Source organism: Gluconacetobacter tumulisoli (assembly GCF_014174155.1).
In the GTDB taxonomy this organism is placed as follows: Bacteria; Pseudomonadota; Alphaproteobacteria; order Acetobacterales; family Acetobacteraceae; genus Gluconacetobacter; species Gluconacetobacter tumulisoli.
On the sequence record NZ_JABEQM010000005.1, the window covers coordinates 1 to 57,671 of the forward strand.

The 57,671-nt window shown below is 67.1% G+C and carries 48 protein-coding genes (1 of these 48 running past the window's edge); 16 read left to right on the forward strand and 32 right to left on the reverse strand.

Going from position 1 to position 57,671, the window contains the following annotated elements:
- Positions 1-154: 154 nt before the first annotated feature.
- The 5 genes from HLH28_RS07475 (at position 155) to purU (ending at position 4,272) form a co-directional block, all read left to right on the forward strand.
- Positions 155-796, forward strand: coding sequence for a GNAT family N-acetyltransferase (locus tag HLH28_RS07475; RefSeq protein WP_182956962.1), 642 nt, complete (start codon positions 155-157; stop codon positions 794-796).
- A 16-nt stretch (positions 797-812) separates the two neighbouring features.
- The gene (locus HLH28_RS07480) at positions 813-1,688 is read left to right on the forward strand and encodes a carbon-nitrogen hydrolase family protein (protein ID WP_182956965.1); all 876 of its coding nucleotides are present in this window, start codon (positions 813-815) and stop codon (positions 1,686-1,688) included.
- 29 nt (positions 1,689-1,717) lie between these two features.
- A complete protein-coding gene (locus tag HLH28_RS07485) occupies positions 1,718-2,134 on the forward strand; it encodes a ketosteroid isomerase-related protein (RefSeq protein WP_182956967.1) in 417 nt (138 codons plus the stop codon).
- A 184-nt stretch (positions 2,135-2,318) separates the two neighbouring features.
- Positions 2,319-3,404 (forward strand): GlxA family transcriptional regulator, encoded by a 1,086-nt coding sequence (locus HLH28_RS07490; RefSeq protein WP_220789986.1) that lies wholly within the window; start codon positions 2,319-2,321, stop codon positions 3,402-3,404.
- A 1-nt stretch (position 3,405) separates the two neighbouring features.
- Positions 3,406-4,272, forward strand: coding sequence for a formyltetrahydrofolate deformylase (gene purU, locus HLH28_RS07495; RefSeq protein ID WP_182956972.1), 867 nt, complete (start codon positions 3,406-3,408; stop codon positions 4,270-4,272).
- An 88-nt stretch (positions 4,273-4,360) separates the two neighbouring features.
- On the opposite strand, the gene HLH28_RS07500 is transcribed toward purU, so the two are convergent.
- The 15 genes from HLH28_RS07500 to betB form a co-directional block, all read right to left on the reverse strand.
- Positions 4,361-4,885 (reverse strand): prolyl-tRNA synthetase associated domain-containing protein, encoded by a 525-nt coding sequence (locus tag HLH28_RS07500; RefSeq protein WP_182956975.1) that lies wholly within the window; start codon positions 4,883-4,885, stop codon positions 4,361-4,363.
- A gap of 35 nt (positions 4,886-4,920) precedes the next feature.
- Positions 4,921-5,697 (reverse strand): electron transfer flavoprotein subunit beta, encoded by a 777-nt coding sequence (locus HLH28_RS07505; RefSeq protein ID WP_246395790.1) that lies wholly within the window; start codon positions 5,695-5,697, stop codon positions 4,921-4,923.
- Positions 5,697-6,950, reverse strand: coding sequence for an FAD-binding protein (locus HLH28_RS07510; protein ID WP_182956977.1), 1,254 nt, complete (start codon positions 6,948-6,950; stop codon positions 5,697-5,699). The genes HLH28_RS07505 and HLH28_RS07510 overlap by 1 nt, the downstream gene beginning before the upstream one ends.
- Positions 6,947-8,839 (reverse strand): DUF3483 domain-containing protein, encoded by a 1,893-nt coding sequence (locus tag HLH28_RS07515; protein ID WP_338029680.1) that lies wholly within the window; start codon positions 8,837-8,839, stop codon positions 6,947-6,949. The genes HLH28_RS07510 and HLH28_RS07515 overlap by 4 nt, the downstream gene beginning before the upstream one ends.
- Positions 8,840-8,844: 5 nt before the next feature.
- Positions 8,845-10,893 (reverse strand): NADH:flavin oxidoreductase, encoded by a 2,049-nt coding sequence (locus HLH28_RS07520; RefSeq protein WP_182956982.1) that lies wholly within the window; start codon positions 10,891-10,893, stop codon positions 8,845-8,847.
- Between the two features lie 22 nt (positions 10,894-10,915).
- The gene (locus tag HLH28_RS07525; protein ID WP_182956985.1) at positions 10,916-11,914 is read right to left on the reverse strand and encodes a GlxA family transcriptional regulator; all 999 of its coding nucleotides are present in this window, start codon (positions 11,912-11,914) and stop codon (positions 10,916-10,918) included.
- A gap of 2 nt (positions 11,915-11,916) precedes the next feature.
- A complete protein-coding gene (locus HLH28_RS07530) occupies positions 11,917-13,023 on the reverse strand; it encodes a 2Fe-2S iron-sulfur cluster-binding protein (protein ID WP_182956988.1) in 1,107 nt (368 codons plus the stop codon).
- A complete protein-coding gene (locus tag HLH28_RS07535; RefSeq protein WP_182956990.1) occupies positions 13,020-14,276 on the reverse strand; it encodes an aromatic ring-hydroxylating oxygenase subunit alpha in 1,257 nt (418 codons plus the stop codon). The genes HLH28_RS07530 and HLH28_RS07535 overlap by 4 nt, the downstream gene beginning before the upstream one ends.
- Before the next feature lie 140 nt (positions 14,277-14,416).
- The gene (locus tag HLH28_RS07540; RefSeq protein ID WP_182956993.1) at positions 14,417-15,787 is read right to left on the reverse strand and encodes an L-serine ammonia-lyase; all 1,371 of its coding nucleotides are present in this window, start codon (positions 15,785-15,787) and stop codon (positions 14,417-14,419) included.
- A 33-nt stretch (positions 15,788-15,820) separates the two neighbouring features.
- Positions 15,821-16,354: a sarcosine oxidase subunit gamma gene (locus tag HLH28_RS07545; protein ID WP_182956996.1), complete on the reverse strand. Its 534-nt coding sequence runs from the start codon at positions 16,352-16,354 to the stop codon at positions 15,821-15,823.
- Positions 16,347-19,355 carry a sarcosine oxidase subunit alpha family protein gene (locus tag HLH28_RS07550; RefSeq protein ID WP_182956998.1) on the reverse strand — a complete coding sequence of 1,003 codons (3,009 nt, stop codon included), beginning with the start codon at positions 19,353-19,355 and terminating at the stop codon, positions 16,347-16,349. Before HLH28_RS07550 ends, HLH28_RS07545 begins: the two co-directional genes overlap by 8 nt.
- Positions 19,352-19,657 carry a sarcosine oxidase subunit delta gene (locus HLH28_RS07555; protein WP_182957000.1) on the reverse strand — a complete coding sequence of 102 codons (306 nt, stop codon included), beginning with the start codon at positions 19,655-19,657 and terminating at the stop codon, positions 19,352-19,354. The genes HLH28_RS07550 and HLH28_RS07555 overlap by 4 nt, the downstream gene beginning before the upstream one ends.
- A gap of 10 nt (positions 19,658-19,667) precedes the next feature.
- Positions 19,668-20,921: a sarcosine oxidase subunit beta family protein gene (locus tag HLH28_RS07560; RefSeq protein WP_182957002.1), complete on the reverse strand. Its 1,254-nt coding sequence runs from the start codon at positions 20,919-20,921 to the stop codon at positions 19,668-19,670.
- Positions 20,922-21,104: 183 nt separating this feature from the next.
- Entirely contained in the window at positions 21,105-22,760 is a 1,656-nt protein-coding gene (betA, locus tag HLH28_RS07565; protein WP_220789987.1) for a choline dehydrogenase, read from the reverse strand.
- A 155-nt stretch (positions 22,761-22,915) separates the two neighbouring features.
- Positions 22,916-25,012 carry a betaine-aldehyde dehydrogenase gene (gene betB / locus HLH28_RS07570; RefSeq protein WP_182957004.1) on the reverse strand — a complete coding sequence of 699 codons (2,097 nt, stop codon included), beginning with the start codon at positions 25,010-25,012 and terminating at the stop codon, positions 22,916-22,918.
- 256 nt (positions 25,013-25,268) lie between these two features.
- On the opposite strand from betB, the gene choX reads away from it, so the two are divergent.
- The 3 genes from choX to choV are packed head-to-tail and all read left to right on the forward strand — an operon-like array spanning position 25,269 to position 28,317.
- Positions 25,269-26,228, forward strand: a complete 960-nt coding sequence (gene choX / locus HLH28_RS07575; protein ID WP_182957006.1) for a choline ABC transporter substrate-binding protein — start codon at positions 25,269-25,271, stop codon at positions 26,226-26,228.
- 35 nt (positions 26,229-26,263) lie between these two features.
- Positions 26,264-27,115: a choline ABC transporter permease subunit gene (gene choW / locus HLH28_RS07580; RefSeq protein WP_182957008.1), complete on the forward strand. Its 852-nt coding sequence runs from the start codon at positions 26,264-26,266 to the stop codon at positions 27,113-27,115.
- A complete protein-coding gene (gene choV / locus HLH28_RS07585; protein ID WP_182957011.1) occupies positions 27,112-28,317 on the forward strand; it encodes a choline ABC transporter ATP-binding protein in 1,206 nt (401 codons plus the stop codon). Before choW ends, choV begins: the two co-directional genes overlap by 4 nt.
- Before the next feature lie 105 nt (positions 28,318-28,422).
- Here choV and HLH28_RS07590 read toward each other — a convergent pair whose 3' ends face one another.
- From HLH28_RS07590 to HLH28_RS07625, 8 genes are all read right to left on the reverse strand, one after another.
- The gene (locus HLH28_RS07590) at positions 28,423-29,790 is read right to left on the reverse strand and encodes a cytochrome-c peroxidase (protein ID WP_338029681.1); all 1,368 of its coding nucleotides are present in this window, start codon (positions 29,788-29,790) and stop codon (positions 28,423-28,425) included.
- A 67-nt stretch (positions 29,791-29,857) separates the two neighbouring features.
- Positions 29,858-31,555 (reverse strand): phospholipase C, encoded by a 1,698-nt coding sequence (locus tag HLH28_RS07595; RefSeq protein ID WP_220789988.1) that lies wholly within the window; start codon positions 31,553-31,555, stop codon positions 29,858-29,860.
- Positions 31,556-31,888: 333 nt separating this feature from the next.
- A complete protein-coding gene (locus HLH28_RS07600) occupies positions 31,889-32,308 on the reverse strand; it encodes a hypothetical protein (RefSeq protein ID WP_182957014.1) in 420 nt (139 codons plus the stop codon).
- 4 nt (positions 32,309-32,312) lie between these two features.
- Entirely contained in the window at positions 32,313-32,894 is a 582-nt protein-coding gene (locus HLH28_RS07605; protein ID WP_182957017.1) for a prepilin-type N-terminal cleavage/methylation domain-containing protein, read from the reverse strand.
- Complete coding sequence (locus HLH28_RS07610) at positions 32,891-33,268, reverse strand: prepilin-type N-terminal cleavage/methylation domain-containing protein (RefSeq protein ID WP_182957020.1); 378 nt, start codon at positions 33,266-33,268, stop codon at positions 32,891-32,893. The genes HLH28_RS07605 and HLH28_RS07610 overlap by 4 nt, the downstream gene beginning before the upstream one ends.
- On the reverse strand, positions 33,261-33,776 hold the full coding sequence (locus HLH28_RS07615) for a prepilin-type N-terminal cleavage/methylation domain-containing protein (RefSeq protein WP_182957023.1): 516 nt from the start codon (positions 33,774-33,776) through the stop codon (positions 33,261-33,263). The genes HLH28_RS07610 and HLH28_RS07615 overlap by 8 nt, the downstream gene beginning before the upstream one ends.
- Positions 33,777-33,864: 88 nt before the next feature.
- A complete protein-coding gene (locus HLH28_RS07620; RefSeq protein ID WP_182957025.1) occupies positions 33,865-35,091 on the reverse strand; it encodes a type II secretion system F family protein in 1,227 nt (408 codons plus the stop codon).
- The gene (locus tag HLH28_RS07625) at positions 35,088-36,815 is read right to left on the reverse strand and encodes a GspE/PulE family protein (protein ID WP_246395794.1); all 1,728 of its coding nucleotides are present in this window, start codon (positions 36,813-36,815) and stop codon (positions 35,088-35,090) included. Before HLH28_RS07625 ends, HLH28_RS07620 begins: the two co-directional genes overlap by 4 nt.
- A 90-nt stretch (positions 36,816-36,905) precedes the next feature.
- Between HLH28_RS07625 and HLH28_RS07630 the strand changes: the two genes are divergently transcribed.
- The 5 genes from HLH28_RS07630 to HLH28_RS07650 all read left to right on the forward strand — a co-directional run bounded on the left by HLH28_RS07630 (position 36,906) and on the right by HLH28_RS07650 (position 42,788).
- Positions 36,906-37,640, forward strand: coding sequence for a prepilin peptidase (locus HLH28_RS07630; RefSeq protein ID WP_182957028.1), 735 nt, complete (start codon positions 36,906-36,908; stop codon positions 37,638-37,640).
- Between the two features lie 223 nt (positions 37,641-37,863).
- Positions 37,864-38,910: a PilN domain-containing protein gene (locus tag HLH28_RS07635; protein ID WP_182957030.1), complete on the forward strand. Its 1,047-nt coding sequence runs from the start codon at positions 37,864-37,866 to the stop codon at positions 38,908-38,910.
- Positions 38,907-39,593 (forward strand): type II secretion system protein GspM, encoded by a 687-nt coding sequence (gspM, locus tag HLH28_RS07640; protein ID WP_182957032.1) that lies wholly within the window; start codon positions 38,907-38,909, stop codon positions 39,591-39,593. Before HLH28_RS07635 ends, gspM begins: the two co-directional genes overlap by 4 nt.
- Positions 39,590-41,929: a type II secretion system secretin GspD gene (gene gspD / locus HLH28_RS07645; RefSeq protein ID WP_182957034.1), complete on the forward strand. Its 2,340-nt coding sequence runs from the start codon at positions 39,590-39,592 to the stop codon at positions 41,927-41,929. Before gspM ends, gspD begins: the two co-directional genes overlap by 4 nt.
- Positions 41,922-42,788 (forward strand): type II secretion system protein GspK, encoded by an 867-nt coding sequence (locus HLH28_RS07650; RefSeq protein ID WP_182957037.1) that lies wholly within the window; start codon positions 41,922-41,924, stop codon positions 42,786-42,788. Before gspD ends, HLH28_RS07650 begins: the two co-directional genes overlap by 8 nt.
- Before the next feature lie 14 nt (positions 42,789-42,802).
- On the opposite strand, the gene gspG is transcribed toward HLH28_RS07650, so the two are convergent.
- Complete coding sequence (gspG, locus tag HLH28_RS07655; protein WP_182957040.1) at positions 42,803-43,273, reverse strand: type II secretion system major pseudopilin GspG; 471 nt, start codon at positions 43,271-43,273, stop codon at positions 42,803-42,805.
- A 101-nt stretch (positions 43,274-43,374) separates the two neighbouring features.
- On the opposite strand from gspG, the gene HLH28_RS07660 reads away from it, so the two are divergent.
- Entirely contained in the window at positions 43,375-43,782 is a 408-nt protein-coding gene (locus HLH28_RS07660; protein WP_182957044.1) for a lytic transglycosylase domain-containing protein, read from the forward strand.
- A 213-nt stretch (positions 43,783-43,995) separates the two neighbouring features.
- On the opposite strand, the gene HLH28_RS07665 is transcribed toward HLH28_RS07660, so the two are convergent.
- The 3 genes from HLH28_RS07665 to HLH28_RS07675 all read right to left on the reverse strand — a co-directional run bounded on the left by HLH28_RS07665 (position 43,996) and on the right by HLH28_RS07675 (position 51,596).
- Positions 43,996-46,350, reverse strand: coding sequence for a TonB-dependent receptor domain-containing protein (locus HLH28_RS07665; RefSeq protein ID WP_246395838.1), 2,355 nt, complete (start codon positions 46,348-46,350; stop codon positions 43,996-43,998).
- A gap of 586 nt (positions 46,351-46,936) precedes the next feature.
- Complete coding sequence (locus tag HLH28_RS07670; protein WP_182957048.1) at positions 46,937-48,997, reverse strand: phosphocholine-specific phospholipase C; 2,061 nt, start codon at positions 48,995-48,997, stop codon at positions 46,937-46,939.
- Between the two features lie 178 nt (positions 48,998-49,175).
- Positions 49,176-51,596, reverse strand: coding sequence for a TonB-dependent receptor (locus tag HLH28_RS07675; RefSeq protein WP_182957051.1), 2,421 nt, complete (start codon positions 51,594-51,596; stop codon positions 49,176-49,178).
- Between the two features lie 364 nt (positions 51,597-51,960).
- Between HLH28_RS07675 and HLH28_RS07680 the strand changes: the two genes are divergently transcribed.
- Both HLH28_RS07680 and eutC read left to right on the forward strand, forming a co-directional pair.
- The gene (locus HLH28_RS07680; RefSeq protein ID WP_182957054.1) at positions 51,961-53,343 is read left to right on the forward strand and encodes an ethanolamine ammonia-lyase subunit EutB; all 1,383 of its coding nucleotides are present in this window, start codon (positions 51,961-51,963) and stop codon (positions 53,341-53,343) included.
- 4 nt (positions 53,344-53,347) lie between these two features.
- Positions 53,348-54,121 carry an ethanolamine ammonia-lyase subunit EutC gene (gene eutC / locus HLH28_RS07685; protein WP_182957057.1) on the forward strand — a complete coding sequence of 258 codons (774 nt, stop codon included), beginning with the start codon at positions 53,348-53,350 and terminating at the stop codon, positions 54,119-54,121.
- 21 nt (positions 54,122-54,142) lie between these two features.
- Here eutC and HLH28_RS07690 read toward each other — a convergent pair whose 3' ends face one another.
- From HLH28_RS07690 to HLH28_RS07710, 5 genes are all read right to left on the reverse strand, one after another.
- Positions 54,143-55,210 (reverse strand): pepsin/retropepsin-like aspartic protease family protein, encoded by a 1,068-nt coding sequence (locus HLH28_RS07690; RefSeq protein WP_182957060.1) that lies wholly within the window; start codon positions 55,208-55,210, stop codon positions 54,143-54,145.
- Positions 55,211-55,219: 9 nt separating this feature from the next.
- Positions 55,220-55,765, reverse strand: a complete 546-nt coding sequence (locus tag HLH28_RS07695; RefSeq protein ID WP_182957064.1) for a gluconokinase — start codon at positions 55,763-55,765, stop codon at positions 55,220-55,222.
- Entirely contained in the window at positions 55,762-56,466 is a 705-nt protein-coding gene (gene rpiA, locus HLH28_RS07700; RefSeq protein ID WP_182957067.1) for a ribose-5-phosphate isomerase RpiA, read from the reverse strand. Before rpiA ends, HLH28_RS07695 begins: the two co-directional genes overlap by 4 nt.
- Before the next feature lie 76 nt (positions 56,467-56,542).
- Positions 56,543-57,280 (reverse strand): 6-phosphogluconolactonase, encoded by a 738-nt coding sequence (gene pgl / locus HLH28_RS07705; protein WP_182957070.1) that lies wholly within the window; start codon positions 57,278-57,280, stop codon positions 56,543-56,545.
- Positions 57,280-57,671, reverse strand: partial view of a Cof-type HAD-IIB family hydrolase gene (locus HLH28_RS07710; RefSeq protein ID WP_182957073.1) — the final stretch only. 433 nt of this gene lie beyond the right edge of the window; only the last 392 of its 825 coding nucleotides appear in the window; the start codon falls outside the window, past its right edge; it ends in the stop codon at positions 57,280-57,282. The genes pgl and HLH28_RS07710 overlap by 1 nt, the downstream gene beginning before the upstream one ends.

The window sequence follows — 57,671 nt, forward strand, 5'->3', positions numbered from 1 at the left end:
GATCGACGAGGTGCTGACCGCCCTCGCCGAGCGCGGCGAAGACGGCTGCGCCGACATCGAGGACGCCGTCCACCTCAAGGTCAAGGCCCTTTGCGCCCGATTCCCCATCTATTTATGAACATCCTTCGGGAGCGGACATAGGGGACAGGACCACATGCCAGTCGTGATCGAAACCCGGATGGGCGCGGACATCGCCGCGGTCCTGCCCGACCTGGCGCGCCTGCGCATCGCGGTATTTCGCGAATGGCCGTACCTGTATGACGGCGACGACCCGGATTACGAGGAACGCTATCTGGACGTCTATGTCCGCAGTCCGGCGGCCGCCATCGTCACGGCCGCCGACGCGGGCCGGATCGTCGGCGCATCGTCCTGCCTGCCCCTGCGCGACGAGATGGCGTGCATCCGCGCACCGTTCGAGGCACGGGGGCTGGATCTCGACCGCTTCTTCTATTTCGGCGAATCGGTCCTGCTACCGCCCTGGCGGGGCCAGGGGCTGGGCGTGCGCTTCTTCGCGGAACGCGAACGCCATGCCCGCACCGGCCCGGCGGAATTCGCAGTGTTCTGCGCGGTGCGCCGCCCGGATACCCATCCCGCCCGCCCAACGGACGCGCCCTCGCTGCATGGTTTCTGGCGGCGCCGGGGCTTTCGTCCGCTGCCCGGCGTCTTCTGCGCGCTGGACTGGCGGGAACCGGGCGATGCGGCCGAACGCGCGCATACGCTGGATTTCTGGATCAAGCCCTTGCGGGACGCGCCGGTTCCATCCAGCCTGCTGGACCATTCCCCGCCGGACGAATGAAAAGGATCCTCTGCCCATGACCCGCCCCCTCCGCCTGGGTGTCCTGGCCTGGCAGGTGGAACGCATCGCCTCGCTCGACGATTATGCCGCCCATCTGGACCGGCTGGTCGCCGAAGGCGCGGCCGGCGCCGACCTGCTGCTGATGCCGGAATATGCCTGCATGGAGGCCGCCGCCCTGGCGACGCAGCCCGACCCCACGGCGGAGCTGGAAGCCTTCTGCCGCCGCAGCGACGACGTCCTGGCCATCATGCGCGACGCCGCCCGACGCCACGGCGTCTGGCTGATGCCCGGCACCCTGCCCCGGCCCGAGCCCGGCCGCATCCGCAACCGCGCGCCGCTGATCGCGCCGGACGGGCGCGTCGCCTTCCAGGACAAGCACGTCATGACCCGGTTCGAAACCGAATCCTGGGGCGTGCAGGCCGGCGACCCACCCGGCATCTTCGAAACCCCCTGGGGCCGGATCGGCACGGCGGTCTGCTACGATTCCGAATTCCCCGCCCTGACCCGTGCGCAGATCGAGGCCGGGGCATGGCTGATCCTGGTCCCGACCTGCACCGACACCATGCACGGCTTCAACCGCGTGCGGATTTCGGCCCGCGCGCGGGCGCTGGAAAACCAGTGCTTCGTCGCGGTGTCGCCCACCGTCGGCGCGGCGCCCTGGCTGGCCACGCTGGACGACAATCACGGCGCGGCCGGCATCTACGGCCCGATGGATCGCGGCTTCGCCGCCGACGGCATCGTGGCCGAAGGCCCGAATGATGCGGGGGGCTGGGTCTTCGCCACCCTCGACCCTGCGATGCTGGAGGCGGTGCGCCAGGACGGGGCCGTGCGCAACTGTCGCGACTGGCCCCCGCACGTGCCCGCCGCCACCGCCAATCCCTTTTCCGTCTGATCCTTCCCCCGACGATACGAGGCCCCGCCATGTCGATTGACGCCACCCGTGCCCTGATCGAAACCTATTACGCCACCTTCAACACTGGTGATCGCGACGCCTTCCTGGCCCTGCTGGACGATGATGTCGCACACGACATCAACCAGGGTGGGCGAGAGGTCGGGCGTGACCTGTTCCGCGTCTTCCTGGCCCGGATGGATCGCTGCTATAGCGAGACCATCACCGACGTGGTGGTGATGGTGAATGCGGACGGCACCCGCGCCGCCGCCGAATTCGTGGTGCACGGCACGTACCTGGCCACCGACGACGGCCTGCCCCCCGCATCGGGGCAGACCTACGTCCTGCCGGCGGGCGCGTTCTTCACCGTCCGCGATGGCAAGGTCGCGCGGATCTCCAATTTCTACAACCTGCCGGACTGGACGCGGCAGGTGACCGGCGGAGCCTGATACCGCCGGACGCGGAAAGGCCCGGAACTAAAATGAATCCATGACGTTCCTGGGCCAGAATATGTCGCCTGCGGACAAGTAGGAATCCGACACGGTTCGTAGGCTCGATCCCGCCTCGCAACGAGGCGTCGGCTGCACGCCTTCACCCGAAGGATGTCGCACTGTCCCCTGTACGGGAGATGGCATGATGCGTTTCAGACCCGCCGAAACCGCCGGACATCCCTGCCTGCGGGTTGGCGTGATCCTGGCGGAAAATTTCACGCTCTCGGCCTTTTCGCTGTTCATCGACCATCTGCGCCTGGCCGCGGACAAGAACGACAACAGCCGCCCCATCCTGTGCCGCTGGCAGATCATGAACAGCCGGCCCGATCCGGTCCGGTCCAGTTGCGGGGTCGCGGTGGCGCGCAATTCCGATTTCTGCGACCCGACCGAATTCGATTACGTCGCCGTCGTCGGCGGCCTGCTGCATGGCCGGCGGCAGGTGGACGATGCGACCATCCGTTATCTGCGCCGGGCGGCGGATGCCGGCGTGTCGCTGATCGGCATCTGCACCGGCGTGTTCGTCCTGTGCCGCGCCGGCGTGATGGAAGACCGATCATCCTGCGTCAGCTGGTATCATCGCCAGGATTTCACCGAGGAATTTCCCGACCATCACGTGGTCAGCGACCATATGTTCCTGGTCGACGGCGACCGCATCACCTGTTCCGGCGGGGGCGGCGCGGCCGACCTTGCGCTGCATCTGATCGAACGGCATCTGGGCCGTCCGGTGGCCAAGAAGGCCAGCCATGTCCTGCTGCTGGACCGCCCCGCACGCAGCAACCGCGCACCATTGCAGCCCCATCCCCCGGTCATCGACGAAATCAGCCACATCGCCGATCCGCGCGTCCGCCGCGCGGTGCTGGAGATGGAGCAGAACATGGCCGAGCCGATCCCCATCGCCGACCTCGCCAGCCGTCTGGGCATTTCATCGCGCCAGCTGGAACGGCTGTTCCACACGGTGCTGGGCGTCAAGCCCGCCAATTTCTACCGTCTGATCCGCCTGCGCTATGCGCGCGCGCTGTTGCAGCAGGGCGAACTGTCGGTGACAGAGGTCGCGGTCGAGACGGGGTTTTCCGACTGCGCCCATTTCTCGCGCCAGTTCAAATCGATGTTCGGCCACAGCCCCAGCGACCTGCGCATCCACCGGGGCCGTCCCACCGGGGGCACGCCGATCCTGCTGCCCGAACGCCCCAGCGAACGCGCGGGCGTGCGCCTGTTCGAGGAACGCTGACATGCCCACGCCCGGCCGTCTGGTCCTGATCGTCAGCTGCGTCAGCCAGACCGGCATCGTCGCGGCCTATGCCCGCTATCTGTTCGAGATCGGCGGCAATATCCTGGAAATCAACCAGCATAACGACCTGGCCAGCGGCCGCTTCTTCATGCGGATCGCCTTCAGCCTGCCGGACGGCGAACACGACCCTGCCCGCCACCACGCGGCGTTGTCGGCGCTGGCGGAACAGTTCGACGCGGACTGGTCCCTGCGCGACCAGGCGACGCGGCGCCGCGTGCTGATCATGGTTTCGCGCTTCGACCACTGCCTGGCCGACCTGCTCTATCGCTGGCGCATCGGCGAACTGGCGATGGAACCGGTCGCCATCGTCTCGAACCACCCGCGCGCGGCCAATGCCTCGGTGGACACGGGCGGCATTCCCTTCCATCACCTGCCGATCACCCCGGCCACCAAGCCCGCGCAGGAAGCGCGCCTGTGGTCGCTGATCCAGGACACGGGGGCCGAACTGGTGGTGCTGGCGCGCTACATGCAGGTCCTGTCGGACGACATGTCGGCGCGACTGGCCGGACGCTGCATCAACATCCACCATTCCTTCCTGCCCAGCTTCAAGGGCGCGCGCCCCTACCACCAGGCCCATGCCCGCGGGGTAAAGCTGATCGGGGCGACGGCGCATTACGTCACCACCGACCTGGACGAAGGCCCGATCATCGAGCAGGACGCCGAACGGATCAGCCATTCGGACACCGCCGAGGACCTGGTCCGCAAGGGACGCGACGTCGAACGCCGCGTCCTTTCCCGCGCCGTCCACTACCATCTGGAAGACCGGGTAATTCGCAACGGCCTCCGGACGGTCGTATTCCCCGACTGACATTCGGGCAGGGCAGGGCAGGCCAGACATTGCCCGAGGCCCATGTGCGCGAAGGTCGCACGACGAATGGTCCTTCGAGGCACCTGCCTCAATCGGGAAACGTCACCACCAGCGGTTCCACCCCGATCGCCGCCAGGACGTGCTTCAGTTCCTCGACCGACAGGGACAGGGTCGCGGTGTTGTCCATCGGGTGGCAGGTCACGCGTCCGGCCGCCAGCAGGGCGGCGTCGATCGCGAAGTGCACCGCGTGGTCGGGGTCGGCGACGAGGCTGAGTGGCCCCAGCGCCCCCGGCCGCGTGCCCAGGCATGTTTCCATCAGATCCGCGCTGCCGAACGACAGGCGCTTGGCCCCGATCATCGGGGCCAGCGCCTTCATGTCCACCTTGCGCTCCATCGGCAGCGTCACCAGGAACAGCGCGCCCTTGGCGTCCTTCAGGAACAGGTTCTTGGTATGCGCGCCCTCCAGCATGGCCCAGTAGGGCAGCGCGTCCTCGACGGTATGGACGGGGGGATGCGATACCGATGGGGCGTCGATATCCAGGCGTGCCAGCAGAGCCTGCAGCCGGGCCGGCGCCCCGGTCAACCGATCCTCGGCCGATGATGTTGCGTCCATGATGTTTCCTTCCGTCTGGCAGGCGACGGGTCCGGTCAGGACCCGGCAGGCGGGGGCAGCACGCCCAGCGCCCGCAGATGATCGATGATGGCCCGCGCGGCGTCCTGTGGCGGGGGATCGACCAGCACCTGGCCGCCCGGCGCCTGCGTCGCCGTCGACGCGATCAGGCGCGGCCGGCGACGATAGGCGCGTTCCTCCACCGTTTCGGTCACGGGGGCCGACGGCTCGGCGAGGCCGGACGGCATCGTGCGCAGGACGGCCATGCGAGTCCGCGCGAAGACGAAATCGGGAACGCAGGATGCGACATCGTGCACAGCCAGCGCGCAGGGGGCCGCGACCCGCGCCGCGCGCCGTGTCCCGCGCGGGCGGGCCTGTTCGACGTCGAATTCCGGCGGCCGGCTGGCCGGGACAGCCACCTGCCCTTCGGCGACATCCGCCACGATCGGCCAACCCAGGCGTTCCGCCACCGCATAGGGCAACAGTCCGCTGTCCATCCCGCCCGAGGCACGTCGGCCCGCCAGCACCAGATCCACCGTCCCGTCCGTGAACAGCGATCCCGACACGATGGCCCGCGCAAGGGCTGCGACCGGATCGTGCCCTGCCCCGTCGAGGCAGACGATATCCGCCAGCCCATAGCCGGCATATTCGCGCAGGACCGGTGCGGCGGGACCGGCATGCAGCCCGATCATCCGCGCGCCCAGCGCCCGTGCCAGGCCGATGGCGCGGATTTCGGTTCCGACAGGGGCGGGGCGGCCCGACACCGGGTCGATCCCCGCCGACAGAAGCACCACTGCCCGCAATTCCGTGGCCATTACCCGCCCTCCGCCGCCAGCGCATCGCGGATGGCCGGCATCACGCGCTGCGCGTCCGCAATGACCGACAGGCCGGCGCGCGCCACCATCGCGGCATGCAGGTCGGTATTGACGGCCACCACATGTTCGACGCGTCCCAGCCCCTGCAGATGCTGCGGCGCGCCCGCGATGCCGAAGGCCAGGTAGCACACGGCATCCAGCACGGTGCCGGACGCACCCACCTGCGCCGCGCGGGGCATGAGCCCGGCGTCGCAGACCACGCGGCTGGCCCCCGGCGTGGCGTGCAGGTCGGCGACGACCGCCCGGAACAGGCCGAAATCGGTCACGCCATTGCCCGCCGCCACCACGAACGGGGCCTCGGCCAGTTTCATCGTCGCCGGATCGGCGGCGCGCGGCGCCGACGCGCGAATGCGCCCCGGCACCGGCAGGACCGGAACCGGGTCGACCCCGCCCGGCAGCAGCCTGGCCTCCCGCACCGCGCCCGCATAGGGGGCGACCCGGTCGGGCGCCAGCGTCATCAACGCCGGTGGGGCCGAGATCTGTTCACGACGGCCCGCCCGGCACGGGCGGATCGCCTGCCGGGCGGTCAGGACCTCCACCCCCGTCATCAGGCCCTGCCCCGTGTGCGCGGCGACGCGGCGCGCCAGGTCCGCACCATCGTCGCTGTCGGGAAACAGGACGTGCCGGGGCGACAGCGCGGCCAGTGCGGCACAGACGACCGCGGCCCGATATTCCGGGTCCAACACCGCCTGGCCGGGCAGGGCCGTATCCACCATTGCCAAGCGGTCGGCGCCCGCCTGCGCGGCCTCCTGCACCAGGTCGGGATGGGCCGCGCCGCCCAACATCACCACCGCGCCGGACGCCGCGTCCGCCAACACGCGCGCCGCCCCCAGCACCTGCCGGTCCAGCCGGTCCAGCCGCCCATCCGGCAGGTCGGGGATCGCGACGACCAGGCAGGCCGGATCGTCCACGCGGATCACTTGGGCCGGGGCCGGCGCGGAGACGCGCGCCGTACCGGTGCCCCCAGTGCCGCCGCGCACCAGGCGCGGCCGATCTCCGCCGGGCACCAGCAATCGCGCCTGTTCGGCACGCGGGTCGCGTCGAATCCGGCCCGAAGGCCCGATCCCGGACACCCCGCCCCCTGGGGACCGTCCGCCTGGCGGTTGCGCCAGATCGAAACGCGGCCGCGCGCCGAGCCCGACCTGCCGCGCCGCCCGTTCGGCGCGCGGATCGCGGCGCAGACGGCCGGTCATGCCGTCACCACGGCGTCGAGCACCAGTTCCGCGATGTCCCGCACCTCGGGCCGGGGGGCTGGCACGCCCTCCAGCATCGCGGTGCAACCCGGGCAGCCCACGGCGACGATCGCCGCCCCCGCCGCGTCGGCCTGCGCCATGCGCAGGTCGGGAATCCGCGCGGCCCCGTCGACATCGCTGATCGGGTTGCCCCCGCCCCCGCCGCAGCACATCGAGCGCATGCCATGACGCTCCATTTCCACCCGCGTGCCGCAGGCGGCGTCCAGCAGACGACGCGGGGCCGCGATCTCGCCATTATAGCGGCCGAGATAACAGGGATCGTGATAAGCGACCGGCGGCAGGTCGCGTGGCGCCAGGCGCAGGGCCCCGCCGGTCACTAGTTCGTCCAGCAGCGCCGTATGGTGCTGCACCGTCCAGTGCCCGCCCAATGCCGGATATTCGTTGCGCAACACATGCAGCGCATGCGGGTCGGCGGTCACGATCCGTTGGAACGTACGAGCCTTCAGCGTCGCGATGGCCTCGCCGGCCAGAAGGTGGAACGTCGCCTCGTCCCCCAGGCGGCGGGCCAGGTCGCCGCAATCGGTTTCGGCCTCGCCCAGGATGGCGAAGCGCAAGCCCGCCAGCCGCATCAGCCGCACCAGCGCCTGCAGGGTCCGGCCATAGCGCAGGTCGAATGCCCCCTCGCCCAGCCACAGCAGGATGTCGGTCTCTCCCCCCTCGGGCAGCACCGGCACATCCAGCGCCGCCAGCCCGTCGGCGCGGGCGGCCAGCGGACGACCGCCGGGCTCGGCGCTGTCGCGCATCCGGCGCAGCGCCTGCGCGGCGCCCGGACGCACCTGTCCCAGCATCAGGGCCTGCCCGCGCCGCAGATCGACGATCGCGTCGACATGCTCGATCATCATCGGGCACTCCTCGACGCAGGCACGGCAGGTGGTGCAGGCCCACAGCGTATCCGGATGGATCATCGCATCCACACCGATGACAGGGGCATCCATGCTGCCCCGGCATGCCACCGGCGGGGCATTGGGGGCCGGGCTGCCGCTGTAGGGTTCGGCGGCGCTTCCACCGCGCGTGGCCGCGACCAGGTCCTGGATCAGCGCCTTGGGGTTCAGCCGCTGCCCGGCGGCGAAGGCTGGGCAGGCCTGTTCGCACCGGCCGCACTGGATGCAGGCGTCGAAACTGGCCAGCGCGGTCCAGGCGAAATCGGACGGTGCCAACGCGCCCAGACGCGGGGCATCCAGGTCCAGCGGCCGCAATGCGGTGTCCCGCCCGCCCCCGAACCGGCCCGGCCGCGCGTGGGCGGCCAGCCAGACGGTGCCGGCGAATGCATGCCGCATCGGCCCGCGCGCGAACTGCACCAGCAGCCCCCCTGCCCCGCCGACGGCCAGCAGCAGGGGCGCCAGCAGCAAGGGCGACGCACCACCACCCGGCACGGCCAGCATGCCCAGCGCCAGCAGCAGCGCCCCGCCCGCATAGGCGCCCAGCGCCGCCGGCAGCCACAGGAACATGCCCGCCGACAGGAAGGACGGCACCACCGGTCGCCGCCGCCGCCGGACCAGGATCGCGCCCCACAGGGCCGCGGCGAACAACACCGCCACCACCGCCCAATAGACCCGGCTGCCGCGCAACGCCGGCAGCACCGCCAGCATCAGCGCGACGCTGCCCGCCAGCAGGCCGCCGGCCGTGGGCACATGCATCCGCGCCGCCTCGGGCCGGCGTTCGACGACGTGATGGACATCCACCAGATAGCGGCGCGGCACGGCGGCCAGGCCCGCGACCCAATCCACCCGGACGGGCCGCCCCTGCCGCCAGCGCCGCGCGAGGCCCCGGGCCGCCAGCAGCACGCCTGCCGCAAGCCCCCAGGCCAGACAGACCAGAACCAGTCCCACGAGGCTCAGAAATCCTTGCACAGGCGCAGCGCGTCATACAGCGCCGCGTGGATGTTGCGGCCGGCCACCGCGTCGCCGATGCGAAACAGCGCGTAGTCCCCCGTGCCGCAGGCAGCCAGGGCCGGCTGCGCCCGGCCTTCCAGCAGGGCCGGCAAATCGGTCTGGCCGCGATTGACCGAAGCGTCCTTGAGCGCGAAATACAGCACGTCGCGCGGCAGGGTGCCGCATTCGACGACCACATGGTCGACCACACGCTCCTCCTCCGCCCCGGTCATGGTGTTGCGCAGGACGGCGACAAGGCGATTGCCCTCGCGGTACGTCTCGATCAGTTCGGCATTGGGGGTCAGGACCACGCCCAGCCGGTACAGTTCGCGCAGGTGCACCGGCTGGTTGGTGGTGCCGACCTCCTGCGCGACCATCCGGTCGTGGGTCGCGAATTCGACCAGACAGCCGCGCGTCGCCAGCACTTCCGCCACCGAGGCCGCGTTGTGCTGCCCCATCTCGTCATACAGCAGGACACTGCCGGTCGGGCTGACGGTGCCGTCCAGCACGGCATGGGTGGACCATGTCAGGTCCGATCCCGGCAATTCGCCCAGCGACGGCGCGCCGCCGGTGGCCACGATCACGATATCGGGCTTTTCCGCCGCCACCAGCGCCGCCGTCGCCTCGACCCCGGTGCGGACATCGACGCCCAGCTTGCGCACCTGGGCGTCCAGCCAGCGGACGATGCCCGACAGGGCCTCGCGCCAGCCCGCCCTGGCCGCGATATTCACCTGGCCGCCGGTCGCGCCCTCGCGTTCGAACAGCACCACGTCATGCCCGCGCCACGCGCAGACCCGCGCGGCCTCCAGCCCGGCCACGCCGCCGCCCACGACCACGACACGGCGCCGCACGTCGCCGGGCCGGATATCGTGCGGCATCGTCGCCTCGCGCCCCGTGGCTGCGTTCTGCAGGCACAGCGCATCCCCGCCGACATAGATCCGGTCGATGCAATAGCCCGCGCCGACGCATTGCCGGATATCGTCGTCCCGCCCCTCGGCCAGCTTGTTGACCAGATGCGGGTCGGCGATGTGCGCGCGGGTCATCGCCACCATGTCGACATGCCCCTCCGCCACCGCGCGCGCGGCGGATGCCAGGTCGGTGATCCGCTGGGCGTGGAAGACCGGCACGTCGACCGCGCGCTTGATGGCGCTGGCCAGATGCAGGAACGGGGCGACGGGAAAGGACATGTTCGGCAGACTGACGGCATGGGCCATGTCGTCGCGCGCCTGGCCACCGACGATATTGACGAAATCCACCAGGCCGCGCCCGGCATATTCGGCGGCAATGGCGGTGCATTCGTCGTGCGTCAGCCCGCCGTTGAGCAGTTCGTCGCCCGACATGCGCATGCCCACGACGTAATCGTCGCCCACGGCCTCGCGGATCGCGGTCAGGACCTCGATGCCGAAGCGCATGCGATGGTCCAGCGACCCGCCGTACGCGTCCTGCCGCGTGTTGGCCGACGGACTCCAGAACTGATCCACCAGATGCCCGTGCGCGGCCGAGATTTCCAGCCCGTCCAGCCCGCCGTCGCGGCAGCGCCGGGCCGCGTCGGCGAAGGCGCGGACAACGCGCGCGATATCCTCGGCCTCCATCTCCTTGGGGATCGAGCGCGACGCGGGCTCGCGCCGGACCGACGGCGCGATCACCGGCAGCCACGCATCGGTATCCCAGCGGGTACGACGCCCCATATGCGTCAGCTGGATCATCAGCCGCGCGCCGTACTCATGCACCCGGTCCGAGAATTCCCGGAAATAGGGCACGATGCTGTCGTCGCTCACCGCGATCTGGTTCCACGGCGTGGCCGGGCTGTCGCATTCGACCGAGGACGATCCGCCGAACATGGTCAGGCCGATCCCGCCCTTCGCCTTTTCGGCGTGATAGAGCTGGTAGCGTTCCTGCGGCTTGCCGTCCTTGCCGTAGCCGGGGGCGTGGCTGGTGCTCATCACCCGGTTGCGGATGACCAGATTCTTGATCCGCAATGGTTTGAAGAGCGCCTCGGCATTCGTAATCATGCAGGGTTGTCCATGGACACCGTCAGCCAGGCGACGGATGTGGGTGAAGGGCGATCGCGGAGGCCAGCCGCATCTTGCGCTCCTCGCGCGGGGCGCGGCCGAAGCGGCTGCGATAGGCGGTACTGAAATGCGCGGCGGAGACGAAGCCGCAGGCGATGCCGATGTCGGTCACCGGCATGACCGTCTGCCGCAGCAGCCGCCGCGCCCGGTCCAGCCGGGCCGCCACCAGATAGGCGGCGGGCGTCGACCCGGTATGGCGGCGGAACAGCCGTTCCAGCTGGCGGACCGACAGGCGCGCCGCCGCCGCGATGTCGGCGATGCGCAACGGCCGGTCGATGTCCTTCTCGATCAGGCGCAGCGCCCGCGCCATGGCCGGCGGGGCATCGGCCAGGGCGGGCACCGGCTGCACCTCGTCGCCGGTGCGGCTGCGGTCCAGGATGAACTGCGCCGACACCGCGCGGGCGCGGGCCGGCCCGAACCGGGCCTCGATGATCCGCAGCATCATGTCCAGCGGCACCGACCCGCCGGTGCAGGTCAGCCGGTCGCGATCGATGACGAACAGATCGTCGGAAATGTCGATTTCGGGAAATTCCTCGCGGATCGAGGACAGGTTTTCCCAATGGATCGCACAGCGATACCCCCGCAGCAGCCCGGCCTCGGCCAGGGCGAAGGTGCCGGTGCACAGCGCCCCCAGCGCGACCCCTTCCCGCGCCTGCCGCCGCAGCCACGCCAGCAGCGGCCGCCCGGTCGCCGCACGGACGTCGATGCCCCCGCAGACGAACAGGACGTCGAACGGCCGCGCATCGGCCGCCGCCACCGTGGGATGCAGCGCCAGCCCGTTGCTGGCCGGCATCCCCGCGCCGTCCATCGTCACGATGTCCCAGTCATAGACCGGCGCATCGCCCACCCGGTTGGCCATGCGCAGGGCCTCGATCGCGTTGCTGACGGCGATCATCGAATAGCCGGCCAGGGTCAGGAACCCGAAGCGCTGCAACCCGGCAAGATCGAGCGGCCGCGACATCGTCAGCGTTCGACCACCAGGTCGCTGGTCGGCCGCGCGCAGCAGATCAGGATCATGCCCTGGTCGATCTCGCGCTGGCGGATGCCGCCGTCATGTTTCATGTCCACCGTGCCGGACACCAGGCGGCATTTGCATGTCCCGCACATCCCCTTGGCGCAGGAGGCCGGCAGGCGCATCCCCGCCGCCCGCGCCGCCGACAGGATGGTGGTGTCGGCCCCACATTCGATCTCGCGACGGCTCTTGGTGAAGGTCACGGCGTGGCGCGCGGCCTCCAGCTCCGCGATGGCCTCCGGCAGTTCGGGTTCCGCCGCCGACAGGGTCGCGAAATCGAAACTTTCCTCGTGATGACGGGACATGTCGAAACCCGCCCCGCGCAGCATCTCGCGCACCGCCGCCATATACGGGGCCGGTCCGCAGACGAAGATTTCGCGCTCGAGGAAATCCGGGGCGATCATCGCCAGCATCGCCGGCGTCAGGCGCCCGCGATGGCCGTTCCACCGGGCGGACGGGGTATCGTGCTCGCACACCGCGACCGCGCGGAAGGCCGGCCAGTTCTGTTCCATCAGCGCCAGTTCGCGCGCGAACACCACGTCGCCGGGGCTGCGCGCGCTGTGCAGGAACACCACGTCCTCCTGCCCGCCCAGATCGTGGAAACTCCGTGCCATCGACATCATCGGCGTGACGCCGCTGCCGCCCGACAGGAACAGATATCTGTCCGCCGCCAGCCCGTCGCAGGTGAAGTCGCCCATCGGGCCCAGCGCGCGGATCTCCATCCCCGGGCGCAGCGTATCGTGCAGCCAGTTGGATACGACCCCGCCCGCCACGCGTTTGACCGTGATCGCCAGCGTATCCGGCCGCGTCGGCGACGAGGAGATGGTATAGCAGCGATTGATCTCGCCGCCCCCGTCCCCGATGGGCAGGGTCAGGGTCATGAACTGCCCGGGACTATAGGCGAACCGGCGGGGTTCCGGCGCGGTGAAGACGAAGGTCCTGACGTCATGCGTCTCGTCGCGCACCTGCCGGCAGACCAGGATTTCGTCCACCTCCGGGTTCCAGTACGGCACGGCGTGGCGCGGCGGGCGCGCCACGATGTCGCCTGCGCCGCTCACGGCAGGGACGCGGCCAGGCGGTCGATGTACCAGGCGGCGAATTTCTCGACCAGTCCTTCGGTATAGGGGGAATAGGGACCGGCCTCGTACGCCGGGTCGGTGGCCCCCTGCTGGCCGATGGCGACCAGGTCGGCATCCTGGCGGTTCGTCGCGTCCCACACTTCGGTCAGGCGCTGCAGGTCGTAATCCACGCCCTCGACCGCGTCCTTGTGCACCAGCCATTTGGTACGGACCAGCGTATGGGATTCGTCGATCGGGATCGCCGTGAAGGTGACGATGTGGTCGCCCATGAAATGATGCCAGGAATTGGGCTGCGTCCAGAAGGACAGGCCGCCGACCGACTTGTCCGTCAGGCCACCCAGCGCCACGCGGCACGCCGCGCGGGTGTCCATCGTCTGGCTTTCACCCGACTGGTCGATGGGCAGCCGTTCGGTCCGGAACCCCGTCGTCCGGTCGGCCAGATGCTCGATCTCCCGCGACGGCAGGCCGACGGCCTCCCACCGCGCGTGCGAATCGCGCATCAGCTGGGCATAGCGCTCGGCCTCGCGCCGTCCCTCATCATCCAGCGCATCGGGGGCGAAGCCGAAGCCATAGGCGAAGAGCGGGATCGTCAGTTCCGGATGGTTGGGTGCGCAGTGATAGCACTCGCGATTGTTTTCCATCGTCAGCTTCCAGTTCCCGTCCTCGATCAGGTCGGACTGGAAGGCGACGCGGGTATTGCGGATGTCGTGCGGCGCCAGGTAGGGCGCCATCGCCGCCGCCATCTCGTCGATGTCCGCCGGCGGATCGTCGGACAGGCAGATGAACAGCAGGCCGGAGACCGAGCGCAGGGCGACGGGCTTCAGCCCGTGGCACTTGGGATCGAATCCCGCCCCCATGTGCTCGGCGAATTTCAGGTCGCCGTCCAGGCCGTAGGTCCAGGAATGATAGGGGCAGACGATATTGCCGATGATCGCCTTGCCTTCGGGCATGATGCGCGCGCCGCGATGGCGGCAGACATTGTGGAAGGCGCGGATTTCCTCGTCATCGCCCCGCACGATGATGATCGAGGACGGACCGATGTTGATCGCCATCGCGTCGCCGGCCTCGGGCACGTCGGGTTCGACGCCGACATAGATCCAGTGCCGCCCGAAGATCACGTCCATGTCGACGCGAAAGATCTCCGGACTGGTATAGAACGGGGCCTCCAGCGCGTGGCCGACCTTGCGGCGCGCGACCAGATCCTTCACCGACATCTTGCTCTGCTCGGACATCCCGACCGGCCCTTCCCTGCTGACCCCGCCGCCTGCGCGGGTACCTCACTGTGCCGCGTTGACGAAGGTTTAATTGCCGCAAAACGACATATTTTTAATACGCAACGACTTCCAATGCCAGCCTTCTCCCGACAGGCCTCTCAACACTCGGGGAATCCCACCGCCAGGCCGCCAAGGGACGTCTCCTTGTAGCGGCTGCTCATGTCCGCGCCGGTCTCGCGCATCGTCACGATCACCTGGTCCAGCGAGACATGGTGCGCCCCGTCGCCGCGCATCGCCAGCGACGCGGCGTTGATCGCCTTTACCGCGCCGAAGGCGTTGCGTTCGATGCAGGGGATCTGCACCAGCCCGCCCACCGGGTCGCAGGTCATGCCCAGATGATGTTCCATCCCGATCTCGGCCGCGTTCTCGATCTGCGCGGGGTCGGCGCCCAGCGCCGCCGCCAGCCCTGCCGCCGCCATCGAGCATGCGACCCCGACCTCGCCCTGGCAGCCGACCTCGGCGCCGGAAATCGAGGCATTGCGCTTGAACAATCCGCCCACCGCCGACGCCGTCAGCAGGAAATCGCGCAGGCCCGCCGGAGACGCGCCGGGACAGAAATCGCGATAATAGCGCAGCACGGCGGGCACGACGCCCGCCGCGCCGTTGGTCGGCGCCGTCACGATCCGGCCGCCGGCGGCGTTTTCCTCGTTCACCGCGATGGCGAACAGGCTGACCCAGTCCATTACCTCGTGCGCCGCGCGGACATTGCGGAAACGGTCGGCCTCCAGCCGCGCGCGGATGGCCGGCGCCCGCCTGCGGACGGCCAGGCGGCCCGGAAGCACGCCGTCCTGCGCCATGCCGCGATCGACGCTGGCCATCATCGCCGCCACGATCCGGTCGAGATAGGCCGTCACCTCGGCCACCGGACGCAGCGCGGCCTCGTTCGCCAGGACGATCTCGGCGATGGTCAGGCCGGTGCGCCGGGCACGGTCCAGCAGGTCGCGGCCCGAGACGAAATCGAACGGCACCGGTTCGGACAGCGCCGCCACGGTCGCGGGCTCGTCCTCGGGCACCACGAAGCCGCCGCCGATGGAGCAGAAGCGCAGGACCAGCAGCGGCTCGCCCGCCGCGTCCAGGGCCTCGAACTGCAGGGTGTTGGGATGGACGGGGGGGACGCTGTCGCGGTCGAAGACGATGTCGGTCGCGGGATCGAACGCGATCGCGACCCCGCGCACATCCACCATGCGGGCCGCGCGGACCGTATCGGCCAGGCGGTCGGCGGCGTCAGGTTCGACGCGATCGGGCAGCAACCCGGCCAGGCCGAGGATCACCGCCTTGTCCGTCGCATGCCCCACGCCGGTCCAGGCCAGCGACCCGTACAGCGTCACCCGCAGCCGCGCGACATCGGCCAGCGCATGGTCCGGCCCCGGCAGCGCCACCGCGAAATCGTGGGCGGCGCGCATCGGTCCCACCGTATGCGACGAGGACGGGCCGATCCCGATCTTGAACAGGTCGAAGAGACTGATCATCCTGCCATCCTCCCGGCCTGACCGGCCCTGCCGTCAGAATGCGGCGTCGCGCGCCGCCTCGTCCAGCAAACCGGAAATATAGGGCGCGAACGACCGCCAGATTTCCAACCGGAATTGCTCCGGACCGGTGCGCCACAGCACGCCGTCGGCCTTGCCCAGCAGGGTCCGCGTGGCCATGCCGACCGGGAAGGCCGGCAGCGCGACGTCGATCGACGTCAGGGACGCCAGCGCCGGTTCCACCAGGGCGCCGGACAGGTCCAGCCCGACCTGCCGGTCGCTGACCTCCACCAGGCTGTGCGCGACGGCGTCCAGTCCGGTGCGCAGCGCCGCCAGGCTGTCCCCGGCCCCCGCCGGATCCAGCAGCAGCAGGATTTCCTGCGGTCCCAGGCGCAGGGCCGTGACGGCCCCGCCGCTGGCAGTCGCCAGCATGGCGGGCGCCTCCGCCAGGCCCAGCGCACGGGCCGCGGCGTCCAGGGTCCCGGGCCGGGCCTGCAGCACGAACCGGCGCCGATCGGCGGCCGTCGCAAGGGTGAACCCGCTTCGGGCAAGCTGCATGGTGTCAGACATTCAGACGTGCCCCTTCGACATCGTAGAACACCGGTTTCGTCACCGTCACCGCGATGGTGCGGCCTTCCATGGGCACGTACAGCGTCTCGCCTTCGCGCGCGCGGCCGCCGGCCACCATCGCCAGCGCGATGGACCGGCCCAGCGTCGCGCTGAAATAGGACGAGCTGACATGGCCCAGCGTGCGCATCGGAATCGCCTCGTCCGGTCGGGCGACCAGCTGCGCGCCTTCCTCCAGCACCTCCCACGGTGCCTCGGTCAGCAGGCCGACCAGTTGCTTGCGGTCCGGGGCCTGCATCGCCGGCAGGGCCAGCGAGCGCTTGCCCACGAAATCCGCCTTGGCCTTGCTGACCGCCCAGCCGCAGCCCGCATCGTCCGGCGTCGCGGTCCCGTCGGTTTCCTGGCCGACGATGATGTAGCCCTTCTCCGCCCGCAGCACGTGCATCGTCTCGGTGCCGTAAGGGGTGATCCCCGCCGCCTGCCCGGCGTCCCAGATCGCCTCCCACACCGCGCGGCCGTGGCGGGCGGGCACGTTGATCTCGAACCCCAGTTCGCCCGTGAAGCTGACGCGGAACAGGCGCATCGGCACGCCGCCGATGGTTCCCTCGGCCAGGCTCATATGCGGCAGGGCGCCGGCCGAGATGTCCAGCCCGTCGACCAGCGGCGCCAGCACCTCGCGCGCCTTCGGGCCCTGCAGGGCGATCACCGCCCATTCCTCGGTCGTCGAGGTCAGCCAGACATCCAGTTCCGGCCATTCGGTCTGGAGGTAATCCTCCATCATCGCCAGCACGCCCGGCGCGCCGCCGGTCGTGGTCGTGACATGGAACCGGTCCTGGGCGATCCGCCCGACCACGCCGTCATCGTAGACGAAGCCGTTTTCCCGGCACATCAGGCCATAACGGCATTTGCCGACACCCAGCTTCGTCCAGGCATTGACATACATGCGGTTCATGAACGTCGCGGCATCGGGACCGACGATTTCGATCTTGCCCAGGGTGGAAGCGTCGAAGATGCCCACGCCGCCCCGCACCGCCAGGCATTCGCGCCGTACGGCGGCCTCCATGTCCTCGCTGCCGCGGGGGAAATAGCGCGCGCGCCGCCACAGACTGACATCCTCGAACACCGCACCGTGCGCACGCGCCCAGGAATCGATCGGGGTCCGGCGGTCCGGATCGAACAGGTCGCCGCGCGCGTGGCTGGCGAAGGCGCCGAACGTGACGGGGGTGAAGGGCGGACGGAAGGTGGTCAGCCCGACCTTTTCCACCGGCCGGCCCAGCGCGTCGGCCGCAATGCCCAGCGCGTTGACGTTGGACATCTTGCCCTGGTCGGTCGCCATGCCGGTGGTGGTGTAGCGCTTGATATGCTCGATGGACTGGAAGCCCTCGCGCACCGCCAGCTTCACGTCCTTGGCCGTCACGTCGTTCTGGAAATCGACGAAGGCCATGGCCAGCAGGCCCTTGCCACGCCGCGGCAGCGCGCCGACATAGCCGCCGCGCCCCGGTTCGTCCGCCACATCGACCGACCAGGACGGCGCTTGGACCGCCGCGAGGCCCGCGGCCGCGGCGGCGGCCGCGCCCGCCGCCGCGCCGTCGGCCAGCACATCGGCCAGGCGATAGACGCCCCGGCAGGCGCCCGACGAGCGCGTACGGTCGGCCGGTTCACCGGGGACGTAGACGCCCAGTTCCTCGTCGAACACCAGCTTGCCCCGCGATTGCGAGAACAGATGCACGCTGGGCGTATAGCCGCCGGACATCAGCACCAGGTCGGTCCGCCAGCGCTGTCCGCGCCCCACCGATCCGTCCGGCAGCAGGCGTGCCAGTTCCACGCTATGGACCCGGGTGCTGCCGTGCGCGCGCTGGATGGTGGTGCCGGGCAGCACCGTCAGGCCCGCGCCCTGCGCCGCGCGAACCAGCGCCGAATCCGGGGCCGGGCGCAGGTCGGCGATCGCCGTCACCGTCACCCCGGCATCGTGCAGGTCCAGCGCCACGCGATAGGCGGAATCATCCGCCGTCACGATCACCGCCCGCTTGCCGCAGGCGACGCCGTAGCGGTTCAGGTAGGTCCGAGCGGCACTGGCCAGCATCACGCCGGGGCGATCATTGCCCTCGAACACCAGGGGGCGTTCCAGGGCGCCGGCGGCCAGCACGACCTCCTTCGCGCGGACCTGCCACAGGCGTTCGCGCGGCATGCCGGGCGCCGGGTCAGCCAGATGTTCGGTCAGGCGCTGATTCAGCGCGACCATGTTGTGCGGCCCGTAATTGAACGCGGTGCAGCGCGTCAGCACCCGCACATTCGGCAGGGCCGCCAGTTCGGCCAGGATGTCGGCAACCCAAAGTGCCGCAGGGCGCCCGTCGATCCGCGACGTGCGGTCGGACAGCAGCGATCCGCCGGCCTCGGCGGTCTCATCGGCCAGGATGACCCGCGCGCCCGACCGGCCGGCCGCCAGCGCGGCCGCCAGGCCCGCCGGGCCGGCGCCGGCCACCAGCACGTCGCAATGGGCGTACTGGAAGGCGTAATGGTCCGGATCGGGCGCGGTCGGGGCCACGCCCAGGCCGGCGGCGCGGCGGATGACGGGTTCGTAGACCTTGTCCCAGAAGCCGCGCGGCCACATAAACGTCTTGTAGTAGAACCCCGCCGGCAGCAGCGGCGCCGCCAGCGTGTTGACCGCGCCGAAGTCGAACTGCAGGCACGGGAAGCGATTCTGGCTGACGGCGGCCAGGCCCTCGTACAGTTCCACCTGCGTCGCGCGCAGGTTGGGCGTCTGCAGGGCGGGGCCGCTGCCCACCGCGACCAGCGCGTTCGGCTCGTCCGACCCGGCCGAGACCGCGCCGCGCGGGCGGTGATATTTGAACGACCGGCCCATCAGGTGATGCCCGTTCGCCAGCAGGGCGGACGCCAGCGTGTCGCCGGCCAGGCCCTGGAAACGGCGACCGTCGAAGGTGAAACTCACGGTCCGTGCGGAATCGACCCGGCCACGGCCGGGAACGCGAAAAGCCTGGCTCATCGTGCAGCCTCCGCCGCTGCGGCGGCGTCGATCTCGGGCCGGGGCTGGCCCATTTCATAGGTCGTCACGAAACGGTCGGTCCGGGTATCGCGCAGGGCATTGAAAAACCGGTTGCAGCCATGGGCATGGCGCCAGCGCTCGGCGATCAGCCCCTTGGGGTTGTCGCGCATGTACAGATACTGGGCCCATTCCTCGTCGGTCTGGGTCATCGGGTCGGCCGGGCGGGCGATATGGGCCTCGCCGCCGTTCGCGAACTCGATTTCCGCGCGGTCGCCGCAATAGGGACAACGGATCAGAAGCATGATGCCCTCCTTAATGGGCGACGGCCGCGGCCGCGGCCTCGTCGATCATCACCCCATCGCGGAACCGTTCGATGGTGAAGGGCGCGTTGATCGGATGCGGCTCATTCTTGGCGATGGTCCAGGCGAACAGGTTCGCCGCCCCCGGCGTGGCCTTGAACCCGCCGGTGCCCCAGCCGCAATTGACGTACAGACCCGGAACCGGCGTCTTCGCCGTGATCGGCGAGCGGTCGGGGGTGTTGTCGGTGATCCCGCCCCACGAGCGCAACATGCGCAGGCGGCGGAACATCGGGAACAGTTCGCAGATCGCCTCCAGCGTGTGGGCGGGAATATGCAGCCCCCCGCGCTGGGTGTACGACACGTAGGAATCCGTGCCCGCGCCGATCACCATCTCGCCCTTGTCGGACTGGCTGATATAGGCGTGGATGGTGTTGGACATGACGATGGTGGGAAAGGCCGGTTTGACCGGTTCCGACACCAGGGCCTGCAACGGGTTGCTCTGCAACGGCAGACGGATGCCCGCCATGCCCATCACGACCGAACTGTGCCCCGCCGCCGACACCCCGACCTTGCCGGCGCGGATGGTGCCGCGCGTGGTCTCGACACCCCGGACCTCGCCGCCCGGGCCGCGCAGGATGCCGGTGACCTCGCAATTTTCGATGATGTCGACGCCCATGTCACTGGCCGCCCGGGCGAAACCCCATGCCACGGCGTCATGCCGGGCGGTGCCGGCCCGGCGCTGCAACGACGCACCCAGGACGGGATAACGGATATTCGGCGAAATATTCAGCGGCGGGCAGAATTCCTTCGCCTCCTCCGCCGACAGCCATTCGTTGTCGATTCCGTTCAGGCGGTTGGCGTGCACATGCCGCTTGAACACCTGCACGTCATGGACCGTATGCGCCACCATCAGGCAGCCGCGCTGGCTGAACATGACGTTGTAGTTCAGTTCCTGCGAGAGATTTTCCCATAATTTCAGGGAATGCTCGTAATAGGACGAACTTTCGTCGAACAGATAGTTCGACCGGATGATCGTCGTGTTCCGCGCGGTGTTGCCGCCGGCCAGCCAGCCACGTTCGATCACCGCGATGTTGCGCAGCCCGTGTTGCTTGGCGAGATAGTACGCGGTGCCCAGCCCATGGCCGCCCCCGCCGACGATTACGATGTCATAGGCGGGCTTCGGCGCCACGGACCGCCATTGCGGCGTCCAGCCGAGATGACCGCCCAGGGCCTGCCGTGCCAGCGAAAGCGCTGAAAATTTCTGCATGTTCATCCCGCGTGCTGCAAGACCAGTCAACGGGACAATGCGCCGGCCCCACCCTGTCCGCTCGCACGGATCGGACGCGCAGCTTGAATAAAAACGACATGCCATTTTTTTCTAAAAACGTCATGTCCGCGTCGCCTCAGGGCGCCGCGCCTTCCCCGTCTCGGTAATGGCACCGTCCGGGGTTCAGCGTTGGCGGTCCTGCCAGTGCGGATCCTCGTAATAGGGCGCGTTGGAGGCCGGCAGCAGCGGCCGGCCCATGATGTGGTCCGCCGCCTTTTCCCCCATCATCACCGTGGGACCGTTGAGGTTGCCGTTGGTGACGCGCGGCATGATCGAGGAATCGACCACGCGCAGCCCCTCCACCCCGATCACCCGCGTTTCGGGATCGACGACGGCCATCGGGTCGTCCACCCGGCCCATCTTGCAGGTACAGGACGGGTGCAGCGCGCTTTCGACCTTGTCGCGAATGAAGGCGTCGATCTGCGCGTCGGTCACGCAATCGGCGCCGGGCTGGATTTCCCGGCCGCGGAACGGATCGAACGCGGCCTGGGCGAAGATCTCCCGCGTCAGGCGGACGCAGGCCCGCATGTCCACCCAGTCTTCCTCATGGCTCATGTAGTTGAAGAAGATGCGGGGCTTGTCCTCGGGGTCGGCCGAGCGCAGGCGCACCCAGCCCCGGCTTTTCGAACGCATCGGCCCAACATGGGCCTGGTAGCCATGGCCGGACGCCAGCCCCTTGCCGTCATAGGTCACGGCCAGCGGCAGGAAATGGAACTGGATGTCGGGATATCGGATGCCGGCCCGGCTGCGGATGAAGGCGCAGCTTTCGAAATGGTTGGTCGCCCCCAGCCCGTCCTTGCGCAGCAGCCAGCGCAGACCGATCCGCGCCTTGGCCAGCGGGTTCATCGCCGAATAGAGGGTGATCGGCTGACTGCACGCCACCTGGAAATAGAATTCCAGATGATCCTGCAAATTTTCGCCCACGCCCGGGCGGTCGGCCAGCACCGCGATGCCATGGTCGCGCAGTTCGGCCGCCGGCCCGATGCCCGACAGTTTCAGAAGCTGCGGCGAATTGATCGATCCGCCGGATAGGATGATTTCGCGCCGGGCGCGGGCCACATGCTCCACCCCATGACGGCGATAGGCCACGCCCACGGCGCGACGGCCCTCGAAGAGGATGCGCGTCACCCGGGCATGCGTATGCAGTTCCAGGTTCCGGCGCTTCAAGGCAGGCCGCAGATAGGCGTTCGCGGTGCTCCATCGCCGACCGTTCTTCACGGTCATGCTCATCTTGTCGAAGCCTTCCTGCTGGAAGCCGTTATAATCCGACGTCATCGGATAGCCCGCCTGCTGCCCGGCCGTCAGCCAGGCGTGATGCAGGGGGTTTGCGACGGTGCCGTACTGGGTATGCAGCGGCCCGGTGCGCCCGCGATACAGATCCTCGCCCTCGGCGCAGGATTCGGCGCGGCGAAAATAGGGCAGCACGTGGCGATAGCCCCAGCCCGTCGCCCCTTCATCCTCCCAGTCCTGGAAATCGAGGGCGTTGCCCCGGACATAGACCATGCCGTTGATCGAGGACGACCCGCCCAGCCCCTTGCCGCGCGGCGTATGCATGCGCCGCCCGCCCAGATGGGGCTCGGGCTCGCTGTCATAGAACCAGTTGAAGCGCTTGCTGTGCATGGGCATCGCCAGGGCGCTGGGCATCTGGACGATGATCGATTTGTCGCTGCCGCCGAATTCCAGCAGCAGCACGCTGTCCGCACCGGATTCCGTCAAGCGGTTGGCCAGCACGCAGCCGGCCGAACCGGCACCGACGACGATATAATCGAATTCGTTCATGATACCATTCCGCGTGATGAATGACTCTTCGGCAGCATGCCCAGGGCCCTGCCCCGAAACCCGCCGAAGGCCGTCGCCTTTGGAACCGATCCGTTGACGACCGGGGTCCAGGGCCTCAGACCCTGGCGGGTTCGGGCAAAGCCCGACTTGTGCCGTCAGTACGGCGACTCGACATCGCCCAGCGCCACGTAGACGCTCTTGACCTGGGTATAGTGCTCCAGCGCGGCGCGGCTGTTCTCGCGCCCCAGGCCGGATTGCTTGTAGCCGCCGAACGGCATTTCGATCGGCGTGATGTTGTACTGGTTGATCCAGCAGGACCCGGCCTCCAGCCGCGCCACGACGCGGTGCGCGCGGGGCAGGTCGCGGGTGAACACCCCGGCGGCCAGGCCGAATTCGGTGGCGTTGGCGCGGGCCACGACCTCGTCCTCGGTCTCGAACCCCAGCACGGCCATGACGGGTCCGAAGATTTCCTCACGCACGATGCGCATGTCGTCGCGGCAATCGACAAAGACGGTCGGAGCCACGAACGCGCCTCGCGCCAGCGCACCGTCGGTCACGCGATGGCCGCCGACCAGCACCCGCGCGCCTTCCTGTCGTCCCAGTTCGATATAGGACAGCACCTTGTCCATGTGCGCCTGGCTGATCAGGGCGCCGACATGGGTATCGGGCGACAGGGGGTCGCCGATCGTCATCCGGCCCACCCGTTCGGCCAGGGCCGTCAGGAAGCGGTCGCGGATGCCCGCCTGCACGAACACGCGCGTGCCGTTGGAACAGATTTCCCCGCCCGAATAGAAATTGGCCAGCAGCGCCGCCGACACCGCGTTGTCCAGGTCGGCGTCGTCGAAGACGATCAGCGGTGATTTTCCGCCCAGTTCCAGCGTGACATATTTCAGGGTCCGTGCCGCATCGGCCATCACCGCGCGGCCGGTCCCGACCTCGCCGGTCAGGGAAATCTTGCGGATCTGCGGCGCCGCCGTCAGCAGCCGGCCGGTGTCGCGCGCGCCTTGCACCACGTTGAACACGCCGTCCGGCACCCCGGCCTCGCGGTAGATTTCGGCCAGTTTCACCGCCGTCAGCGGCGTCAGCTCGGCGGGCTTGAAGATCATCGCATTGCCGCAGGCCAGCGCCGGGGCGGATTTCCAGCATGCGATCTGGATCGGGTAGTTCCACGCCCCGATGCCGGCGGTGATGCCCAACGGCTCGCGGCGAGTATAGCCGAACGCGGCCTCGCCCAAGTCCACGGCCTCGCCATTGATGGCGACGGCCAGCGCGCCGAAATATTCCAGCGCATCGGCGCCCGACAGGATATCCACCGCCGCCGTCTCGGCGATCGGCTTGCCGGTATCCAGCGTTTCCAGCCGGGCGAGCATATCATTGTCCCGCCGCAGCAGGTCCGCCGCGCGACGCAGGATACGCCCGCGTTCGGTCCCCGTCATCCGCGCCCAGATCTTCTGCCCGCGCGCGGCGCTGTCGATCGCCAGCGCGATTTCGGCCGCGCCCGCGCTTTCGACCTCGGCCAGAACGTCGCCGGTCGCAGGGTTCACGGTTTCGAACCGTTCGCCGTCCGAGGACACGTACCGCCCGTCGATCCAGCTGCGGCAGGTCGCGCGGGCGCCGGACAGAATGGCCGGCGCAGCCGGGACCTGCTGCCGGAGCCGTTCGACCTGGCTGTCCAGGAAGGCGGTGACCTGACTGCGGGCGGCGGCGCTGTCGGCCTCCTGCCAGTCGGACAGGGCGGCGCGCAGCCAGGTCCCGTCGATCAGCGCCGCGATAGCCGAGGCCAGCGACCGGGCCTCGGGCTCCGGCACCAGGCACGCCAGATCGTAGCGCAGATTGGACAGCATGCGCCCCTGATAGACGCGCTGCACCCGGCGCAGGGTCGGATTGTGCGGCACCTGCCCCCAGAAAGCCAGCCAGACCGCCCCCACCCGGGGCTGGAACTGCCGCGCGCCGAGACAGCCGTCGATGACGGCCTGCAGGCGCGCGCGCGGGCCGCGGGCCTCGGCGAAGCGGCGCACGGTTTCCTGGCGCAGCGTCTCGGACAACTGGCGGAAGGCCGCCCCCATCAGGGATTCCTTGTCCCCGAAATAATGGACCAGCAGGCCGGGCGAGACTTCCGCCCGCTCGGCAATCCGGGCCAGCGTGGTGCCGACATAGCCGTAATCGGCCAGAACCTCGATGGTCGTGGCGGCGAAACGCCGACAGCGTTCGTCATCAGGACGGGGGGCGGGGGGAATGCTGGACGAAGACATGCCAGATATCCTGCACACTCTTGAACGATTGTTCAACGACAAATCCAGCCTTGTATGAAAGCGCAAAACCGGCCGGTTTTCTTGTCTTGTTCCGACAAAATCATGAATTTTAAAGGAAAAAACTACGGTTGGCAGGTCCGATTCCTTCGGTGTAGCGTTGCCGTCGAAACCCTGCCCGCCACGGCTCTTGCACGAACGTTCAATCGCCTTCCAGAATAATTTCCCGTTCCTCTGTCGAAAGGATATGCTGCCTGCGATGCGCCGCGCGATCCTCCTGCTGTCCGTCCTCGTGCTGTGCGCCGCCTGTCCGGTCGCCCGCGCCCAGGACCCCGCCGCCTGCCGGACCGTGCGCCTGGCCGATGTCGGGTGGACGGATGCCTCGGCGGTGACCGCGGTCGGCGCGACCCTGTTCGACGCATTGGGCTACCAGACGCGCACCCCGATGCTGGCTCTCACCGTCGCCTATCTGGCCATGAGTACCGGGCAGGTCGACGGGTTCCTGAGCAACTGGGAACCGTCGGGCGCCACCGCCATCGCCCCGTTCCTGAAGAAGGGCACCGTGCAGCAGATCGCGACCAACCTGTCGGGCGCGCACTATACCCTGGCGGTGCCCGAGGAGGTCTGGCAGGCCGGATTGCACGATTTCCGCGATATCGCAGGCTGGGGATCGAAGCTCGGCCACGTCATCTACGGGCTGGAAGCCGGCAATGACGGCAATGCGCTGGTCCTCGACATGATCCGCGACAACCGGTTCGGACTGGGCCGGTTCCGCCTGGTCGAAAGCAGCGAACAAGGCATGCTGAGCCAGGTCGCGCGGTCGATCGAAAGCCATCGGCCCATCGTCTTCCTGGCGTGGGAGCCGCATCCGATGAACATGCGTTTCCACCTGCGCTACCTGACCGGCGGGGATGCGATCTTCGGTCCCGACGCCGGGGCCACCGTGCATACCGTGATCCGGACCGGGTACGACACCGCCTGCCCCAACGCCACGCGCCTGCTGCGCCAGATCCGTTTTTCCATCGACGGGGAGAACGTGATGATGAAGGCCATCCAGGACGAACACACGCCTCCCCGGGACGAGGCCCGCCGCTGGCTGCGCGCCCATCCCGATGCGCTGACCCTCTGGCTGGACGGCGTGACCACCCTCGACGGCCGCCCCGGACTGCCGGCCGTCCTGTCCGCCCTCTCCGTCCCCCAGAGCGCGCAACGCCCCTAGGCGGCGCAACGCCCACAGATAGCGAAAAGACAGACATGGACGGTCTCGAACACTGGATTACGACCCACAAGATCCCCGTCGGCATGGTCATGGCGAAGGTCGTGGACCTGATCCGAACGCATTGCCTGGGCCTCTTCAACGCCATCAGCGATGTCGTGGGGTTCTGTGCCGACGGGCTGACCAATCTGTTGCTGGACGTGCCGTCACTGCTGCTGGTCGCGCTGTTCGCGGCCGGCGCCTACGGGTGGCGGCGTTCGATCGGCCTGGCGGCGCTGATCGCGCTGGGACTGCTGTTCATCATCAACCAGGGCTATTGGCAGGACACGATGGCGACCCTGTCGCTGATCCTGTTCTCCACCCTGGCGTGCATGCTGATCGGCGTGCCGGTGGGCATCGCCGCAGCACATCGCCCGTGGCTGGGCCGGACGCTGCATCCGGTGCTGGACCTGATGCAGACGCTGCCGACCTTCGTCTATCTGATCCCGACCCTGATCCTGTTCGGGCTGGGCACCGTGCCGGGCATGATCTCGACCATCGTCTTCGCCATCCCCGCCCCAATCCGCATGACGCAGATGGGCATCGCGTCGGTCCCGCGCGGTTTGATCGAGGCCGGCGAATCCTTCGGCGCCACGCCGTCGCAATTGCTGTGGAAGGTGGAACTGCCGGCCGCCCTGCCGATGATCCAGGCGGGGCTGACGCAATGCATCATGCTCAGCCTGTCGATGGTGGTGATCGCCGCCCTGGTCGGCGCGGGCGGGCTGGGGGTCCCGGTCGTGCGCGCCCTGAACACGGTGCAGGTCGATACGGGCTTCGAATCCGGCTTCGCCATCGTCCTGCTGGCCATCATGCTGGACCGGCTGTGCCGGCCGAAAGGCTCCTCGCGATGACAACGGCGCTTGCCTTCCACCATGTCGACATCCTGTTCCACCGCACCAATTCCGCCGGCCCGCTGGCCGAGGCCATGCGGCGCCTGGACCAGGGCGGCACGCGCGAGGAGATCGCCCGCGACCTGGGGGTAACGGTCGGCGTCGCCGACGCCAGCCTGGACATCGAACGCGGCGAGATCAGCGTGCTGATGGGCCTGTCGGGGTCGGGCAAATCCACGCTGCTGCGCGCCGCCAACGGCCTGAACAAGGTGGCGCGCGGCGAGGTGCGGATCGGCAATGGCCTGGCCCATGTCGACATCGCCAGTTGCGATGCCGAGACATTGCGCGACCTGCGCAAGACCCGCATCGCCATGGTATTCCAGCAATTCGGCCTGCTGCCCTGGCGCACGGTGCGCGACAATGTCGGCTTCGGCCTGGAACTGCGCGGCATGGCGCCCGCCATCCGGCGCGAGGTGGTGGACGAGAAGCTGGAACTGGTCGGCCTGACGCGCTGGGCGGACTCGTACGTCAGCGAATTGTCCGGCGGCATGCAGCAGCGCGTCGGCCTGGCGCGCGCCTTCGCCACCGATGCCGACATCCTGCTGATGGACGAACCGTTCTCGGCCCTCGATCCGCTGATCCGCCGCAAGCTGCAGGACGAATTGCTGGACCTGCAACGGCGGTTGAAGAAAACCATCCTGTTCGTCAGCCACGATATCGACGAGGCCCTGAAGATCGGAAACCAGATCACGATCATGCGCGAAGGCCGGATCGTGCAGACCGGCCGCCCCGACGACATCGTCATCCGCCCCGTCAATGATTATGTCAGCGCCTTCGTGCGGCACATGAACCCGCTGCCGGTGCTGAACGCCGGCACCGTCATGCGGCGGCTGGACCAGGCGGCCCGCCTGGACGACGGGCGCGTGGCGCTGGACCCCGCCGGGACCTACGGCCTGGACCCCGCGACGCAGCAGGTGACCCGCCGCGACGGCGTGCCGGTTCCGGTCGAACGCATGCCGGCCGACGACCCGGCCACCGCGCCCATCCAGCCCGGCACGATCTATCGCGCGCCGGTCGCGTGCTCGCTGCAGACGATCGCCATCCTGCGCCAGCGCAGCGGTCTGCCGGTGCTGATCGACGACGGGGACACGCTGGCAGGACTGTGCGACGACACCGACATGATCGGCGCGATGATCGGCATTCCCCGCGCCGCCTTGCCCTGACCGGAACAGGTCAGGTCAGGTCAGGTCAGGCGAAGAACAGCTCGATCGGGCTTTCACCCCCCTTGATTCCGGGCGGCGCGAAGCCGCCGACCTACTTTCCAGGACTCACCGGCCAGAGGCTTTTTTCTCCCCGGACCAACCGTCCGTCAACGTCTTGAGAAAGGCGACGATGGCATGTCGCTCGTCTTCATCGAGCGCGGGCACATCGCCGGGATGACGGTCCAGGGGGGCGTCCGTCGTATCGAGATTCGCACGATATTCATCCGGCAGATCGTCATAGACATGGATTTTGCCCTGGGCATCCTTCGGATAGAATCGAGCGGGGTCGGTATCACGCAAGGCATAGAAGTCGACCACCTTGTCAAGGTCGTGAAACACCCCGTTATGGAAGAACACGCGCCGCGTGGCGACATTTCGCAGCGTCGGCGTCGTGAACATGCCGCAATAGGGGGCGAAAGCCTTTTCCCCGCCGGGCTGCTGCGTGCAAACGCCAAGATCATGAAAAGACGGATCATGATTCTGAATCAGCGCGGGATTGCGCGGCGCGCCGAGCGCCTCGTACTGATGATCCGTAAAGAGAGGAGGAAGCCGATCCGGCCCCATGGTATCGAGATGACAGGCCGCGCAATTCCCTTTTTGCGGGTCATTGAACAACTGGTATCCCTTGCGCTCCAGCGGCGAGAAGCGCACCTTTCCCTCCAGCCAGGCATCGAACTTGCTTGAGTAGGGATGGAAGGCGCTTTCCTCGACCTGGTAGCGCGCGAGCGCGAACAACGCCTCGGACAGCAGGAACCGGGACGATTGCTGCCCGGGGATGCCCGCGATACCCGCCAGCGCCGGGCCGTAAGGCGCGTGTCTCAGCCGGTCGATGACTTTCCCGGGCGTCGATGCCATTTCAACGGGGTCGTAGAGCGGACCGCTGGCCTGCTGCTGCAAGGTGTCGGCTCGACCGTCCCAGAAAAGGCCGCCTTGCGGCACCATGCGCGGCGCACCGACGCCTCCCGCGCTCTTGGCCGGAAGAGGCCCGGCGGCGGCCACGACAGGCTGCGGCGCGGTCTCGGCGGCAGGATCGTCGGGTCCGATGCTGAAAGGAGGCTGTCGTTCGAGATAGGTCAGCGTCGGAATGGCGCGATGCCCCTGACGGTCGAGCCCCGGACCGCCCAGGAAGACCGGCACATCGCCCCTGGGGCCGAAATGAGACGCCGGGTCATGGCATGACGCGCAGGAGACCTTACCGGAAGCGGAAAGCGCCCGGTCGTAAAACATCGCCCGTCCGATAAGCGCCATTTCCGAAAGGGGTGCCACGGGCGGACGACGGAGCGCCGATGGACAGGGATTGCGGCCGTCAGCCGTCGGATCGCAAGACGCACCTGTCTGCGCGTAAGCCGAAACCGCGGACCCAAGGAGTACCGCGAACACCCCGAACCGGATAGAGTTGAAAGCCAGGCGAAAGCTGCGCACGTCAAAACTCATATTTTTTACATGTTGGGGCGGGCTGCGATGTGCAACCCGCCCCCGAGGCCAGTTTAACGCTTCTGTCTCAGTTCGCCATGCCGTCATAGCGAACGTTGCCGGTCGCCGTATCGAGCAGCAGTTCCTCCGTCCGCGGGGCGGTCGTGAAGTCGAAGAGACTGTCGAGCTTGCCGGCCGTCGCGTCGAACGAACCGCCGCCGATACGCTTTCCGTGGAGCCAGTTATCCTCGATGAAGCGGACAACGGAGCTCTGGGTGACCAGGTTATGCGAAATGTGGTTCGTCTTGGCCCAGGGCGAGATGACGATGAGGGGGATGCGCGTGCCGGGACCGCAGCGACCGTTGACGGGCTGCCCGTTCACGCCCTGGGGAACGTTCCCCGTTTCACCGCAGACGCCCGCCCCGTTGACCTGATCGGCCGTGCCGGCGAAGGACCCATGGGTCGGGGTCGCATACAAATGATCGTACCATCCATCGGAGTCGTCATAGGTGATGACGATAGCGGTATCTTTCCATTCGGGAGTCTTCTGGAGGAAATTGACCAGCCTGACGATGCCTGCCTGTTCGTCAAGCGGATCGGAATATCCCGCGTGGCCGTCCTGATATGCGGGCATCTTGATGAACGACACGGCGGGGAAATTATCCCGTTTCACCGCCTTGTAGAAATCATCGATGTCATATTCATGATTGGCGGGGTCGGCCTTGTTCTTTCCCGGAATAGTCGTGTATCCGACCGACGCGATCGAGTCCGGGCGCGCGTGCATCGGGTTCGAGGTGGATTTGTAGTACTGGAACCAGTTGTGGTGCGGGATGTAATCCACGACGTTCTGCGCCACGACCGTCGAATAGCTGTATCGCGTGCACCCGTTGGATCCGTTGTCGTTGGACGTCCTCAGGTCGAATCCCCCCATGAAGCCGCCCCACGTGATGCCGCTCGCATTGAGCAGATCGCCGATATTCTGTCCGGACATCAGAACCTGGTCCGTCTTGGACGAGCAGGCGTCGTAAGCCGGATCGATGTCGTTGATCATCGTGTATCCGCCCTGCCCGTCTTCCACGAAAGCCGACGGCGTGCTCTGGGTCGACGGCTGCTTCGTGGTGGCGACGATCACCATGCCGTTCGTCTGGCCGGAAACGACGTTCAGGGCGCCGGGCGTCGAAGGACCATAGACGTCGGTGTACGCATTGTCATTCATCGCGAAGCGCTGGGCGTAACGCCAGAGAGCCGTGACGGTGTTGCCGTCGTAATAGCCCATGACCTGCCCGCTCGTACCGAAGGCCCCCACGCCGCCAGGGGTGCCCTTGCCGGTATAAAGCGGGAAAAGATCCGCCTTGCCGTTATCGTAGGCCATCTGTTCGGCGGTGTAGGCGTGATTCTGGTCAGCCGAACTGGCCTGCGTGCGGTCGAGGCGGAAAGGAAGGGCCGCACCCGTTCCGTTCTGCGCGCCGGTATTCGGGTTCTGGCTCAACAGATGCGAGGTACGCAGGGTGTAGACGGCCGTGGGCGTGCCCACCTTTGCCGTGAAGGCCGGCTCACCTTTCGGGTTCGTCGCCCGCGGATAGGTGCCGAAATAATGATCGAACGACACGTTTTCCTGATAGATCACCACCAGATGCTTGATCGGCGTCCGTGTCGTGAAGTCACTCGCCGAAACCGCCGTCGCGGCCGCGGTGCCCGTTCCATCGGCCGACGCGCGAGAGACGGGCGTCAGCATGGTGACGGAGAGCAAGGCGCAGAGCGCAAGATTGGATTTTTTTCCGACCATTGTTTTCCTCGATTTTTCTCGCCCGCAACGTATTTTCACATCTCAAATACAAGTAAATTTTCATTATCTACGTGAATTTGACATGCCAATACTTCCGGACATCCACACGCAACGCCCAGCATTGCATTCGGCACAAATTGAAAATAGTGTAACGACCGCTGTTCAATACATCCTGGCCACCAAGACCAGTGTGATAGTTTGGTGAAGAACTTGTGACAGCGCCCTGCCATGACAAACCAGGATGACGATGCCGTTCGTCATGCAAGGAGCAGGCATAGCGGCACGGAAAACGTGCGTCGGATCACCACAATCCCGCATTTCAAAAGAGGGCGCTCAGGACGGCGGGGCCGTCCCTTGATAGTCGGGATGAAGTCTGAGCGCCTTTCCATCACGGGTGATCACCACCGTGTCTTTCTCCACCACGATGAGTTTCCACCCCAGGATCTCCCCTCCGACCGGCACGGGCTTTCCGGCCTCGTCTTCGGCCTGGGACTGGAACAATGCGGCCTGCTCGCCTCTTCCCTGGACGATCCCGGTCAATACCGGTACGCTCTCCTGTTCCTGCGGTTCGCCGGCAGGGCGGCGATCCGCGGCAAAGAGCGGCCGATCCAGGATGACGGCGACCGGGTCGCTCCCAGTCGGCGGGGGCGTCGCGAAGGCCCGATCGACAGGTATCGTCAAGGCCATCAGAAATGGCACGGCCAGGGCCCGTGCCAGCACGCCCCGACCGGTTTCGGCCTGATCCAAACGCATGCGGCTAGTCACGCTCCGACGATCCTGTCACGGGATGCACCAGGATCTCGGCCATCCTTTCCCCATCTTGTCGCGCCAGCGCCAGCCCGACGAGGTCAGGTACCCCATCCCCCTGCCAGTTCCTGGTCCATCCTTTTCCAGACTGCCAATATCTCATATTCAGACTCGCGATCGACGACATCAGGACATCCTCGTGAACGGGAAGGGAAGATCCGCACTCGACGTCGGGCCGGATCTGCCAACGCATGACAAGACGATGAAACCGGTCGATCCCCAGCCCCACGTGGATCCGGTGCATCTGACGGTCCGCAAGCCGGGTCAGGGTCGAAAACGAGACACGATCCTCCGTTCCGGCGAATTCGCCCCCCGGAACTCCATCCCCGTCCTGCGCGGCCTCGAGCAGGCGGCGCAGATCGGCCGCCGTCTCCATCGAGGCGGCGCGCCGGTCGGCATCGCGTTCCTGCCTCGCCCATCCCTTGAAACCAAGGACCAGCCCGCCTGAGAGCAGGAGAGAGAGCATCGCAAGCAACAGCGTGACAACCAGCATTTCAAGAAGGGTAAATCCACCCTCCCGCACCGCCCTCATGGCACAGCCGGCGCGAAGCGCCGCCCCGCCAGATGGGCCAGGACGACCGGACCGCGCAGAACCGTCACGTCCATCGCATAGAAACCGACATGCCGACCTTCGCTGGGCGGCAGCGTCCCGATCAGGCGCATCTCGATACGCCATCGGAATGCATCGGCCGCCTGGCCTTCCCATTGTCCGGTCGGCAGGCGCGGCACCGTCAACGCCATTTCAAGCCGCGACCGTGCCTGTTCGAGGGCTTCCTCCCGCTGCCCGGCGCGCACGGATCCGTCGATCGTGCCGCCCAGGACAAGCATCAGGACGGCCAGCGCCGCGCCCGCGATCGCCAGTGCGACGATCGTTTCGAGCAACGTGAATCCACGCTCGCTACGCATCAACCAGAATCCTGCCGGTCAGGGGATCGAGGCGCAGCGACGTGCCGTAGCCCTCGACCGACAGCCGCCAGGCTCCCTGGCGTGCCGTTCCATCGGAAAAGAAAACGAATGCGCCGTCGGCCGACGTCAGGATGCCGGCCCCGCGCGCCAGCGCCACGCGGCGGACGACGCGGTGTCGCGCGATCTCCACCAAGGCACCCGAAACCGGCTCGAACTTGACGGAAACCGACGCTCCGTCCAGTTGGGCATCGAGCCGGGCCATGCGCAAAAGCGCAAGGACGCGCGCGCGCTGGACATTGAAATCCGCCCTGGCGCTGTGCAGCGGCCCCCGCTCGACGACGAGGCCGAGCAGCAGCCCCGCGACGACCAGCACGACAATCGTCTCGAGCAGCGTGAAGCCCGCGATTCCCGGCGGGATCCGGCCCGCCCCCTCGGAGGCTGTGGGAAAATGCGGGCTGGCGAGCGAGAGCGGCCCCTTGGACCACCCCCGGCGTGTGGTTTCGAGCACCGAAGCGGAGCGGCCTTGCGGGCCAGGAGCGTCGGAGCATGGAAAAGACGCGGCGGATCGCGGCCGAATCGCGTTGTCCAACAGCCTCTCAATGCGCAAGGTCGTTCAACCCGAGCATGGCAAGCAGGAGCGCCGACACGATGCCGGCAACGATCGCACCCATGACGATCGTAATGACCGGCACCAGCAGCGCAACGAGGCGCTGCAGGCGAGTCCGCGCGGCCTCTTCGTGAATCTCGGCGGCACGAAGGCAGAGATCGGCAAGCTGTCCCGTCTCTTCCCCCAGTTCCATCAGGTGGGTGGCGCGCACGGGAAACACGTCCGACACCGCGAGGGACCGCGCCAGCCCCCTGCCCTCGCGGGTCTGCAGGCCAGCCTGTTCCAGGGCGGCCCTGCCGGCCATGTTGCCGATCACGCCCTCGACGATACGAAGCGCCGCCAGGAGGGACACGCCGTTCTGCAGCAGCGTGCCGAGCGTCCTGGTCAATCGTGCGGCCATGATGTCGCGTGCCAGAGCGCCAAGAATCGGCAGGCGCAGCACCTGCCGGTCGAACGGACGGCGCAGTTCCGGACGCCGCAGGAGGCCGCGGACCAGGAACGCGCCCAGACCAAGGACCGCCAGCAGCGCCATGCCCCAATGCTGCAGAAAGTCACCCATCGCGATCACGATACGCGTCGCCAGCGGAAGCTGGGCCCCCGCCTCCTCGAAAAGCGGCACGAATTGCGGCAGAACCTGTGTCAGCAGCAACACGATGGAAGCGATCGACGCAAGCACGAGAATGATCGGATAGATCAGCGCCGACTGGATCGAGGCCGAGAGACTGCGTTCGCGCTCCATAAACGTCGCGATGCGATCCAGCGTCCCGGCCAATGCTCCGCCGGCCTCCCCCGCGCGGACGAGCCCCACGTAGAGGGGAGAGAAACTCTCGGGCCGGGTGTCGAGCGCCGCGGCGAACGCGCCTCCACCACGCATTCCCTCCCGCAGGCCCACCAGCAGCGCGCGCGCCTTCGGACGGGGGACCGTCTCCACCAGGAAGCGCAAGGCGCGGTCGAGGTCCTGCCCCGCTGCCAGCATCAGCGCCAGTTCGCGCGTGATGTCGGTCACTTCGCGGCGGCTTAGCCCGCCCTGCCGTCGGGAAAGGGTGATCGCGGGCCACCCCGCCGCCAGACCCCATCCCGGACGTGCCACGCGCACCGGATGCAGCCCTGCCCGCCGGAGTCCGGCGACAATCCCCGCCTCGTCCTCGCCCAGCATCACGCCGTGGCGAAGCTGCCCGTCATCGGCGAGGGCCGTATAACGCCACCGCCGGCTCATCCCCCTTCGGCGCGCACGATGCGCACCACCTCCTCGACGGTCGTCTCGCCGGCGCATGCCGCGGCCAATCCCGCCTGGTAGAGCGTGACCATGCCTTCCGCCACCGCCTGGCGCTCGATCGCGGCGTGATCGGCACGCGCCAGAATGAGGCGCATCACAGCCGGCGAAGGGGAGAGGAATTCGACGATCGCAAGGCGGCCGCGATAGCCTGTATGGCGGCATTCCGGACAGCCTGATGCCCGGTACAGCGTGGCGCCGGCCGCCTGGTCCAGCCCCAGCGCCACCGCCTGCTCAGGTTCCAGGGGCGCCGGGACGCGGCACGAGGGGCAGAGCCGGCGCACGAGCCTCTGGGCGAGCACGCCGCGCAGAACGGCCGTCTGGAGATAGTCTTCCAGACCCATGTCGCGCAGGCGGGTGACAGCGGCGGCGGCCGAGTTCGTATGCAATGTCGAGAGCACGAGATGGCCTGTCAGCGCGGCCTGCGCCGCGATCTGGGCGGTCTCGAGATCGCGTATCTCGCCCACCATGATCACATCCGGATCCTGCCGGAGGATCGCGCGCAGCAGGGAGGCGAACGTCAGCCCGATCTGCGGTCGGATCTGGACCTGGTTGATCCCGGCGATCTGGTATTCGACCGGATCCTCGATCGTCATCACCTTGCGCGCGCCGATGTCCAGGCTGGCCAGGCCGGTATAGAGCGTCGTGGTCTTGCCGCTGCCGGTCGGTCCCGTGACAAGGACGATGCCGTTGGGCTGCTCCAGCGCGGCGCGGAAGAGGCGCGTAACCTCCGACGACAGCCCAAGCCGGGCGAAGTCGAAACGCACCGATCCCCGGTCGAGCACACGCAGGACGACCGTCTCGCCATACAGCGCCGGCACGGTCGAGACGCGGAAATCGACCTCATGCCCGCGGACCGCCAGCTTGATGCGACCGTCCTGCGGCAGCCGGCGCTCGGCAATGTCCAGCCGCGCCATGATCTTGACGCGTGACACCAGCGCCGCCGTCAGCGATGCCGGCTGGCTGTCCACTTCGTGCAGCACCCCGTCATAGCGATAGCGCACGCACAACCGGTCTTCCTGCGGTTCGAAATGGATATCGGATGCCCGCGTCTCGACCGCGCGGAAGATGATCTGGTTCACAAGGCGGATGACCGGCGCCTCGCTTGCAAGATCCTTGAGGCGATCGGCATCCTCCTCCAGCGGTTCGTCGCGGTTCGCCGCCGTTTCGCCTTCGTCCCCGACGTCCGTGGCATCGGGATAGAGGCGCTCCATCGCCGCCTCGAGATCGCCGGGCAGCGCGGCCAGCGGGCGAACCGTGAGGCCCGTCACGAGGCCGATCGCGTCGACGACAAAACCATCCAGCGGATCTGCCATGGCGACCGGCAGCGTATTGCCGTCCGGCGGCAGCGGCAAGGCGCGAACCGACCGCAGGAACCCTGCCGCCAGGCGCTCGGCCAGCACGGGCGCGCGGCAGGATGTCAGGATGTCGGATGAAAGCGCCGGGAATCCCGTCAGATCGGCGTACGCCCCCGTCATGAGGGTTTCGCTGACGAGGCCGAGTTGCAGGAGCACGGACGGAAGCGCCTGCCCGCTTTCTCGCGCAACCTTGCGCGCACGCTCGATCATCATCGCATCGCAGGCACCACGGGCTTCGAGCGCGCTGACGAGCCTCTCCGCGCTCAGCGCCTGCTGGGACGAGGTCGCCATGCCGTGGATCATTCTCATGCGGCCTGCCCCGGGCGGGCGGCCCGCTTGCACCGCCGAGGGGAATTCGGCAGTAAATCCCCCTCTGCCGTCTGGATCGAGATCTCACGCATGGGTTGGCTCGTCATCGCACTCGCGCCCTTCGTCGGCAGCCTGCTCGGCGTCCTGATCCGGCGAATACCTGACGGAAAGCCGATCTTTCTCGACCGCTCGCGGTGCGAGTCCTGCGACAGGCAATTGGCCCCTCATGAATTGGTGCCGCTCCTCAGCTACGTTGTTCAGCATGGTCGTTGCCGTTCCTGCCACGCGCGCATCGACCCCTTCCATCCGACCGTCGAACTCGCGGCGACCGCCGTCGCCCTCGTCGCATGGCTCGTGCGCGGGGACGCCGATCCGCGGCTCTGGGGGGACGTGGCGCTGGGCTGGACTCTTCTCGCCCTGGCATGGATCGACCTGCGGTGCTGGCGGCTGCCGGACGTGCTGACGCTGCCCCTTCTGCTTGCAGGCCTCGGCGAGGCCGTCCTGGCCGGCGATCCGTTCGCACTCGAAAGTCGCGCCGTCGCCGTCATTGCCGGATGGAGCGTGCTGACCGCCATCGCGCTGGGTTATCGGCGCATGCGGGGGCGCGACGGGCTCGGCGGTGGCGACGCCAAGCTCTTCGCGGCCGGAGGCGCCTGGACGGGAACCGACGCCCTTCCGCACATCCTGCTTGTCTCGGCGATCTGTGGTCTCACCCTTGCTCTCGTCACACTATCTCGCGGCCGCCCCATGGGCATGGGCACGGCCATGCCGTTCGGACCATGCCTGGCCGTCGCCATCTGGGGGATGCGCCTGGCATCGTTTTAGGCTCCGTCGTGCGTTTTCTGCCAGATGAAGACGCGCATTGTCATAAAACGATCATAAAACGCCGCTCGTCATGCCGTACGAACGAGTGATAAGGGCATGGGCAGTGAATATGGCGCCGACGATACCATGACGATGCGGCCTGCGTGTGTCGCGCCGTCGGCGAATGACTATGACCCGTGACCTTCGATTTCTTTCCATTTTCTGTTCCTGGTGGACAAGGCAGATGCTGGCCCTCGCCGAACCCGCCGCAAGGGCTGTACGGGACCGTTGCGCACCGCTGGTGCGCCGCCTTCCCTTCTCATGGCGCCAGCAGTTGCGGCGCATGGAAATTCCCTGGCTGGTGCTCGATCCCGACGGACATGGCCTGACGTTCGTCCCGCGCGATGCGATGGAACCCGAACTGCATGTCCCGGCGACGCGTGAGGGCCTCGATATCCTGGCGCGCCAGATCGCCCCGGACCGGCGGGGGCGCCGCCGTACGATTCCCGTGCGACTTGCCCTGCCGGGTCTGCCGATCCTCGAACGCGACATCAGGATTCCCGAAATCGTGCGCCGGGACGGGGCGAGTCTCATCGGGTACGAGATCGAGCGCCTGACCCCGTTCCGGCGCGACGAAATTTTCTGGAACGTCGAGCCGTCGCCTGACATGCCTTCCCCTGGAATGTGCACGCTGCGCCTGCGGTGCACGCCGTCGGCGCCGCTTGCACCATGGCTCGACCTGTTGCGAAACGCCGGCCTGCGGCCGTCGAGCATCAGGCGCGACCTCGACGCCTCCGCGCCGGCCGTACATTTCGAACCGACGTCGGCCCTGCGCTTCCGCCGGCGCGCGGCGGCCTTCCTGCTCGGTCTCGCCGCACTCGGCATCCTGCCCCTGGCCATGCAGGCCATTGCCGCGCATCGCCTTGCCGCGCGGCTCGACATCCTGCAGCCGGAACGTGCCGTCGCGGAAGGACTGCGCGACCGCATCGACGCGCTGACAAAGGGCGCGGCCATGCTGGATCGCGAAGCCAGGCGCAACGGATCTCCGATCGACGTCCTTGCCGCGCTGACCGGGGCGTTGCCCGACGACACGCATCTCGACGCACTCTCGATGAAATCGGGCCGCCTGACGATCGAGGGGCAGTCACGTGACGCGACGCGCCTGATCGGCCTCATCGAGCGCACGGGCATCATCCGGGAGCCAGGCTTCGCGGGGCCGGTGATCCGCATGCCCAACGACGGTACCGAGAGCTTTTCGATCAACACCCGCGTCGGAGAAGACGCGCGGTGAACGAACAGGCCATTCATGACATCAGCGCGCGCGCCGGACGCGACGCCGCATTTCTGCCCGAGGGCGCGCGCGGCAAGGCATTGGCCATCGCGGTCACGATGGCGGGCCTGGCGCTGCTGACCAGCCTGGTTGCGCCCTTCGTGAAGCTCTATCGCGACGATGCGGCTACGATCGCGGACCAGAGGGCCATGGTCGCGCATGTCGAGGCGCTGGCGGCGCGCATTCCCACCCTTCGCGAGCAGTACGCTCAGGCCCTTGCGATCCACCGCCAGGGAGAAACGACCCTCTCCGGCCGGAACGACGCGGAGGCCGGCGCCGAACTGGCCCAGAAGCTCCATGCCCTAGCCTCCACCCATCGCATCGTCATCGCAAGCGACGAAACCTTGCCGCCCGCGCGCGACGGACATTTCCGCCGCATCGGCCTGCGCGTGGCGCTGGTGGGGCGATGGGACGATTTCGTCCGCTTCCTCGACGATTTCGACCATACCACACCGCATATTCTCGTGGACGAACTGGAAATCCGGCCGGGCCACGATGCAACGCTGTCCGACCCTGCGGAACGCTCCGGCGGCACGGCCGCGCCCACCCCTCTTGTCATAAGCAGTACGCTGACGCTGGTCGGTTTTCGCCCCGCTCCCCTTTCACCGGACCGTCCTGGACACGATAGCAGCACACCCTCATGATCCGACTTGATTTTCCCCGCTCCCTAGTTCCGGCCACCGCACTGGCCACGCTCCTCCTGTCCGGCTGCTCGCCTTCCATGCCCTCCGTGCCGCCGCCCCTGCCGGGACCACGTACCATCACAGGGGCGACACCGCGCATCGACGGCCCCGTGGGCGGCAGCGCCCCCTCCGCCGCCGCTTACGCGCAAATGGGCCGCCTGACGCGCACGGACTCCCATGCGGGCACCGGTGGCGGCGGCGATGTCACACTCAATTTCGCGGGCACCGACATCCGGCAGGCGACAGAGGAGATCCTCGGCAGGGTCCTTGGCGTCAATTACACCGTCGATTCCGCCGTCAAAGGCACCGTCACGCTCCACACGGTCCAGCCACTGCGCCGTGATCAGCTGATTCCAACCCTTCGCGTCCTTCTTGCCGGTGCCAATGCCAGCCTTGTCATGCAGGACGGGCTCTATCGCGTGGTCGCCAACACTGCGCCCGGTCCGGGCAGCGGCGGGGCCGGCAGCGAGACCGCCATACCACTGCGCTACGCGAATGCGGAAAACATAGCAAAAGTCATAGCCCCCGTCGTGCAGAACGGCGGCCATGTCGCTGCGGATCCGGCGAGCAATACTCTCATCATTTCCGGCGACGCCGCCACGCGCGCGACACTGGTCGAACTCGTCCGCAGTTTCGACGTCGACTCGCTCGCAGGACAATCCTATCTGCTGCTTCCGGTGACGAACGGCACCACCACGGAAATGACCGAAGCCCTGCAATCGGCGCTGGGCCTCCGCCATTCCAGCAGCGGGACGACGTTCGGCGGCGCGACCGCGAACCCGGCCCCCGAGGGGAGCAGCCACGACCCCGTCCGCATTTTCGCCATGCCGGGGATCGATTCGATCCTGGTCGTCGCGCAACAGCCCCGCCTGATCGAGGACGCACGCCGCGCCTTTTCCGTCATCGAGGCAGGCCGCCGCCGCACCTTCCGCAGCTGGAACATCTACTATCTTCAGAACGACAGGGCCAACGACGTCGCCTACATCCTCCAGCAGGCCTTCACGCCCGACCACGTCACGGCGACACCTACCCGGACGTCCCAGCCCTCGGGCGGCATGACCTCCGGCAACCGCTCCGGCACGTTCGGCAACATGTCCAACAGTTCCGGGCTGGGATCGAGCCTGTCGGGCAGCGCACTGTCGGGGGGCGGCATGTCGACGGCATCCGGCGCGGACGGAACGTCCCAGACGCAGTCCAGCAGCGAGCAAGGCCAGGGCGGCAGCCAGCAGAGTGACGGAATCACCAATAACCCGCTCCTGGCCGGGCTGGGCAATTTCGGTCAATCCGCGTCGAAGGAGCCGCAGATCCGCATTATTCCGGACATGCAGAACAATTCGGTCCTGGTCTACGGCACGCAGGTCGAGGCGGATACCGTCTCGGCCATGCTGCACCGGATCGACATCATGCCGCTTCAGGTGCGCGTCGATGCGACCATCGCGGAGGTCACGCTCAACGACAATCTGAAGTACGGAACGCAGTTCTTCTTCAAATCCGGCGGGATCAACGGCATCCTGAGCAATGCGTCACAGAGCCTGGGTTCCGCCAACCTGGTCTCGTCTCAGCTTTCCAGCAGCTTTCCGGGATTCGTTATCGGGGGCAGCAGCCAGGGTGGCGCGCCCTTCGTCATCGACGCGCTACAGGCCGTCACCACGGTCCGCGTCCTGTCGTCGCCCGAGGTCATGGTGGTGGACAACCAGCCGGCCTCGCTCATGGTCGGCGATCTCGTCCCCTATCTGACCGGCGCGACGACGAGCGTGCTGACGGCGGATTCCACCATCACCAACTCCATCAATTACCAGCCAACCGGCGTCATCCTTCAGGTTACGCCGCATGTCAGCAATACCGGCCTCGTGACACTCGATATTTCGCAACAGGTCAGTTCCGTGTCCACCATGACCACCACGACCAGTTCGTCCGGAAGCATCAACAGCCCGACCTTCTCCGAACGGCAGGTGACGTCGCGCGTGGCCATCGAAGATGGACAGACCGTCGGACTGGCCGGCCTGATCACCGACAACACATCCCGCTCCAACCAGGGCATTCCCTGGCTCAAGGACATTCCCGTCATCGGCCTGCTCGGGGCGCAACAGACGAACCAGCGCACGCGCACCGAACTCCTCGTGCTCATCACGCCGCACGTCATCCACGATCAGATGCAGGCGCGCGCCATGACCGACGATTTGCGCCGCAACCTCGCGCAGGCGGCGGGCCTGGCGCCGGAACTTGCGGCGACGCCCGCCACCGGCTCTTCCGATCCGCAGCACCGCGTCCTGCGCGCCGTCGGACTCCATGACTGACACCGCGCGACGCCGGGAACGCGGCTTCGCGCTCCTGATCGTGCTGTGGACGCTGGTGTTGCTCAGCCTTGTCGTGACGGCTGTCATCGCGCTCGGCCGGAATACGACGCAGGGGGAAATGTCCCGGACAAGGCTGGCCTGGGCGCGCGCCCAGGCGGACTCGGCCATCCAGACCGCGATGTTTCACCTGCTGGGCGCTGGCCGGGATCGCTGGGTTCCGGACGGCCGCTGGCACACGCTCTCGGAACCGGACCTGACAGCGCGCGTGCGGGCCGTCATCGAAAGCGGCGCCCTCAACCCCAACACCGCTCCCCCCGCATTGCTGGAAAGCGTGCTGCTCACGCTGGGGGTGGCCGCGCCGGACGCCACGTCGCTCGCACGTTGGATCGTCAACTGGCGCCAGCCGCTCTCGGCCGGTGAACTTGCCAGGGCGAGGCTGACAGCCGGCGAGAATGGCGGGTGCATGGCGCCTGGACGCCCTTTTCATTCCATCGACGATCTCGCTGTCGTACCTGGCATGACATCCGCCCTTCTCGCGCGGCTCGCCCCGCATCTCTCCTTCACGCAAACACGGGCGTTGGGGCCCGACACCACCGATCCGATCCTGCGCGCCGCAGTGGCGCGGTCGCGCGTCGGGACGGACGCCGGCAAGCCGGACCTCGCTCCAAATGGGACCGCCGCGGCGGCCGACATCGATGACGAAACCGGCGAGAGCGCCACCCTTGTCATCGACGCCGAGGCGCCAACGACATCGGGCCACACGCTGCGCCGCCGTGCCGTCATCCTGACGGCGCCGGACCATATGCCGCCCTTTCGGGTGATCACGCTGCGTAGCGAGGATTCGGAAGCACCCTCATGACGTCGAAGAGTGTCTCAGGGGTTGCAGATCGCGCCAGGTTGCCCGGACACGGCCGAACCATATCCCAGCGGTCCTGCCGAGCAGAGATCGTAGTCATGCCCCTCCCGCGAAGAGGGCTGTTCGTAAGCATAGGCGTGGTTCCAGGGATCCTTGGGGGCATCGTTCCCCTTGAGATAGGGACCGTTCCAGTTATCCACGCCCGGCGGACGATGGAGGAGCGCATCGAGCCCTTCTTCGGACGTCGGATAAGTGCCGACATCCAGCTTGTACATGTCGAGCACCGTCCCCAGGCGCGCGATCGACTGATGGGCAACCGAAACGCGCGCACCGCCAAGCTGGCGCAGGGCCGCAGGGGCAACAAGCCCGACCAGAAGACCAAGTATCGCCAATACGACCAGGATTTCCAGTAACGTGAAGCCCGCATCGCGTACGTGCCTGTCATGTATATCGGGCGCCGAAGCATCATCCGAAGGAGCATGTGTCATGTTTCGCCTCAACTCGCATCTCCATGGCAGCGACATGCGCGCCCGTATGGTAACTGCCCTGTGCCGGCCGTCCCTGATCATGATGGCGAAGGAATAAGCCGATGCCGATTCCCTTGCTTGCCTGCATGATCGCCAGTGCCGTCCGCTATGACCTGCCACCACGCGTTTTGCCTGTCATCCAAAAGATTGAAGGCGGCGCGGCCGGTACGGTCCGTCGGGACACCGACGGCAGCGCCGACCTGGGCCTGATGCAGATCAACACCCGTTGGGTTCAACCGTTGGCGGCCATCGTACATATGCCGGCGGCGCAGACGGCCGCCCGCCTCGTTTCGGACTCGTGCTTCAACATAGCGGCGGCGGCACTGATCCTGCGCAGCTATGTCACCGAGGAACGAGGAGACGTCATGCACGCGATCGGAGATTACCACTCCCACACGCCGTCCCTCAACGCGACCTATCAACAAAAGGCGCTTGCAGCGGCCCACGCGATGTTTCCAGGACCAGACTGACGTCAGGCACGCCTGACGAACGCTCCACTGAGGCCATGGTCCTTGTTATTGCGGAGCGGCGGGATCTGCCGGATTGCGGATCCTGGCAACTCGACAGGAAACGCGGCCATCCGCGCCGGGCGCTGCGAACGCGACGGCTGTCCTCGGCGCGCCATGGGATGCACAAGCAGGTCCGGGACGCACCGCCAATCGGGGAGCGCCCCGGACAGACGATCAGAATTCGGCGCTGACGGTGCCGAAATACTGACGTGGGGGACCCGCCAGGGCCGACTGGAAATCGCCCGACAGGGGAAAGCCGTTTTCACCGATCTGCGAGATGTAGCTGGTGTTGAACAGGTTGTAGACATTGAAATCGACGGTCAGGTTCCGCAGCATCCCGTAGTTGCCGAAGCGGTACCGCGCACCCAGGCTGGTCATCCAGTACCCGGCCACCGACATGTCGTTGACATAGCTGAAATAGCGTCTGGAGCTGTAGTTCGCATCGAAATGCGCCTCCGCCCCATGGAAGCGATAGGTCAGGTTGGCCTTGTACATGAACTGCGGATAATCGATGACCTTCTTGCCCTTCAGGGCATAGGTCGTGCCCTGGCTGACGATGTCGTTTCCGTACGTCGAGTGATTGTAGCTGACGCTGTTTGTAATCGACAGGTTGCGGACAGGATTGACGGTCAGGGCGGCGTCGACGCCATACATGCTGACGCTGCCGACATTCACCACGGTCGAGACCGGCTGAATGATCGTGCCGGCCGTCAGCGATTGCAGCCGGTTCGAGAAATCGGCGTGATAGAGATTGAGCGAGCCCACGATCAGCGGCGTCGTGTAGCGATAGCCCACGTCATAGACCCAGTCGCTTTCCGGCTTGATCGTCTTCTTCAACTGGTCGAACGTCGCCTGGTTCGACACGCCCCAGGCCGAGCCCAGCTGGTACCCGCCATAGCTGTAGGCCCTCATGTTCTTGGCGATGTCGAAATAGAGTTCATGGTTCGGCAGGAAATGCCATTCGGCGTTGAAATGCGGCAGGAACCCGTTGGCAGTCGTCAGGCTGCCGTTTGGCAGGTCGGTCTGCCCGTTATAGGCGGCATCGTTCGCCGTCGCGCCACCCGCCGTCGTCACCAGCAGGGATTTGAATCCGGCCCGCAGGGTCAGGTTCGGCAGGACGCGATAGGAATCCTGCAGATGGAACTGGAACGTGTTGGTGCTGTAGCCCATGCCCCAATTGTGCTGGAACGGCGTCCCGAAATTGCCCAGCACGCCGCTGACCGGCACGCCCTGGCCCAGAAGCGGTTCGGCATACTGGAATTCATTGATGTCATAGCGATTGTTCTCGTACCACACGCCGCCTTCGATCGTGTGATGCCCGAGGCTGTAGCGCAGCGCCGAGGTCAGGCCGAAACGCTGGTTGCCGGCGAAGATCACCTGTTCGGACAGGGGCGCGCCGTTGGGCGACGGGGTATAGGGGCTGGTCCAGGTACCCCAATGGTTTTCCGCCTGACCATAGACGACGGAATTCCATTCCAACCGGTTGGTCAGGGTCAAATGCAGGTTCAGGCCGCCGAGATAATCCGAGGCATGCGTCACCCCGTCATAATACGAGACATCCAGCGCGTCGGAATAATTGGCGATTTCACCGCTGAACTGGCCCTCGGCCGCCAGATAGGCGCGGGTATAGTCGGGATAGTAATAGTCGTTGCGGTGTCCCAGCGTGCGCAGCATGTCCAGAGACTGGTCGGCGTAGTTGAACTGCGTCGCATCGTTCCAGTTGAAGAATGCGGTGATCCGGCTTTCCGGCGCCAGGGGCTGAACGATCTTGGCGTTGACCTGCTGATCGAACTGGCTGCCCGCTCCCTTCCATTTCTGCCCGTCCGACCGCGCATACGACACGGTGAATTTGGTGCCCGACCGGTTCAGCTTGCCGCTGTCGAAGCGCACATAGGTCCGGAATGCCTTGTTGCTGCCGAACATCTGCGCGACCTTCCCCCCCATCCGGTCGGCCGGGTCGGCGGAATAGATCTGGATCGCCCCGCCCAGATTGGTGGTGGCGGGCACATCGACTGCGCCACCGCCCTGCGAGATGTCCATATGGTCGATATTGTCCGACAGGATCGCGAAATTGATACTCTGTCCGTTATAGGTATAGTAATCCTGCGCCCCCAGCGGCACACCGTCCAGCGTCACACCCAGTTGCTGCTGCATGAAGCCGCGCATGTACAGGCTGGACCCCCACGTATCGACGCCCAGCGGATCGTTGGCGACGAAATTGATGCCCGGCAGGCGCGACAGCATCTTCATGGGGCTGGTACCCTGGACGAACTGGTCCATGACGCTGCGCGACATGGCCTGGACCGCACCGTGGGACACCGCATGCGAGCCCGTCACCGCAATCGCCTCGTCGGACGACGCATGATAGGGCGCCGCCGGGCGAGACAGCCTTGCCGGACGGGCAGAGGCATGGGCGGGATGCCGCCCGCCATGGGTCGGCGGGACAGCCGCCTGCCCCCAGGCCGCGGCCGGCAGGACGGACAGGGCCGAGCCGGCCATCAATACTGTCAGAAGACAGGGGCGTATCATCACCGACGCGATCCTTCCGTGCAGTCTGTTATCCGGCAGCTATCCGGAATGCAGGCGGGGTGGACATGTCCCGGCCATGCCGCCGTCCCACCGCCGCGGCAGGGCCGGATGTGGAACCGATGTTGCATGGTCATTCAAGGCCGATCCGCCAACGACCCGAATGTCGGTCGCATGCAGTTATCTTTTTCTTGCAGATCCGAAATTAATATTATTTTTGCGCCGAAATGTTGAACACAGGCGACCTGATCTGCGTTTCAATGTCGATTTTCACGTCCGATGCCCCGAGGAGGGCCATTGAACGGCCATCTGGTTTTCGGATGCATCGCGCCGCGCCCGATTCCACCGCGGCAGGCGGATGCATTCGTATGCGCTCCAGCGGGCGACGGAAACGGCCGGACGAACCGTTCGTGGGATGATGTTCAGCGCCTCATCCGGGCGCGATCGACCCGGACAGCAGCCCGTTCAGGATCAGGGACAGGCGGGTTGCCGCAAAGGGCGCCTGCATGGCGATATCGCCGTCGCCGTCATCGAAGATCGTCAGTGGCCATTCGGAACGGCATGACGCCGGATGTGACGGGCCGGACCGTCAGACCGTGCCGCGTCCCATCATCGGGTCGCTGCGGCTGGGCCGTCCGGTTTCCATATGCCCTGCCAGCCGCGCCACCGGCTCCGACCGTCCGTCCAGATGAACGGACAGGTCATACCAATGATCGGTCGCGGCGATCGGCCACACGCTGTCGATCTGGCCGCCGGCCGGAATCGTGGAACGCTGCCCCTCCGGACCGTCGGCGGCGGCAATCCGCACGTCCATCGGGGCCGCGCCCGGATTGCGGACGGTCAGGACGATGCGGTCCTGCGCCGGTTCGTAGCGTTCCGCCACAACGGGCGACACTCTATCGGCTTCCATCCGGAATTCCCGCAGGAAACCGTTCGGCCCATGAATGCGCAACGGCGCGCCGCCCGCGATCACATGCGTGGTCAGCCGGCTGCCGGCGCCCACAGTATAATGGCGCGGACCCGCGGCGGCACCGTCATGCAGGCTGAAGACGGCACCCGCCGCACCCGCGCTGGCAAAGGTCAGGCTGACCGAACCCGGCCCGGGCTCCGCCGTCACGGTCAGTTCATAAGGCAGCGGCCTGGCCGGACGCTGGCCGGGTTCCTGCGTGGGCATGGCCTGGTCGGCCGGCACGACGGGCTTGTCCGGCAGCATGCAGGACCGCCGCGTGGCCGCCGGGTACCCGTCCGTATCGGGCAGCGGACCCGGCCACGACCGGTCGGTCTGGGCGAAATCGAAGATCGAGGTCAGGTCCCCGGTCACCGCCCGTCGCCACGGGGTGATGTTGGGTTCGGGCACGCCGAAACGCCGTTCCAGAAACCGCAGGACAGAGGTGTGATCGAACAGTTCCGAATTCACCCAGCCGCCCTTCGTCCAGGGCGAAACCACGATCATCGGCACCCGTGGGCCCAGGCCCACGGGCACGCCGTGGAAGCTCTCGCCCGTCACCGGGACGGTGCCGTCCCCCTGCGACGGGTCCAGCGCCGGAACCGGGGCCGGAACATGGTCGAAGAATCCGTCGTTTTCATCATAATTGAGGATAAAGACCGTCTTCGCCCACACGTCCGGATGCCGCACCAGCACATCCATCATGCGCGAGATCAGGAATTCCCCATATCCCGGCGGGGCATTCGGATGTTCCGTCAGCGCGGTCGGCGGCACGATCCAGGACACCTGCGGAAGGTGTCCCGACGCGACGTCGCGCTCGAACGCCTCGATCAGGAAGCGGCCCTCCGAACTGTCCTTGTTCTCGGCGGTGGAACCCGGAACGATGGCGCGCGCATTGACAAAGCGGCGCGACGCACGGTCGAGATTGCGGAACTGCGCGAACGAGGCCAGCGGGTTGTCGCCGAAATTGTCATATTCCTGATAGATTTTCCACGACACCCCGTGTTCCAGCAGGCGATCGGCATAGGTCGTCCAGCGGAAGGGTACGAAATCCTTGCGGTCGTGGGCCATGTCGGCCGACCAGTTGCCGTCATCGACGTTCTCGATCACCTGCTTGCCGTCATGGCCGACGGCAAGTCCGCTGGTTCCCGAGAACAGGAACAGCCGGTTCGGATTGGTCGGGCCGAAGATCGAGGCGTGATAGGCGTCGCAGATCGTGAAGGCATCGGCCAGCGCGTAATAATAGGGGATGTCCTGGCGGGTGAAATATCCCATCGTCATGTCCGTCTTGTGACGGATCCAGACATTCCAGTTGTTCCAGTCGGCCTGCGATCCCTTCCAGTCATGGTTCAGGCTGGGCAGGCATTCGGCACTGGTCCTGTCCGTGTTGAAGCGGAACGGCAGGACCGATCCCCCGCCCTCCGTCGGCTGACGAAACACCGAACTCCCATCCGGCAGGACAGCCGCCCGCGGATCGCCGTAGCCGCGTACCCCGCGCAAGGTCCCGAAATAATGGTCGAACGACCGGTTTTCCTGCATCAGGATGACGACATGTTCGACGTCGTGCAACGTGCCGGTCATCCGCCGGGGCGGAATGGCCAGCGCGCGGCGAACATTGTCCGGAACCAGGCCCGAAGCCACAGCCGCCGCCGCGGCGCTGAATTTCAGGAACTGCCGTCGGCCCTGGTCGGGGGGAAGCGCCATGTCCGGGATCATCCTGTCCGTTCGGCTTCGCATTGAAATCCCCGGGACCGGTGCCGTCAAGATCCGTGGCGGCACGCCTCGGCGCGCGGCCCTTCGAAAACCCGGATTCTGATAAATGAATGGAATGCAAGGGCCGAGGCCCTTGCGCGGTTCGGGCAGAGCCCGACCTTCCTTTCCCTCAGAAATGCTTGCGCAGGGTAAAGAACACCATGCGCGGCGAACCCGCCTGGAGGGTGGCGAAGGTATGGTCCGGATCGCTGAACTGGAAGCCGTTGCTGCCCACCGTCGCGACATAGCGTTTGTCGAACAGGTTGCTGACATTGACCTGCGCGTCCAGCCCACGCAGCACGATGTTCCGGCTATGGAAGCGGTAGCCGAGATTGAGGTTGAACACGTCGGTCGCCGGAACCCAGGAGTCGTTGGTATATGTATAGGTGCGCCTATCCTGGAACTGCATCAGCACGTTGCCCCAGATCGTGCCGTCATCGTAGCCGAGCTGCACGTTGGCCAGGTTGCGCGGCATGGCGACGACGTTCTTGCCCTTGATGTTGTAGATCGTGCCGCCGGAATTGACGTTGTTGTCATAGTAGGAATTGTTGAACGCGTAGGAGGCGTAGATCGACCAGTGCGGCGCGAACTGGTAATTGAAGGCCGCATCGACACCACGGGCCGTCACGCCGCCGACATTGGCCAGGGCCGAGGCATTGCCCTGAATACCCGTCCCCTGCGTGATCGACAGCAGACGGTTTTCGAATTCCACATAATAACCGGTAAGCGATGCCTGGATATTATTGTCGTGATAGCGATAGCCGACTTCTTCGGTATAGGACATCTCCGGCTTGATCTTGCCCTTGATGGCGTCATAGCCCGCGATGGTCGTCGCGAAGGGGCTTGTGGCACCGGTCTGCGAATTGTCGAAGGCCGCCATGTTGCGGGCGAAATCGGCGAAGATTTCGTTATGGCGGTTCAGCCGGTAATTCACGCCGACCTGGGGCAGGAACCCGTTGGACGACTGGATGGAGCCGGACGGATAGCCGTCCGCGCCCTTCACGCCCATCAGGTTGGAGCCGATCTGGGTGGCGGTGTTGTCCACGATCAGCGACTTGAAGCCGTAATTCAGCTTCAGGGCCTTCATGATCTGCCACGTATCCTGCAGATGCACCTGGTAGGTCTTCGTGTTGAAGGCCGCCTGCCACTGGGTATAGAATGGATTGCCCTGGTACCAGTGCAGGCTGTCCGGCGTGCCGTCGATCGACAGCGGGTAGTAGCGACGCGCCTGTTCGAAATCGTTGTTCTCGAACCAGAAGCCACCTTCGATGGTGTGGTGCCCGGCCTGGTAGGACAGGCTGCCGATGAACCCTTCGCGATGGATGCCGTATTCGGTGGTCCGGGTGGAGAGCGGTGAACCGCCGAGGGCGGCGGGCGTGGGCACGTAAGGCGTCACCCACACGCCTTCGCCGCTGTTCGTATGGCCGTAGACCGTGGCAAAGCCCTTCAGCCGGTCAGAGAGACGGAAATCGAGCTTGCCGTAGCCCAGAGCGTCCTGGCGCAGGCCGGCAGCGTTGTAATAGACGAAATCCGGCGGGCTGTCGTAATTGGTCGACCCGATGCCGGCAGGATAGGCCGTGCCACTCTGGTAGGCAGAGCCGATCTGCTTGGCGAGCGCATAATTGCCGGTGATGTTGTCGACATTGTAGCCATATTTCTGAATCGTCGCGAGCGACAGGTCCTGATAGTCGTTCTCCTGCCGCATCGACCAGTCGCCGTACAGCGTCAGCTTCACGTTCTCGCCGATGGGCTGGACGAATTTCGCATTGGCCTGCTGCTGACGCTGCTGGCCGTCGCCCTTCCATTTGTTGGCATCCAGATAATCGTAGGACACATAGAACTTGCCGCCCGTGGGCAGCAGGCCGGAATTGACGCGCATGAAGGTGCGCCACGTGGCGGCGGAACCGACCGTCCCCGCCACATCCACGCCGAACCTGTTCGTCGGGTCGATCGAAGTGAATTCCAGCGCGCCGCCAAGATCGTTGGACGCGGCGACGCCCACGGACCCGGCACCCTGCGTCAGCGTGGCCGCGCCGTTATTCTCGGTCTGGAGCGCGCGACCGATCGAAAGGCCGTTGTCGTTGCCATACGCCAGATTGCCCAGCGGAATCCCGTCCATCGTGAAGCCGAGACGGCTCTGGTCGAAGCCACGGATGATGATCTGCTGCGACCATTCATAGGCGCCCAGCGGGTCCGATGTCGTGAACATCACGCCCGGCAGCTTGGAAAGCGCCTTGAAGGGACTCGTCCCCGGAACATACTGGCTGATGGCCATGCGCGAGACGGTCTGGGTCTCGCGGGAGGCGCCGGCGCCAAGCACGATGATCGCCTCGGACGGGCTCGGAGGAAGGGCGGCGGACGTCTGCGCCACCTGGACGGGGGCGGCCACGGCGGGGACAGCAAGGGTCTGGTTCTTCGTGCCAGGGGCTGCCCGCGTCTGCACCGCGTGACCGGGCTTGAGCGATTTCCTTGCCGTCGCGGCAGCCGCCGCCTGATGAACCAGAAGGGCGCTCAGGCAGGTGGTCAGGCACAGGGATATCGTCTTGTTCATATCACGCGGTTCCTCAGCCATTCCTGCCCGGATCGAACGGCAGGCTTCCCCGCACCGCTATATGAGCGCCCTGGCATTTGGTCTCGTGATGATTTTATGACAGGCCGAAATGATGGCCGCCTTTCCAAGTCAATAGGGCAACCCGCGTCGTAGAGACGATTATTTATTATAGTATTCGCCGTGCAACACCCGTGGAAGAACGGCCGACATTCCTTCCCGGCAATCCGGCCCGCATTGCACGATCCATTCAAAAATGCCGGCCATGCGCCCGAAGCGGCTTGACGGCCCTCCCCATGCATTGGCCATCATGCCCGCAGGCGGCGGGTCGGGCCCGGCGCCCCGAAGCGGAGGGACAAGCTGGATCGTGACTTATCGCGCGACCCTGGATGGGGAACATTACCGATTTTCCGACCTGCGGCAGGTCCTGGCCTGGGCATCGCCCCAGCGGTCCGGGGACGAACTGGCCGGCATCGCCGCTGCCGACCCGGTGGAACGCATTGCCGCGCGCTATGCCCTGGCCGACGTCCCTCTGGCGACGTTCCTGGAAGATCTGCCGGTCCCCTATGAAGCCGACGAGGTCACGCGCCTGATCGTCGATACGCACGACGCGGCGTCTTTCGCCCCGGTGGCGCACATGACGGTGGGGCAGTTCCGCGACTGGCTGCTGTCGCACCAGGCGGACGCGGATGCGATTGCCGCCGTGTCGCCGGGCCTGACGCCGGAAATGGTGTCGGCCGTCAGCAAGCTGATGCGCAACCAGGACCTGATCGCGGCGGCGCGCAAGATCCGCGTCCGCACCGCCTTCCGCAACACGCAGGGCCTGCCCGGGCGGCTGGGCACCCGCCTGCAGCCCAACCACCCCACCGACGATCCCCGGGGCATCGCGGCGTCGCTGCTGGACGGGCTGCTGCTGGGGGTCGGCGACGCGGTGATCGGGATCAATCCGGCCACCGACAACATCGCCAACGGCATCGTCCTGCTGGACATGCTGGAGTCCGTGCGCACCCGCTACGCCATTCCGACGCAGAGCTGCGTGCTGACGCACGTCACCAATTCCATCGCGATGATCGAGCGTGGCGCACCGGTCGACCTGGTGTTCCAGTCCGTCGCGGGGACCGAAGCCGCGAACGCCGGCTTCGGTGTGTCGCTGTCGCTGCTGGCCGAGGCCCAGGACGCCGCCCTGTCTCTGGGCCGCGGAACGGTCGGCCAGGACGTGATGTATTTCGAGACCGGACAGGGCGCGGCGCTGTCGGCCAACGCCCATCACGGCATGGACCAGCAGACGGCCGAAGTCCGCGCCTATGCCGTGGCGCGGGCCTTTTCACCCTTGCTGGTCAACACCGTGGTCGGCTTCATCGGACCGGAATATCTGTACGACGGCAAGCAGATCATCCGTGCGGGGCTGGAGGACCATTTCTGCGGCAAGCTGATGGGCCTGCCGATGGGATGCGACGTCTGCTACACCAACCATGCCGAGGCCGATCAGGACGACATGGATAATCTGATGATGCTTCTGACGGTGGCGGGGGTGAATTTCCTGATCACCGTGCCCGGCGGCGACGATGTGATGCTCAGTTACCAGAGTCTGTCCTACCATGACATGCTGACCCTGCGATCCAGCTTCGGCGTCCGCGCCGCCCCCGAATTCGAAGCGTGGCTGGAGGGCATGGACCTGCTGGACACGCGGGGACGGCTGCGTCTGAACGCGCCGCACGCCCTGGGCCGCATTCTTGCCCCCGAGACCTGATCCCATGAACGAATCCCGACCCGACCCGGCAACCGATACGATGACCCTTAACGGGACCGATCCGTGGGCGCCGCTGCGGGGCCTGACCCACGCCCGCGTCGGCCAGCCCCGGGCCGGCGACACCGTCGCGGGTGGCGAGGTCCGGGCCTTCCAGCTGGCCCACGCACGGGCGCGCAAGGCGGTCACGGCCCCCCTTCGGCAGGACGCCATGCCGCTGGATGGTCCGGTCCTGACCGTCCACAGCGAGGCCACCGATCGGGCGATGTTCATCCGCCGTCCCGATCTGGGCCGCCGCCTGTCGGCCGACAGCGCAGCGGTGCTGACGCGCGGGTCGTATGACGTGGTGTTCGTGATCGCCGACGGCCTGTCGTCCGTGGCCGCGGAACGACAGGCCCCGCCGGTCCTGGCCGCCTGTCGCGCGCTGTTGCCCGGCTGGCGGATCGCACCGGTGGTGGTGGCACACAATGCGCGCGTCGCCCTGGGCGACGACATCGCGCACCGGCTGGGGGCCGGCTGCGTCGTCATGATGATCGGCGAGCGACCGGGACTGAGCGTTTCCGACAGCCTGAGCCTGTACATGACCTGGGATCCCCATCCCGGCCGGCTGGATTCCGAACGCAACTGCATTTCGAATATCCACGACCAGGGCGGCCTGTCCGCCGGCGTCGCCGCGGCCAAGCTGGCATGGCTGCTGGCGGGCGCGCGCCGGATCGGACGCAGCGGCATCATGCTGAAGGACGAAACCCCGGCCGATCCCGCCGCGACGCTTCCCCCCTGACCTCCCCCCGATGACGAGGGATCAGGGCTGCTCGTCCACCGTGGCGTCGGCCATTCGGGACTGGGCCGGGCTGAGGCCCGAATGCGCCATTTCCGTCCCGCCCGTCGGCAGTTGCGGATCCGAAAAATAGAGCATCCGGCTGGGGAAGGCGAAGAGCACCGTCCGGTTCCGGAAGAAATCCAGCCCCAGCATGTTGTAGCCCGCCTTGGCCACGTCGGCCTGCAGCGCCGTGCCGTGGAACGTGCCGAGCACGAACCGGTCGAAGCGGTGCCGGTGGCCGACGATCGCGATGCCGGCATCGGTGCGGCTGCGGGGATCGTTGGCCAGGTCCGATGTACCGACCCCGGCGTCGGCCGCATCGGCGGTCCGGATGATGGACGCGTTCGACCCGGGTTCCACCTCCATGCCGATGGGCACCCCATTGATCGCCACCTGCACCATGACATCCATCCCCCGCGCATCGGGTATCAGCGCCGCGGCATAGGACCGCGCCCCCACCAGACGCGACAAGGGCGGGCAACCTGGGGCGCCGCTTTCCTTGAACAGGGTCAGGGTCTGGTTGGGAAAATCCAGCAGAACATTGTAATTGCCCAGGATATCATACCCCAGCACCCCCAGAACCGGCCGCCCCGCGATCTTCCTGTCGCCGAATACCCCCAGCATGACCCCGTTGATGTGATGGGCCGTCCCCCGCCCGATCACGAGGTCGTCGACGACCGTGGTGTAGGAACGGCCTTCGCCGGTCACCGTCTGCACCGGAAGGGTCTTGCCCACGGGATAGTGCATGCCGTCGCGCTCGAACACGCCCAGGGATTCCTGCGTCGTGCCCAGGAACGCCGCCCCCTCCGTCCCGTTGATCTTCACCGGGACGGCGGGGCTGCCGTCGCCGGTCAGCAGCGGCACCTCGATCATGTGCGCGATGCAGCGTTCCGGCACGACATCCGTGTCGGCTCGATCGGGCCCGTCGGCCGCCCGAACAGGCCCGCACCAGAACGTGGCCAGCAGGATGGCGGGGACAAGGACGGCCGGACGTGACGACAGGCGTATTCCACCTGTATCCGACCCGGTGCCTGCCCCTGTACCCGCCATGTGGATCGTTCAGTTCTTCAGCCCGTATTTCAGCTGGCCCAGCGTCGCCGCGATCACTTCGGCCACGGTGCTTTCGATGTCGATGACCAGGGCGTGCTCGTCCGGCGCCGGCTCCTCCAGCGTCGCAAGCTGGCTGGGCAGCAGGCTGGGCGGCATGTAATGCCCCTTGCGCCGGGCCAGACGCGCCTGCAGGACCGATTCCGGTACCTTCAGGTAGATGAACACCACCTGGTCCGTTCCCTGCCGCAGCACGTCGCGGTACGACCGCTTCAGCGCCGAGCAGGTCAGGATGCCGCCGCCGCCTTCGGCGATCCGCGCGTCGATCCATTCGCGGCACAGCGCCAGCCACGGCCAGCGGTCGTCGTCGGTCAGGGGGATCCCGGCGGCCATCTTGTCCACATTGGCCTTGGGATGCAGAAGGTCGCCCTCCTGGTACGGCCAGCCCAGGATGTTGTGCAGACCCTCGGCCACCGTCGTCTTCCCGCAGCCCGACACGCCCATGATGACCAGGACCCGGGGGCGGATTCCCTCGGCCTGCGGCAGGGGGGCAGTCATGCCGCGACCAGGCGGGTCAGGCCGTTCCGGCCGGCCACGATGACCTCGGACGTCCGGCGGATGAACAGGCCGCTTTCGACCACGCCGACGATGCCGCGGATCCCGGCGGCCAGGGCCGGCGGATCGGCAATGGGGCCGAACGTGCAATCCAGGATCATGTTGCCGCCGTCGGTGACGAACAGGCCGCCATTGCGGTCCATCCGCGGCGCGATCCGCGCGCCCAGCTCGCCCAGCTGCCGCGCCGTGCTTTCCCAGCCGAAGGACGTGACCTCGACCGGGACCGGCACGTGGCTGCCCAGGTGATCGACCAGCTTGCTTTCGTCCACCACGACGATGAAGCGCTTGGCCGCCGCAGCCACGATCTTTTCCCGGAACAAGGCGCCGCCCAGCCCCTTGATCAGGTCCAGCGACCCGCGCTCCACCTCGTCGGCGCCGTCGATGGCCAGGTCCAGCTGCGGATGCGTCGCGAACGTCACCAGCGTGATGCCGTGCGCCCGCGCCTGATCGGCCGAGCGTTCGGACGTCGGAATGCCGACGAAGCGCAGCCCTTCGGCCCAGCGCCGGCCCAGCACGTCGATCATCATCGCCGACGTGCTGCCCGACCCCAGACCAACCGCCATCCCCTCCTGCACCATGGCGGCTGCTTCCTCGGCCGCCATGCGCTTCAGTTCATTCATCGGATCCGAATTCTGGACGCCCATTGCTTTGTCTCTCCCGGAGCCTGCCGGACGACCCGGCGGCCCTCTTGTCGTTCCGTCACCCGCCGGGCAGGCCGGATCAGGCCTCGGCCGCCGCCTTGTCCAGCAGCCAGACCAGTTCGCCCTCGGTGGTGATGTGGCTGGCCGGCTCCCCGGGATCGCCCGCGCGCACCTTGGCGAAGGCCTCCTTCTTGCCGGCGCCGGCCAGCATGAACACCACATGGCGGCTGGAATGGATCGCCGGATAGGTCAGGGTCAGGCGCGTGTGGGGCGCGTCGTCCGGCACGCAGGTCGACACCCACAGCGTGCGTTCCTTCAGCACCGGCGTGCGCGGGAACAGCGAGGCCGTATGGCCGTTATCGCCCAGCCCCAGCAGAACGACATCGAACAACGGCCGGCCCGCCTGCAATGTGTCGGCGCCATAGACCGCCTGCAGTTCCGCCTGGTACTGCGCCGCCGCCGCCGCCGGGTCGCCCTGGGTTGGCATCGGATGGACGTTCGCCGCGGGAACGGGGACATGCGACAGCAGTGCCTGGCGGGTCATGGTGTAATTGTTCGCCGGGTCGCTTTCGGGAACGAATCGTTCGTCGCCGAAGAAGAACTGGGTACGGTCCCAGGGAAAGCGCGCGGCATAGTCGGGCGAGGCCAGGATCTCATACAACCGCTTGGGCGTGGATCCCCCTGACAGGGCCACCACGAACGGGCCGCCGGTCTTGGCCAGCGCCTGCTCGGTCAGCCAGCCGGCCATGTACCGGGCGATCGCCTCGCCATCCGCAAGCACGATCATCTCGCCGGTTTTTACATCGTGACCGCCCATCAGGCTTCCTCTCCCAGAATATAACGTTCGACGCCCACCGCGAATCCTTCCTCCTCCGACGAGGTCGAAACGTGGCTGGCCTGCGCCTTCACCTCGTCATTGGCCTGGCCCATGGCGATGGACAGGCCGCTGCACCGGAACATCAGCACGTCGTTCGGCTGGTCGCCCAGCGTCGCCATCTGCGCCGCCGGAATGCCCAGAAGCCGTTCCAGCGCCCTTACCACCCCGCCCTTGTTGGCGTCGTGATGCGTAACGTCGACGTAATAGGGCTGCGACCGCGCGGCGGAGGCCGCATCGCCCAAGGCCTCCTGCACATCGTGCTCGACCCGCTTCATCAGTTCCAGATCGTCGCTGACACCGGTGATCTTCACCACCTGGTCCAGCGCCGCGC

What these genes read in the sequence shown, in the direction of transcription:
- HLH28_RS07475 (WP_182956962.1), top strand. Translation starts at nt 155, where the DNA reads ATGCCAGTCGTGATCGAAACCCGGATGGGCGCGGACATCGCCGCGGTC.
- HLH28_RS07480 (WP_182956965.1), top strand. Translation starts at nt 813, where the DNA reads ATGACCCGCCCCCTCCGCCTGGGTGTCCTGGCCTGGCAGGTGGAACGC.
- HLH28_RS07485 (WP_182956967.1), top strand. Translation starts at nt 1,718, where the DNA reads ATGTCGATTGACGCCACCCGTGCCCTGATCGAAACCTATTACGCCACC.
- HLH28_RS07490 (WP_220789986.1), top strand. Translation starts at nt 2,319, where the DNA reads ATGATGCGTTTCAGACCCGCCGAAACCGCCGGACATCCCTGCCTGCGG.
- purU (WP_182956972.1), top strand. Translation starts at nt 3,406, where the DNA reads ATGCCCACGCCCGGCCGTCTGGTCCTGATCGTCAGCTGCGTCAGCCAG.
- HLH28_RS07500 (WP_182956975.1), bottom strand. Translation starts at nt 4,885, where the DNA reads ATGGACGCAACATCATCGGCCGAGGATCGGTTGACCGGGGCGCCGGCC.
- HLH28_RS07505 (WP_246395790.1), bottom strand. Translation starts at nt 5,697, where the DNA reads ATGGCCACGGAATTGCGGGCAGTGGTGCTTCTGTCGGCGGGGATCGAC.
- HLH28_RS07510 (WP_182956977.1), bottom strand. Translation starts at nt 6,950, where the DNA reads ATGACCGGCCGTCTGCGCCGCGATCCGCGCGCCGAACGGGCGGCGCGG.
- HLH28_RS07520 (WP_182956982.1), bottom strand. Translation starts at nt 10,893, where the DNA reads ATGATTACGAATGCCGAGGCGCTCTTCAAACCATTGCGGATCAAGAAT.
- HLH28_RS07525 (WP_182956985.1), bottom strand. Translation starts at nt 11,914, where the DNA reads ATGTCGCGGCCGCTCGATCTTGCCGGGTTGCAGCGCTTCGGGTTCCTG.
- HLH28_RS07535 (WP_182956990.1), bottom strand. Translation starts at nt 14,276, where the DNA reads ATGTCCGAGCAGAGCAAGATGTCGGTGAAGGATCTGGTCGCGCGCCGC.
- HLH28_RS07540 (WP_182956993.1), bottom strand. Translation starts at nt 15,787, where the DNA reads ATGATCAGTCTCTTCGACCTGTTCAAGATCGGGATCGGCCCGTCCTCG.
- HLH28_RS07545 (WP_182956996.1), bottom strand. Translation starts at nt 16,354, where the DNA reads ATGTCTGACACCATGCAGCTTGCCCGAAGCGGGTTCACCCTTGCGACG.
- HLH28_RS07550 (WP_182956998.1), bottom strand. Translation starts at nt 19,355, where the DNA reads ATGAGCCAGGCTTTTCGCGTTCCCGGCCGTGGCCGGGTCGATTCCGCA.
- HLH28_RS07555 (WP_182957000.1), bottom strand. Translation starts at nt 19,657, where the DNA reads ATGCTTCTGATCCGTTGTCCCTATTGCGGCGACCGCGCGGAAATCGAG.
- HLH28_RS07560 (WP_182957002.1), bottom strand. Translation starts at nt 20,921, where the DNA reads ATGCAGAAATTTTCAGCGCTTTCGCTGGCACGGCAGGCCCTGGGCGGT.
- betA (WP_220789987.1), bottom strand. Translation starts at nt 22,760, where the DNA reads ATGAACGAATTCGATTATATCGTCGTCGGTGCCGGTTCGGCCGGCTGC.
- betB (WP_182957004.1), bottom strand. Translation starts at nt 25,012, where the DNA reads ATGTCTTCGTCCAGCATTCCCCCCGCCCCCCGTCCTGATGACGAACGC.
- choX (WP_182957006.1), top strand. Translation starts at nt 25,269, where the DNA reads ATGCGCCGCGCGATCCTCCTGCTGTCCGTCCTCGTGCTGTGCGCCGCC.
- choW (WP_182957008.1), top strand. Translation starts at nt 26,264, where the DNA reads ATGGACGGTCTCGAACACTGGATTACGACCCACAAGATCCCCGTCGGC.
- choV (WP_182957011.1), top strand. Translation starts at nt 27,112, where the DNA reads ATGACAACGGCGCTTGCCTTCCACCATGTCGACATCCTGTTCCACCGC.
- HLH28_RS07590 (WP_338029681.1), bottom strand. Translation starts at nt 29,790, where the DNA reads ATGAGTTTTGACGTGCGCAGCTTTCGCCTGGCTTTCAACTCTATCCGG.
- HLH28_RS07595 (WP_220789988.1), bottom strand. Translation starts at nt 31,555, where the DNA reads ATGGTCGGAAAAAAATCCAATCTTGCGCTCTGCGCCTTGCTCTCCGTC.
- HLH28_RS07600 (WP_182957014.1), bottom strand. Translation starts at nt 32,308, where the DNA reads ATGCGTTTGGATCAGGCCGAAACCGGTCGGGGCGTGCTGGCACGGGCC.
- HLH28_RS07605 (WP_182957017.1), bottom strand. Translation starts at nt 32,894, where the DNA reads ATGAGGGCGGTGCGGGAGGGTGGATTTACCCTTCTTGAAATGCTGGTT.
- HLH28_RS07610 (WP_182957020.1), bottom strand. Translation starts at nt 33,268, where the DNA reads ATGCGTAGCGAGCGTGGATTCACGTTGCTCGAAACGATCGTCGCACTG.
- HLH28_RS07620 (WP_182957025.1), bottom strand. Translation starts at nt 35,091, where the DNA reads ATGAGCCGGCGGTGGCGTTATACGGCCCTCGCCGATGACGGGCAGCTT.
- HLH28_RS07625 (WP_246395794.1), bottom strand. Translation starts at nt 36,815, where the DNA reads ATGAGAATGATCCACGGCATGGCGACCTCGTCCCAGCAGGCGCTGAGC.
- HLH28_RS07630 (WP_182957028.1), top strand. Translation starts at nt 36,906, where the DNA reads ATGGGTTGGCTCGTCATCGCACTCGCGCCCTTCGTCGGCAGCCTGCTC.
- HLH28_RS07635 (WP_182957030.1), top strand. Translation starts at nt 37,864, where the DNA reads ATGCTGGCCCTCGCCGAACCCGCCGCAAGGGCTGTACGGGACCGTTGC.
- gspD (WP_182957034.1), top strand. Translation starts at nt 39,590, where the DNA reads ATGATCCGACTTGATTTTCCCCGCTCCCTAGTTCCGGCCACCGCACTG.
- HLH28_RS07650 (WP_182957037.1), top strand. Translation starts at nt 41,922, where the DNA reads ATGACTGACACCGCGCGACGCCGGGAACGCGGCTTCGCGCTCCTGATC.
- gspG (WP_182957040.1), bottom strand. Translation starts at nt 43,273, where the DNA reads ATGACACATGCTCCTTCGGATGATGCTTCGGCGCCCGATATACATGAC.
- HLH28_RS07660 (WP_182957044.1), top strand. Translation starts at nt 43,375, where the DNA reads ATGCCGATTCCCTTGCTTGCCTGCATGATCGCCAGTGCCGTCCGCTAT.
- HLH28_RS07665 (WP_246395838.1), bottom strand. Translation starts at nt 46,350, where the DNA reads ATGATACGCCCCTGTCTTCTGACAGTATTGATGGCCGGCTCGGCCCTG.
- HLH28_RS07670 (WP_182957048.1), bottom strand. Translation starts at nt 48,997, where the DNA reads ATGGCGCTTCCCCCCGACCAGGGCCGACGGCAGTTCCTGAAATTCAGC.
- HLH28_RS07675 (WP_182957051.1), bottom strand. Translation starts at nt 51,596, where the DNA reads ATGAACAAGACGATATCCCTGTGCCTGACCACCTGCCTGAGCGCCCTT.
- eutC (WP_182957057.1), top strand. Translation starts at nt 53,348, where the DNA reads ATGAACGAATCCCGACCCGACCCGGCAACCGATACGATGACCCTTAAC.
- HLH28_RS07690 (WP_182957060.1), bottom strand. Translation starts at nt 55,210, where the DNA reads ATGGCGGGTACAGGGGCAGGCACCGGGTCGGATACAGGTGGAATACGC.
- HLH28_RS07695 (WP_182957064.1), bottom strand. Translation starts at nt 55,765, where the DNA reads ATGACTGCCCCCCTGCCGCAGGCCGAGGGAATCCGCCCCCGGGTCCTG.
- rpiA (WP_182957067.1), bottom strand. Translation starts at nt 56,466, where the DNA reads ATGGGCGTCCAGAATTCGGATCCGATGAATGAACTGAAGCGCATGGCG.
- pgl (WP_182957070.1), bottom strand. Translation starts at nt 57,280, where the DNA reads ATGGGCGGTCACGATGTAAAAACCGGCGAGATGATCGTGCTTGCGGAT.